This is a genomic window from Streptomyces sp. NPDC043746, from assembly GCF_056436485.1.
In genome coordinates, this window is record NZ_JBWKCM010000041.1 from 1 (window position 1) to 41,144 (window position 41,144).

Genomic DNA, 41,144 nt, shown 5'->3' on the forward strand with positions numbered 1-41,144 from the left:
GAGAGAGCCATACCGTGCGGTGCCTCGTTTTCTCTGTCTCCTCTGCTCTCCCCTCCCCCCCCCCCCCCCCCCCCCCCCCCCCCCCCCCCCCCCCCCCCCCCCCCCCCCCCCCCCCCCCCCCCCCCGCACTCGGTCGTCCGAAGGTCGGCCCGGGGATCGGTCCGACGGTGTCGGTCCGAAGGTCGGGCCGACCGGTCAGTAGCGGTAGTGGTCCGGCTTGAAGGGACCTTCGATGTCGACGCCGATGTAGTCGGCCTGCACCTTGGTGAGTTCGGTGAGGTGGGCGTCGAGGGCCGGGAGGTGGAGTCGCGCCACCTTCTCGTCCAGATGCTTGGGCAGGGTGTAGACGTCGGTGCCGTAGTTCTGCGCCGGGTCGAAGAGGGAGATCTGCGCCAGGGTCTGGTTGGCGAACGAGCAGGACATCACGAAGCTCGGGTGTCCGGTGGCGTTGCCCAGGTTGAGCAGGCGGCCCTCGCTGAGCACGATGATCGAGTGCCCGTCGGGGAAGGCCCACTCGTGGACCTGCGGCTTGATCTCGGTCTTCTCGATGCCCGGCACCTGCGCGAGGCCGGCCATGTCGATCTCGTTGTCGAAGTGGCCCACGTTGCCGACGACGGCGTTGTGCTTCATCCGGGCCATGTGGTCGGCCATGATGATGTCGCGGTTGCCGGTGGTGGTGATGAAGATGTCACCGGTCTCGACGACCTGGTCGAGGGTGACGACCTTCAGACCGTCCATGGCCGCCTGGAGCGCGCAGATGGGGTCGGCCTCCGTGACCACGACCCGCGCGCCCTGGCCGCGCAGGGACGCCACGGCGCCCTTGCCGACGTCGCCGTAACCGCAGATCACGGCGAGCTTCCCGGCGATCATGACGTCGATGGCGCGGTTGATGCCGTCGACCAGCGAGTGGCGGATGCCGTAGCGGTTGTCGAACTTGCTCTTGGTCACCGCGTCGTTGACGTTGATGCCGGTGAAGAGGAGCTTGCCCTCCTTGCCGAGGCGGTAGAGCCGGTTGACGCCGTTGGTGGTCTCCTCGGTGACGCCGACGATGAACTTCGCCATCTCCGAGTACTTGCCCGGGTTGTCCACGAGCGAGCGGCGGAGCACGTCGAGGATGATCCGGTGCTCCTCCGGGTCGTCGACGAGCGCGTCCGGGACGGCGCCGGCCGCCTCGTACTCGGCGCCCAGGTGGACCAGCAGGGTGGCGTCACCGCCGTCGTCCACGATCGAGTGCGGGCCGGAGCCGTCGGGCCAGGTCAGCAGCTGCTCCAGGCACCACCAGTACTCCTCCAGCGTCTCTCCCTTCCAGGCGAAGACGGAGCTGCCCTTGGGCTCCTCCACCGTGCCCTCGGTACCCACGACGACGGCCGCCGCCGCCTGGTCCTGGGTGGAGAAGATGTTGCAGCTGGCCCAGCGGACGTCGGCGCCGAGCGCGGCGAGCGTCTCGATCAGGACGGCGGTCTGGATGGTCATGTGCAGAGAGCCGGCGATGCGCTTTCCGGCCAGGGGCTGCTGCGGGCCGAACTCCTGCCGCAGAGCCATCAGTCCGGGCATCTCGTGCTCGGCGAGCCTGATCTCCTTGCGACCCAGCTCGGCGAGTGAGAGATCGGCAACCTTGAATCCCCCGACCGATCCGGCACTGTCCACGGTCAACGCAACAGCCATGCTGTCATTCTCCCTGTCTGGAAATGCTGGTGACGAACCGTCAGCGTTCTGCGGGCCCAACTCTCTCATGTGGCCTCGGAACGAGCATGCCATTCCCGCTCGTGAACGCGACACCTCGGCCGATTACAGATGGCCAAATCGCGCCAGTAGTTCCGGGAGTGTCGCCCCCGCGTCCATCAGATCGCGCACCGTTCGCCCCTTTGCCAACAACTCCCTTGTGCAGGCGACGGCTTCCGCCGCCGCGCCGGGCGGCACGACGGCCACCCCGTTCTCGTCGGCGACCACGATGTCGCAGCACATGGGCGAGACCCCAGGTGCGGGCTACCCACGCGGGACCCCCGATCGGCTGCGGCGGCCGGAGCACGGCCCGCCCGCCCAACCACACAGAGTCACGCGGCCTCCAACACCAGGCTCGCCCCGGGGCACCATGACGACATTCCGGATGGGACTCCAAAACGATCGGCTCTGTCCCGTAGTCGGTGGTGATGTCGAGCAGCCGTACATGGCCATGATCTTGTGACGGATGTCAACTCTCTTGTCGGGAAGGCGCTTTCGGGCTTTCGCGCCGGTCGTCGAGGACGTGGCGGATGGCGGTGACGCGACAGTGGTCACGGCCCGCACCCGGGACGGGACGGGACGGGACGGGGCGGTGCCGTGTCCGGTGTACGGATCGCCGACGGCGAAGGCCCACGGGTATCAGCGGACGTACCGGTCGACGGCCGCCAGGCCGTCGTTCACCTGCGCGTACGGCGGCTCTGCACCTGCTCCACACCGGAGCCGGCGAGGGTATCGGTACGGAGTGCCGCTGCACTCCTCAGTGGCGCGCCGGCACTCCGTACCGGTGGATCAAGCAGCCCTGGACCGACCGACCACGGGCTCCTTCTCGCTCTCCGCCTCGGCGGCGGCGGGCGAGGGGGCCGGCGTCCGCTCGTCCAGCGGCGGGACCGGCAGATTCTCCGTCGGCTCGCCCAGCAGGATCTGCCGGATGACACGCTCGGATGCCTTGCCGTCGTCGTAGTCGCAGAACCTGCGACGGAAGGTGTCCCGCAGGGAAGCAGACCGCTCGTCCGTCCAGGCGCCGCCGGCGAAGATCTCGTGCAGCTCCTCTTGCGTCCGCGCGACGTGACCGGGCGGCTCCTCCAGCAGGTCGAGGTAGACGCCGCAGGAGGCCTTGTACGCCTCCCAGTCGTTGGCGTAGATCACGATCGGCCGGTCGAGGTTGGCGTAGTCGAAGATCATGGACGAGTAGTCCGCCAGCAGCACGTCCGCGGCAAGCTGCAGCTCCTCCGCGGCAGGGTGGGCGGTGACGTCGATGACCCGGGCCGACGACTGGAGCTTGCGCAGCTCGGGTTTCTGCTCGCAGAAGTGGTGGCCCCGCATCAGCACCACGTAGTCGTCGCCCAGAGCGTCCGCGAGAGCGGCAACGTCGAGCTGGGGGACGTAGCTCGTGGTGTAGTCCCGGTGGGTCGGCGCGTAGAGGACGGCGATCTTCCCCTTCGGGATGCCGATCTCGGCCCGGAGGCGGCGGACGTCGGCCGCGGTCGAGGTGTAGAAGACGTCGTTGCGCGGGTAGCCGGTCTCCAGCGCCGCGAAGGAGCAGGGAAACGCCCGCTCCCAGATGTCCGCGGAGAACCGGTTGGAGGATATGCAGTAGTCCCAGCGGTCCGAGCGCTCCAGGACCTTGCCGAGGTCGGTGCCCTTCGCGGCGACCGGGAAAGGCAGCAGGTCGACACCCATGCGCTTGAGTGGCGTGCCGTGCTGCGTCTGCACATGCACGGTGCCGGGCCGCTTGACGAAGCGGTCCTCGAAGTCGACGTTGTTGAAGAAGTACTTGGCGCGTGCCATGACTTCCCAGTACCTCTCGGTCCCCGGGATCACGTAGTCGGTGCCCGGCGGAAGCTTGTGGACCTCTTCCGCCTTGACCACCACGACGCCCTCGACGTGGGGGGCGATCTCCTTGGCCTTGGCATGCAGCGCGCCGGGGTTGCACACGTATCCCCGGCCCCCGTACGACGAGTAGACGGCCAGGTTCTGGTTGACGGGCTGCTTGAGCGCGTTCTCGTAGTGGCGGTCGAGGCGCTTGCCGACGACCTTCTTCCGGGTGGCGCGGACGGCCTTGCGGACCTTGCGCCGCCCCTGGTTGGCCACCTTGAGCGTCTGGTAGAGCGGGTAGGCGTTACGCGCGATCAATGCGTAACGGACACCGGCCCGCCCCTTGGGCCGGACGAAGCCCGCCGGCATGTAGCGCCGGTAGTGACGGTGCGCCAGGGCGAAGAATTCGGCCCGCAGTTCGTCGGGGACCCGATTGCTCTTCGCCAGGATGGCGGTGAAGTGGTTGACCATCTTCGTGAAAATCTGCGGCCGCCACTCCGCGAACGACGGGTCGCTTTCAATAAAGGCGAAGACCCGTGCGTACTGGTCGAATATGTCGAAATGCTTGCGGCTGACCGTGCGGAGGATATTTCCCTGACGGCGCTGGCGGTAGTGGACGACCACATGGTCCAGGGCCGCGATGCGCTCGGCGGCCATCAGCACCGGGAAGGTCCAGGGGGTGTCTTCGTAGTACCCGGGCGGGAATTCGAAACCGCGCCGCTCGATGAATTCACGCCGGTAGACCTTGTTCCACACGACCATGAGCAGGGTGAGGAAGTCGGGCCGCTGCTTCGCGGTGAAAACCTCCGGGCCCTCCGACTGGAAGACCGAGGCCAGGCCGTTGCGGGTGACGTCGCCCCACCAGAAGGTGCGGGCGTAGTCGAAGATCAGGACGTCCGGGTCGGCGGTGTCCGACAGCCGGTCGGCTATGAGCTGCAGCGAACCGGGCGTCAGTGTGTCGTCGCTGTCGAGGAAGAAGAGGTAGTCGCCGCGCGCGATCTCCATCCCCGCGTTCCGCGCCCGGCCCAGGCCCACGTTCTCGGGCAGGTGCAGTGCCCGGACCCGGCTGTCGGCCTCGGCGTACTCGTCGACGATCTCACCGCAGCGGTCGGGCGAGCAGTCGTTGACGGCGATTACCTCGATGTCGCGGAAGGACTGCTCAAGGACGGACTCGAGGCACTCCCGCAAGAAGGACTGCACTTGGTATATCGGCACAATCACGCTGATACGCGGCTTCGACACGCCCTGCTCTTCCAATCCTCTGACCACACCGGCTTCACAGACCGGGTTCGCGTCCGGGTCCGGGTCCGGAGTCTCTCGTCATCCGAAGGGCCTGAACGGGCAGGCGCGTGGTTGACAGATCAGCCAGGATACACCCGCGCGCAGATCATATGTTCGGCGCCATAGCACATACACCACCCCGTGAATACGGCGACCCTGTGATGTGCATCATGGCACCCGCCCCGGCTTCGCAGGCACGGCAGTTGGGACGGCGACCCCTTGTCGCGCGGCTCGGCACGCGCACGACCGAAAGTGCCCCGGAAACACCTGTCCGGAACCAGAGCGATTCCGCCCGGCGTCAGGCGGGGCAGACGGGACTCGAACTGATCACACTGGCCCGTCTCTCACTGGCGAAAAGGTGACCAGATAGGGCATAGCGACTCATTTTCGTCCCTGAGACCTACGCGGACCCGCTCGATTCCAGCCGTGTACAGGGTCAGCAAAACGTTCTTGTTCCGTCTTCCAGACGGCGTGATGGCTTGACCGGGACAGTCGCGCCGGAGCCCAGGTAAGGCGCCGCCCGAAAGCACCTACGCGTCCGGGAAGCGCCGGGAAGAGGTATCGATGCCTCGCTGCGTGCGGCGGTCGCGTCGTGCTTCCTCCCTGGTCACGGGGCATCGGTGCAGAACCTGCGGTCCTGATGGTCCGCGACGGCAGTGGCCTCGTGGTGTTCCGGCACACCAGACCGGCGGGTCGGTCGGCTGCCGCCGCGGCCCGCTGCGGGCCTGGGCCTCGACACCGGACAACCGGGCGAGGACAGGGGGCGGGAGATCGCGCCGCGGGTGGGCCGGCCGCTCTCGCGCGATCACCCCTCGATCACGATCACGCACCGGCCCGGGGGCACGTTCACCACGAAGCACTCGCGCCGTCGTGCTCTGCCGGCAGATGGCGAGCGCCCGCGCCGCGGGTCTGATCACCGCCCCGACCCGGCACCATGGAGACCCGGAGCCAGGAGACTTCGCGGACTGTCAGCTCCCGCAGGGTCCGGGCCTGTCGACCCGACGGCCGGTACAGGCTCGGTCACTCAGCCGAGTGAGTGCCCGGCGGCAGCTGCTCCGGGGGCACCGAGTGGCCCCTCAGCCGGAGGATGGCGGTGATCAAGCCTCCCCAGACGATGAGCATGGCGATGATCATCATGACGATCGCACTGGCGGACATCAGCGGTCCTTCCTGTCGGCGGGCGTCTCCATGTCCAGGTCGATGTCCTCGCCACCGGCCGGCCACGGCATCAGAGAGAGGATCACCCCGACCAGCAGTGCTCCGATGGCGACGCTCCAACCGGCGGAGAGCAGGAACCCGGTCGAATAGCCTTCGTAGTTCTCCTGGAACTCGGTCCGTAGGCTGTCGACCATCATCCAGCCCAGCACCAGCGGCGTGATGACTCCGAGGCAGATGCGCCACCAGTGGCCGAGCCGGATGGCGGATGTGGCGTCGGCGTTCTGCTGGAGGCTGGGGAGCTGCCGCAGCACCCAGACGATCACGATCAGGCCGACCAGAGCTGCCAGCGCGATGCCGTACTGGTTGATGAAGTGGTCCGACGCGTCCAGCAGATAGATGCCGGACTCGGTCGGGAACAGCAGGAGCGAGACCAGCGCGACGAGACCACCGATGCCCAGGACCGCCGGCTTGCGGCGCATGCCGGTCCGGTCCTGCACGGCCGAGACGACCACCTGCACGATGGAGATCAGCGAGGAGAGTCCCGCGATCACCAGAGAGCTGAAGAACAGCACACCGAAGAGGGCGCCGAACGGCATCTCCGAGATGACCGCGGGGAAGGCGACGAACGCCAGACCGATACCCGCACCCGCGACCTCGTCGACGCCGACCCCCGAGGCGATCGCCAGATAGCCCAGGGTCGCGAAGACTCCGATGCCCGCGAGGATCTCGAAGGAACTGTTGGCGAACCCCGCCACCATCGCGGAGCCCGTCAGGTCGGCCCGGCGGCCCAGGTAGGACGCGTACGTGACCATGATGCCGAAGCCGATGGACAGAGAGAAGAAGATCTGCCCGTAGGCGGCGACCCAGACGCTGCCGTTGGCGAGTTCCGACCAGTTCGGCGAGAAGAGGGCGTCAAGTCCGGTGGCCGCCCCGTCCAGGGTGAGTGCCCGGATGACCAGTGACGCGAAGAGGACGAAGAGCAACGGGATGAAGATCTTGTTGGCGCGTTCCACACCGCGCCGGATTCCGAACGCCAGGACGACCAGCACCACCACCCACACGAAGATGAGCGGCCAGAACACCCCCGGTACATAGGCGTCCAGGAAACCCGGAGTCTCCGGTGCCCGCAGGAAGTCGCCGAAGAGGAACGCCTCCGGGTCGTCCCCCCACTGCCGGCCGACGGAGAAGCCCACGTACCGCACGGCCCAGGCGATGATGACCGCGTAGTAGGTGGCGATCACGAAGGAGATGACGACCTGCCACCACCCGATGACCTCTGCCGGCCGGGCCATCTTGCGCAGTGCGGCGGGGGGCGACAGGCGGTACTTGCGCCCGATGGCGTACTCCATGATCAGCAGCGGGATACCTGCCGACAGGAGCGCGATGAGGTAGGGGAGCAGGAAGGCGCCGCCACCGTTCTCGTAGGCGATGGCGGGGAACCGCCAGATGTTGCCGAGCCCGACGGCCGACCCGATGGCGGCCAGCAGGAAGCCGGCACGGGTGGCCCATTGCTCACGTGGCTGCTCTGCCATATGCGGTCCTCGGGTGTCGTCATGGTGCTGCGGATCAAGCTGATGGCACGTTAGCGCGGAGTGCCGCCGAAATCGCGGTGACAGGGCCCGGCCGACGACACCCTCGATCCCGTGGGCGCCGAACCGCGCGCCCGGAGACCGGGAACGCCTTCGGCGCCCCGGGGCATCCGCGAGGGCACGCCGGTGGTGCCGACGGCGACACCGCTCGGCCCTGGGCCGGGCTCCGCCCGCTACTCCCGCCGGTCTGCGTCAGGGGCGTCAGGCCGGTGGTCGGGGAAGGCCGACCCCGCCGTCGCCTCGTGGTGCAGCCGCAGGAACTCAAGATGCCGCTCGTACTGGTCGAGGGTGTCGCCGATGAGCTGCTCCCTGGTGTAGCCCATGACGTCGTAACCCTGGTTGCCCTCGGCCAGCTGGACCTCGAAGCGCACGTAGGTGTCATGGGTGCTGACCGACCGGGTGGCGAAACCGGGGGTCGGCCGTTCGACGGGCCAGACCCGGTAGACGAACTGGTCCTTCGGGCCGATCGGCACGGCGAGGCCGACGTGCGGGAGGCCGTTCTCCTCGTCGGTGCCGGAGAGGAGTTCCGCCTCCACCCCCTGCTCGCGCAGTTCCTGGGCGACTTCCTCCAGTGCCGGTCGGCAGACCTCCCCCACGAACCGGGCGGCTGCCCGCCTGCCCGGGAACGACATCGCCCGCGACAACCGGTGTCGCCAGTTCCGGGCCCCCGAGGGCCCTTGTTGCGTCGTCCGCCCGGAGAGGGACCCCGGCATGGTGGTGGTCAGCGCCTCCTCGCGCATGCGTTCGGAGCGGAGCGCGAGGTAGAGCCCGGCCATGATCAGGAACATGACGAACGAGAAGGGCAACCCCATGATGATCGTGGCGTCGGTGAGAGCCTGCACTCCGCCGACCAGGAGCATGGCGAGGGTGAGCAGCCCTGTCGTCACCGCCCAGAAGACGCGGAGCCAGGTTCGCGCGTCGGTCACGGGTGTGGGGAGGTGCGAGCTGAGGTTGCCCATGACCAGGGCTCCGGAGTCGGCGGAGGTGACGTAGAGGAGCAGCCCGACGAAGGTCGCGAGCCCCGCGCTGAACAGCGCCCCGGGATACTGGTCCAGCAGACCGTAGAAGGCCTGCTCGGGGGAGTTGAGCGCGGTCTCCCCGAAAGCGGAGTTGCCGTCGCGCACCACGAACAGCGCGCTGTTGCCGAAGACGGCCAGGAAGAGGCCGGTGAAGAGGAACGGGATGATCAGCGTCGCGGCGACGAACTGGCGCAGCGTGCGGCCTCGCGAGATCCGGGCGAGGAACAGACCCACGAACGGCGCCCAGGCGATCCACCAGGCCCAGAAGAACAGCGTCCACGCGTCCAGCCACTCGGTCGGCTGATCGTAGGCGAAGGTGTTCAGCGTCATCGACGGGAATCCGCTGAGGTAGTCGCCGACGTTCTGCACCAGCGCGTTGAGCAGACGGAACGGTTCACCGACGACCAGGATGTAGAGCATCAGCAGCACAGCGAGAAGCACGTTGAGCTGCGACAGCCGGCGGATGCCCTTGTCGACCCCGGCAGCCGCCGAAACGGTGGCCATCACCACCGCGACGGCGATGAGGCCGATCTGTGCGGGCAGGCCCTCCGGGACTCCGAAGAGGACCTTGAGCCCGTAGTTCAGCTGCACCACGCCGATGCCGAGAGACACGGAGATGCCGAAGACGGTACCGATGATGGCCGCCAGATCCACCGCGTCACCGACCCTGCCGTGGATCCGGCGGCCGATGATCGGGTAGATCGCGGAGCGGATGGCGAGCGGCAACGTGTGGCGGAAGGCGAAGTAGCCGAGCGCCATGCCCATCAGCGCGTACATGGCCCAGCCGGTGATGCCGTAGTGGAAGAGCGTCCACACCACGGCCTGCTGGGCCGCCTCCAAAGACTCGGGATCCCCCTCCGGTGGCGCCAGGTAGTGGCTCACCGGGCCGGCGACGGAGAAGAACATCAAGTCGATGCCGATGCCCGCCGCGAACAGCATCGCGGCCCAGGCGAAGAGCCCGTAGTCCGGTTTGTAGTGCTTGGGGCCCAGCTTGATCGTGCCGTACTTCGACACCCCGATGAAGACGACGAACACGAGATACAGGGTCGCGGCGAGGAAGTAGTACCACCCGAACCAGCCGGAGATCTTGCCGACCACCACGCCGATGACCTCCTCGGCACCGGAGGGGGTGATAATCGCCCAGATCGAGATGGCCAGGATGAGCGTCGCGGATCCGAAGAAGACCAGCGGTTTGAGCGAGCCCGCGCCTGCCCCCCGCACAGCGGGCTCGGCCTGCGGCTGGTCCGTCTCGGGCCCGGGGCCCTTGCCTCCTGCTGTCGACATGATCGGCTCCATACTTTCCGGGACGGGTGACCGTGCGGCATCCGGTGCGCCGGAGCCGCACGGTCTTCGATTGGTGCGGCCGCCGGCAGGTGACCGGCCGCATGGTCGCAGCGGGATCGAGGCGCGGCGCCTCAGGTACACCGGGGCGGCGAGGACCCGCGCCCGGCACCTTGTCGCCGCACTCGGCGCGGACGGCCGCTTCCGCGCCCCGGAGCAGGACCGGATGAATGAGGAGGGGGGGCGGACGCGGCACCCGGGGATACCGACCCGGCCCCGCGGCGGCACGTACGCGCGCGACGACGTGCGCGCCACGGTCCGCCGCCGGTGACCGGCGGCGTCACGGCGGGGCCGACCACCTCATGTCGCCGACCGCCCCTCACAGCAGTTGTGCAGCCCACCCGGCGTGGGTCTCTTCCTCACCTCGGCCGGCGCCACGCTGATCGGCCGGGTGTCAGCAACATGGCCTGTGCGGGGGCTCCCGGTCCACGGGACTCACCGTCCCGGCGTCCAGCCGGTGGCCCAGGCACCCCGGGCGGGCTAACGCGCACGGCCGTGACGCCACGAAGCGGTGGATCACCGCGAGCCCGGCGCGGAGGTGGGCGGGACCGCGGACGCTCCGGCAGGGAGGGTGGTGACGAGCCGCCCCCGCACAGCGCGGTGTGGCGCCGCCCCGCCACTCTCCTGACGGCCCTGCGACAGGGCCTCGGGCCCGGCGGTCGGCGGACCCCCGCCTCACGTACGAGACCCTGCGGGCCGCCTGCGCCCAGCCGGTTCCTACGATCCCCTCATGAGACATCGGATCGCTCGGGACCAGTGGGAACAACGCATGCGGACCCCTCTACTGGCGCTGGCCGTGGCTTTCGCCGTCGCCTACGCCGTCCCCGTCCTGGCTCCGGACGCACCGGGCTGGACGCACGCGGCGTGCCGGGCCGTGGAGTGGGGGGTGTGGGTGGTGTTCGCTGCCGACTACGTGACACGGCTGCTGCTCACCTCCGGGAAGTGGGCGTTCGTCCGCAGCCACCCACTGGACCTGCTGGCAGTGGTCCTGCCGCTGATCCAGCCGCTGCGTCTGGTACGGCTCGTGTCCACGCTGCTGCTGGCGGGCCGACAGGCCCGCCACGCCCCGCAGATCACGCTGACCCTCTACGTCGTCGGCACCGTCGCCGGTCTCATGATGTTCGGTTCGCTCGCGGTCCTCGAGGTGGAACGGGACGCACCGGACGGCAGCATCCGCACGATCGGCGACGCCGTGTGGTGGTCCTTCACCACCATGACGACCGTGGGGTACGGCGACCTCGCACCCACGACCGGACTCGGCCGGCTGCTCGCTGTCGGACTCATGCTCTCCGGTATCGCGCTGCTCGGGGTCGTGACGGCGAACATCGCGGCCTGGTTCATCTCCCGATTCGAACGGGACGACGCCGAGGAAAGGAGACAGACGGCCCTCCTGGAAGCCCTGACCGCGGAAGTCGCCGCCCTTCGGGCCGAGATGGCGAGCAGGACGGCCGCCCCCGAGCCCGCGTCTGCGGGCTCCCCCTCCGCCGCCCCACCGCCACGCGCACGGACGGGCGACGGCGGAGAGCCGGCGGCCACAACGCCGCCCGCCTGAGCCACCAGGCTCCGCGCGGGAGGGGGCTCCGTACCGTTCCCGCACCGACCGTTTCATCGCCGCCGCACACCCCGGCCCGTGGTCGGGCGACAGACTGATGCGGCACCTCGTGCGCGGCCTGACACCCCGCCACGGCTTCTTCGACCTGACCGTCCACACCCTGTGGGCCCTGTTCGCGGCCCGCCCGAACCTGCTGCGCCCTGGTACGCCGAACGGCAAGGAACCGCGACACGTGCTCCCCGTGATGTTGGATGACCAGGAGCTGTCGGCGCGGGCGCGCCGGGAGCTGGAAGGCATCCGGTACGCGATCCGCCTTGCCGAGGCGTGAGAGGAGAGGGCGTGGCTCACGACCTGGCCGCAGTGGGCCGCTTCCTGTACGAGGCGGGAACGCTCAAGCAGACCCGGCGAACAGGCTGGTGGATGGCCGGAGTCCGCGACCCGGAGAGCGTCGCCGAGCACTCATGGCGCACAGCGCTGATCGCCACGGTCATCGCGAAGCTGGAGGGCGCCGACCCCGCGCGTGCCGCCTTCCTCGCGGTGTGGCACGACACCCAGGAGACCCGCACCGGGGACGTGAACCACCTGGGGAAGAAGTACGCTCCGGCCGGTGACCCGCAGGCAGTCACCGCCGATCAGACCGAGGGGATGCCTGAGGTGCTGGCGTCGGCGGTCCGCGACCTGGTGGCAGAGTACGAAGCGAAGGAGTCGCCTGAGGCGGTCTGCGCTCGTGACGCGGACGAGCTGGAGTGCCTGCTCCAGGGCATCGAGTACAAGACGCAGGGCTACGAGAACGCCCAGAGGTGGATCGACAACAGCCGGGGCCGTCTCGTCACCGAGACCGCGAACCGACTGGCCGATGAACTGCTGTCGCAGGGCTCGCTCGACTGGTTGCGGACAGCGTTGGGCGAGTCACCGTAGCCACACCAGCGCATGGCGAAGGGCCCCCACCGCCGTGTGGGCAGTGGGGGCCAGGTCAGTCGATGCTGTACGGGATCAGCTCACGGGGGACTTCCTCGGGCGGCTCATGCACCGCGAGCAACCTACGGTTCGCACGGCGGACGATCCGCATCGCCTGCCGGAGCAACCGCTCCAGCGTGGTGACTTCCGCCTTCTTCGTCTCAACGATCACCGTCAGGTTGTCGACCTTCGCCTCCAGCGTGGCGAACCAACCGGACACGTGGTCCCAGATCTCGGGGGACGCCTGCAACCCGGGAGGCGGCAGCTCGCCCGTAGCGTCGATCACGGATGGTGGCGGCAGCGGACGCGCCCTCGGCGTGCTGATCCTCGCCACCAGCACCGAGCAAATCCCGCCCACCACCGCGATCACCACGCCGAGCACCGTCTCGTCACCGCCCACCGTGGCCCCCTCTCTCACACGCACAAATACGCCTGCGCCCCCCGTCAGCACAGCGATGATGACCAGCAACAGGACGATGACCACATACACCGGGGATGTCGCCCACCCCGGGGAGTACCGGCCGACGGCCGCGGACGCCGCGAACGACAACGCCCACACCGACGGCGGCAACGACACCGCGGCGAACCCCAGCGGAAGGCCGAGTGGGTGGTGCCCCGTGCCCGTCGTTCGGGGGTCTCTGACACGGCCGCTCACGCACCGCTCACGCAGGAGCCCTGAAACGCCAGAGCGCCCCAGCATGGTCTAAACCAGTTGGGGCGCTCCGATGCTGGTGGGAACGTTCCTGCCAGCGGCTGCGAGGGTGGGGCGGGTGGGACTCGAACCCACGGCCGACGGATTATGAGTCCGCTGCTCTAACCGGCTGAGCTACCGCCCCTTCTCGGCGTGGCGCGTACAAGTGTGCGCACCGTCTGCCGCAGCATAGCCGGTCATACGATCTCTCGCTTCGGATGGCCGACTTCGCCTGATCTTGAGGACGGCGCTGCGTGCTGCCCGGTTGCAGGGAAGATCGAGAAGACCCGAACGTGTGACTCCGGGGCCCCTCGGACGCCCCGGGAGGGTGGTGGCCGGGCACACGAAAGAGGACCCCGAAGGGCCCTCTTCCGTACCGCTCCCCCGACTGGACTCGAACCAGTAACCCTCCGGTTAACAGCCGAATGCTCTGCCAATTGAGCTACAGGGGACCGCGCTCCCCCGACTGGACTCGAACCAGTAACCTGCCGGTTAACAGCCGGCTGCTCTGCCAATTGAGCTACAGGGGATTGCTGCGTTGCCTCGAATCGTACTCGCCTGGCGGCTGCCGGGCGGCGCGCGTTCGCTGCGACACATACATTAGCGCAAGCAGGGGGGTGCTCCGCCAATCGGTATCGCCCGGGGTGATCTCGGGTGCTCGCGGGTAGGCGACCCGCACACGTCGCACCAAGCGCAGGAAGGGTGGCAGCCATGCGGTACCGGCTCACGTTCATCGCCGGAGTGGCCCTCGGTTACGTGCTCGGCACGCGAGCCGGGCGCGAGCGTTACGAGCAGCTGAAGAAGTCGGCGCGGCAGTTCGCGGAGAACCCCGCCGTGCGCAACGCCGCCGAGAGTGCGGCGCACAGCGGCCGGGACATCGCCGGCAAGGCGTACCACTCGGTCAGCGACAAGGTCGGGGACAAGGTGCCCGCCTCCGTCGCCGAGCGCGTGCGGTCGTTGAAGGAGCGCAGCAGCCAGAACGGCGGCGCCGAGGACGACTGGGGGACGACCAACACCTGAGGGGGGCGGGCGTGAGTTCCGGGAACGTCCCGCGGTGCGGCAGAATCTGCGTATGGGCATAGTCGCGGGGCTGGACAGTTCTTCCGCCTTCACTCACATCGTCGTCTGTGACACGGACTCGGGGGCCGTGCTCCGGGAGGGGTATGCCGCCCACCCGGTCGAGGCCAAGGCCACCGAGGTCGATCCGCAGGCCTGGCTGCTCTCCCTCGGCGAGGCGGCCTCCGGCGGGCTGCTCGAAGGTGTGCAGGCCATCGGCGTCTCCGCCCAGCAGCACGGGCTCGTCCCGCTGGACCGGCAGGGCAACCTCGTACGGCCCGCGCTGCTCGGCAACGACCGGCGGGCCCAGGTGGCCGCGGCCGATCTGGTGGACTCGCTGGGCGGGCGACAGCCCTGGGCCGAGGCGGTCGGGGCCGTACCGCAGGCCTCCCAGCCCGTGGCGAAGCTGCGGTGGCTGGCCAGGACCGAGCCGGAGAACGCCCAGCGGGTGGCCGCGGTGCTCCAGCCGCACGACTGGCTCGTGTGGCAGCTGCTCGGCCGGCCCGCCCGGCGCACCACGGACCGGGGCGCCGCCTCGGGGACCGGCTACTGGTCGGCCGGGGCGGCGTCCTACCGGCCCGATCTCGTGGAACTGGCGCTCGGGCACCCGGCCGCCCTGCCCGAGGTGCTCGGCCCCTCCGAGTCCGCCGGGACGACCCCGGAAGGGCTCCTGATCTCCGCCGGGACCGGCGAGACGATGGCCGCGGCCCTCGGACTCGGGGTCGCGGTGGGCGACGCGGTGGTCTCGCTCGGGGCCTCCGGTTCCGTGATGGCCGTCCATCACGAGGCGCTCGCCGACTCCAGCGGAATGATCACCTCCTTCGCCGACGCCACCGGGATGCACCTGCCGGTCGTGCACGTCTCCAACGCCGTACGGGCCCTGCGCGGCACCGCCGAGATGCTCGGCGTGGACGGGCTGGAGGAGCTGTCCGCCCTGGCGCTCAAGTCCACCCCCGGCGCCTCCGGGCTGGTCCTGCTGCCGTATCTGGAAGGCGAGCGCACCCCGCAGCTCCCCCACACCGCAGGCACCCTGTGCGGGCTGCGGCGCGAGTCGATGAAACCCGAACACCTGGCGCGCGCCTCCTTCGAGGGGATGCTCTGCTCGCTGGCCGACGCCCTGGACGTGCTGCGCGGACGGGGCGTGGAGGTGCGCCGGGTCTTCCTGCTCGGCGCCGCCGCCGAGCTGCCGGCCGTACAGGCTCTGGCGCCCGCGCTGTTCGGGACGCAGGTCGTCGTACCGCAGCCCGCCCAGTACGCGGCGATCGGCGCGGCCCGGCAGGCGGCCTGGGCGCTCGGCGTCTCGCAGGGCGCCCTCGACCCGCGCACTCCCCCCGCCTGGCAGGGCGCCGCCGCCCAGGTGCTGGAGCCGGGCGACGAGCTGGCGGTGGGCGGCGCGGTGCGTCAGCAGTACACGGCCACCCGGGACCAGCTGCACCCCGGCGCTTTCGGCGGGACCCGGTAGGAGCACCGCACCCGCCCCCACCTTGACCGGAGTTCGAGGAAAACGGCTGGCCGTCGGAGTACGGCGTACGCGAAACTTGGTCGGCCTCTGCCCTCCGCCGACTCAGAGAGACACGGCCGACTCCGAGAGACACGTGTGCTCATAAAACTCCTGCGGGCCCGCCTGGGCCCGTACAAGAAGCCCATCACGCTGCTGGTCCTGCTCCAGCTGCTCCAGACCTGCGCCACCCTGTATCTGCCCAGCCTGAACGCGGACATCATTGACAACGGTGTCGTCAAGGGCGATACCGGCTACATCCTGGAATTCGGCGGCCTCATGATCGCCGTCAGCGTGCTCCAGGTGCTCTGCAACGTGGGGGCCGTCTTCTACGGAGCCCGGACCGCGTCGGCGCTGGGGCGGGATGTACGGGCGGCGGTCTTCGACCGGGTGCAGTCGTTCTCGGCCCGGGAGCTGGGACGGTTCGGGGCGCCCTCGCTGATCACGCGGACCACCAATGACGTCCAGCAGGTCCAGATGCTGGTGCTGATGGCGTTCACGCTGATGGTGTCGGCGCCGATCATGTGTATCGGCGGCATCATCATGGCGCTCGGTCAGGACGTTCCGCTCTCGGCCGTGCTGCTGGCGGTGGTACCGGTGCTCGGGATCTCGGTGAGCCTCATCGTGAAGAGGATGCGGCCGCTGTTCCGGACGATGCAGGAGCGGCTGGACACCGTGAACCGGGTGCTGCGCGAGCAGATCACCGGCAACCGGGTGATCCGGGCGTTCGTCCGCGACGGGTACGAGGAGCAGCGGTTCCGGGGCGCCAACACCGGGCTGACCGACGTGTCGGTGGCGACCGGGCGGCTGATGGCGCTGATGTTCCCGACCGTCATGACGGTGGTCAACCTGTCGTCGGTCGCGGTGGTGTGGTTCGGCGCGCACCGCATCGACAGCGGCGGGATGCAGATCGGTGCGCTGACCGCGTTCCTCGCCTATCTGATGCAGATCGTGATGGCCGTGATGATGGCCACCTTCATGTTCATGATGGTGCCGCGCGCCGAGGTGTGCGCCGAGCGCATCGAAGAGGTGCTCGGTACGGATTCCAGTGTGGTGCCGCCGGTCTCGCCCGTGACCGAGCTGCGCCGGCACGGGCAGCTGGAGGTGCGCGGTGCGGAGTTCCGCTACCCGGGCGCCGAGGAGCCGGTGCTGCGGGCCGTCGACCTGGTGGCGCGCCCCGGGGAGACCACCGCGATCATCGGGTCCACGGGGAGCGGGAAGTCCACGCTGCTCGGTCTCGTACCCCGGCTGTTCGATGTGACGGACGGCGAGGTGCTGGTCGACGGCGAGGACGTGCGGACGCTCGATCCGGTGCTGCTGGCGAAGACGGTGTCCCTGGTGCCGCAGAAGCCGTACCTCTTCTCGGGGACGGTCGCGACGAACCTGCGGTACGGGAATCCGGACGCCACCGACGAGGAGCTGTGGCACGCGCTGGAGGTGGCGCAGGCCAAGGAGTTCGTGGCGGCGCTGGAGCACGGTCTCGATGCGCCGATCGCGCAGGGCGGCACCAATGTGTCGGGCGGTCAGCGGCAGCGGCTCGCCATCGCGCGGACGCTGGTGCAGCGGCCGGAGATCTATCTCTTCGACGACTCGTTCTCGGCGCTGGACTACGCGACCGACTCGGCGCTGCGGGGAGCGCTGGCCCGGGAGACGGCCGGGGCGACCGTGGTGATCGTCGCGCAGCGGGTCTCCACCATCCGCGACGCCGACCGGATCCTGGTGCTGGACGAGGGGCGGGTCGTGGGCAGCGGCAGTCATCACGAGCTGATGGACGGCAATGAGACGTACCGGGAGATCGTGCTCTCCCAGCTGACGGAAGCGGAGGCCGCGTGATGGCCGGTCCTGGCGGACGGATGATGGCCGGGGGCGCGCCCACCGAGCGGTCGATGGACTTCAAGGGGTCGGGCAAGCGGCTGCTGCGGCGGTTCGGCCGGGAGAAGGCCTCGCTCTGGCTGATGCTGGCGGCGGTGTCGGCCAGTGTGGCGCTGTCGGTGGCCGGGCCGAAGATCCTGGGCAAGGCGACCGACCTGGTCTTCGCGGGGGTGGTCGGCCGGCAGATGACGGACGGCACCACGAAGGCGGAGGCGATCGAGGGGCTGCGCGCGGAGGGCAGCGGTTCGATGGCCGACATGCTCTCGGGGGTGGACTTCACCCCGGGTCAGGGCATCGACTTCGGTGCGGTGGGCAGCGTGCTGCTGGCCGCGTTGGTGATCTACGTGGCCGCCGGGGCGCTGATGCTGGTGGCCACACGGCTGTCGATCCGGGTGATCAACCGGATCGTCTTCCAGCTGCGGGAGGACCTCCAGACGAAGCTGGCGCGGCTGCCGCTGTCGTACTTCGACCGGGCCAAGCGCGGAGAGGTGCTCAGCCGGGCGACCAATGACATCGACAACATCGCGCAGACGCTCCAGCAGACGATGGGCCAGCTCATCAGCTCGTTGCTGACCATCGTCGGCGTGCTGATCATGATGGTCTGGATCTCCCCGCTGCTGGCGCTGGTCGCGCTGGTGACGATCCCGCTGTCGGTGGTCGTGGCGACGCAGGTCGGCAAGCGGTCGCAGCCGCAGTTCGTCCGGCAGTGGCAGGTGACGGGTCGGCTCAACGCGCATGTCGAGGAGATGTACACCGGGCACACCCTGGTGAAGGTCTTCGGGCGGCAGGAGAAGTCCGCGCGGGACTTCGCCGAGCAGAACGAGGCGCTGTACGAGGCCGGGTTCAAGGCGCAGTTCGCCAGCGGGCTGATGCAGCCGCTGATGTTCTTCATCTCGAACATCAACTATGCGCTGGTGGCCGTCGTGGGCGGGCTGCGGGTCGCCTCGGGCACGCTGTCGATCGGTGACGTGCAGGCGTTCATCCAGTACTCCCGGCAGTTCTCGATGCCGCTGACGCAGGTCGCCTCGATGGCCAACCTGGTGCAGTCCGGGGTCGCGTCGGCCGAGCGGGTCTTCGAGCTGCTGGACGCGGAGGAGCAGGGCCCGGACCCGGAGCGCGGTGAACTACCGAAGGAGCTGACGGGGCGGGTCTCGCTGGAGAAGGTGTCCTTCCGCTACGAGCCGGACAAGCCGCTCATCGAGGACCTGTCGCTGGGCGTGGAGCCGGGGCAGACGGTCGCGATCGTCGGCCCGACGGGTGCGGGCAAGACCACGCTGGTCAATCTGCTGATGCGGTTCTACGAGGTGACCGGCGGGCGGATCACGCTCGACGGGGTCGATGTGGCGCGGGTGTCCCGGGACGATCTGCGGTCGCGGATCGGCATGGTGCTCCAGGACACGTGGCTGTTCGGCGGTTCCATCGCGGAGAACATCGCGTACGGCGCTGCGCGCGCGGTCACCCGGGAAGAGATCGAGGAGGCGGCCCGGGCGGCGCACGCGGACCGGTTCATCCGGACGTTGCCCGACGGCTACGACTCGGTGATCGACGACGAGGGGACCGGGGTCAGCGCGGGCGAGAAGCAGCTGATCACCATCGCGCGGGCCTTCCTCTCCGACCCGGTGATCCTGGTCCTGGACGAGGCCACCAGCTCGGTGGACACCCGGACCGAGGTGCTGATCCAGAAGGCGATGGCGCGCCTGGCCCACGGGCGTACGTCCTTCGTGATCGCGCACCGGCTCTCCACGATCCGGGACGCGGACGTGATCCTGGTGATGGAGAGCGGGTCGATCGTGGAGCAGGGCACGCACGAGGAGTTGTTGTCGGCGGGGGGTGCGTATGCCCGGTTGTACGCGGCCCAGTTCGCGGAGGCGCCGGCGGAGGTGGACTGAGGCGGCGGGTCCTGAACCGTCGCGTGGACCTGCCGCGGCGGCCCGTCTCGGTGGCCCGTTTCGGCGGGTCGTACACGCGGCGGGTCGTACACGCGGCGGGTCGCACCCGCGGCGGGTCGTCTCGGCGGGACTGCCCGCGGCCCGTTCCGCGAGTCAGTCGAGGTAGCCGCGGAGCTGGTCGGCGAAGGTGTGGTCCCGCAGCCTGCTGAGGGTCTTGGACTCGATCTGGCGGATGCGTTCGCGCGTCACGCCGAAGATCCGGCCGATCTCCTCCAGGGTGCGGGGCCGCCCGTCGTCCAGGCCGTAGCGGAGCTGGACCACCTTGCGTTCGCGCTCCCCGAGGGTGGAGAGGACGGCCTCCAGGTGTTCGCGCAGCAGCAGGAAGGCGGCGGACTCGACGGGTGAGGCGGCGTCGCCGTCCTCGATGAGGTCGCCGAAGGAGACGTCGTCCTCCTCTCCGACGGGGGCGTGCAGGGAGACCGGCTCCTGGGCCAGGCGCAGCACTTCGGTGACCCGCTCCGGGGTCAGGTCGAGCTGGGCGGCCACCTCGTCGGCGGTGGGCTCGTACCCGCGCTCCTGGAGCAGTCGGCGCTGGACGCGGACCACCCGGTTGATCAGCTCTACGACATGGACGGGGACGCGGATCGTACGGGCCTGATCGGCCAGGGCGCGGGACATGGCCTGGCGGATCCACCAGGTCGCGTACGTGGAGAACTTGTAGCCCCGGGCGTAGTCGAACTTCTCCACCGCCCGGATCAGCCCGAGGTTCCCCTCCTGGACCAGGTCGAGCATGGTCAGCCCGCGCCCCACGTACCGCTTGGCGACGGAGACGACCAGGCGGAGGTTGGCCTCGATGAGCCGGCGCTTGGCCGTGCGGCCCATGACGACGAGCCGGTCCAGGTCGCCCGCGAGCCGGGAGTCCGGGTCCGGGGTGGTGGCGAGGCGCTCCTCCGCGAAGAGCCCGGCCTCCACGCGGCGGGCCAGCTCGACCTCCTCGGCGGCGGTGAGCAGCGGGATGCGGCCGATCTCCCGCAGATACTGCCGGAAGAGGTCGGAGGTGGGGCCGCCGTTCTCCGCCCGGCTCCGCGCCTCGCGGGGCGCGGGTGCGTCTTCCGCTTCCTCCATGACGGCCTCGGATGCGCTCGTGACCGCCTCGGGGGCCCGCGGCGCGGGCGGGTCGGCCGCGGTCTCCGGGTGGTTCTCCCGGGGGTTCTCCGGGTGGCGGACGGCCCGGTTCTGCGCGGGAATCACCGACATGTGCTCGGTCGTGCTCGTCACGGTCCGGGTCTGCACGGGGGCGACCTCCAGGTGATCGCTGCCTGATGACGGGACGGAGGTCCGCGCCAGGGCCCTGGGTCGAGATCAGGCCCGCGCACTCCGATGACTCTGGCAGCCCCAGTGTGGGGCACGGCACAGGGTTGTCACGAGGGGCGTGCGAGGACTTTCTGATTCCGTTCGGTCACCGGGCGGTTACTCCTCCCGGGTCCGGCGGGAGGGCGCCGGTGCCGCGTCGGCCCATCGCCCGACGTACCTGCTAGAGCGCGTCGGCGCCCCGGGCCCGCAGGGACTGGGCGTACTGCTGGAGCACCCAGACCTCGTTCTGCGCGGCGGCCAGCTCGTGGGGGGCCACGTTGCTGCCGAGGCGGGCGAGGCTGCTCTGTACGTCGTCGATGCGGCGGTCGACGGCGCGCAGCCGGACCTGGACGAGCTGGACGCCCGCGTAGTTCTCGTCGATCGTCTTGCCGTGGAAGACCTCGACGGCCAGCTCGGTGACGAGGTTGCGCACGGTGTCGTCGGGGGCCGCGTCCATGACGGCGACCAGGTACTCCCGGCTGTCCCCGAGCCCGCGCTCGGCGCCGCCCGCCTCCTCGATGCACTGGCGCACGGCGGCGTAGGGCGGGGCGGTGAACTCGTCCACGCCGTACGCGTCGAAGGCCGGGCAGACCAGGACGGGCTTCTGGAGGGCCAGCTTCAGCAGTTCGCGCTCGGTGCGGTGGGCGGGGCTGCGGAGGTGGAGCGCGGGGCCGGAGGAGGCGGTGCGGCCGGCGGGGGCCGGGTAGGCGGGGGCGGCGGACCGGGGTGCGCCACCGCGCCGGTCCTGGGGGCCCTGCCCCCGGCCGCCGCGTCCGTCGCCGCCCCGGCCGTCGCCCCCCTTGTCGCGGGCCCAGCGGGCCAGCTGGGCGACGCGGCGGACCACGAACTCCTGGTCCAGGATGCCGACGAACCCGGCGAGCTGGACCGCCACCTCACGCTGCACGCTGCTGGTCTTGATCTTGGCGACGACGGCGGCGGCCTCGTCGAGCGCGGCGGCCCGGCCCGCCGGGGTCTCCAGGTCGTACCGGCCGACGATCTGGCGCAGCGCGAACTCGAAGAGCGGGGTGCGCGGCTCGACCAGGTCGCGTACGGCGTCGTCGCCCTTGACCAGGCGCAGGTCGCACGGGTCCATGCCGTCGGGGGCGATGGCGATGTAGGTCTCGGCGGCGAACTTCTGGTCGTCCTCGAAGGCGCGCAGGGCGGCCTTCTGACCGGCCGCGTCGCCGTCGAAGGTGAAGATCACGCGGGCGCTGCCGTTGTCCATGAGGAGGCGGCGCAGGATCTTGATGTGGTCGTTGCCGAAGGCGGTGCCGCAGGTGGCGATGGCGGTGGTGACCCCGGCGAGATGGCAGGCCATGACGTCGGTGTACCCCTCGACGACGACGGCCCGGCTGGCCTTGGCGATGTCCTTCTTGGCCAGGTCGATGCCGTACAGCACCTGGGACTTCTTGTAGATGGGGGTCTCGGGGGTGTTCAGGTACTTCGGGCCGTTGTCGTCGTCGCGGAGCTTGCGGGCGCCGAAGCCGACCACATCGCCCGCGGTGTCGCTGATCGGCCACATCAGCCGGCCGCGGAAGCGGTCGATGGGGCCCCGGCGGCCGTCCTGGGAGAGGCCGGAGGTGATCAGCTCCTTGTCGCTGAAGCCCTTGCCGCGCAGATAGCGGGTGAGGTGGTCCCAGCCGGCCGGGCTGTAGCCGACACGGAAGTGGGTCGCGGCCTCCTGGTCGAAGCCCCGCTCGGCGAGGAACTTCCGGCCGATCTCGGCCTCGGGGCTCTCCAGCGCGCGGACGTAGAACTCGGCGGCGGCCTGGTGGGCCTCGATCAGCCGGATCCGCTCGCCGCGCTGGTGGGAGGGGTTGTAGCCGCCCTCCTCGTACCGCAGGGTGATGCCCGCCTTGGCGGCGAGGCGCTCGACCGTCTCCGAGAAGGAGAGGTGGTCGATCTTCATCACGAACGCGATGGTGTCGCCGCCCTCCTGGCAGCCGAAGCAGTGGAACAGGCCCTTGCCGGGGCTGACCTGGAAGGAGGGGGACTTCTCGTCGTGGAAGGGGCAGAGGCCTTTGAGGTTTCCGCCGCCCGCGCTGCGCAGCTGGAGGTACTCGGACACCACGGAGTCGATCGGGACCGCGTCCCGTACCGCCTTCACGTCGTCATCGTTGATCCTGCCGGCCACGGATGAAGTCTACGGGTGAGGTCGGACAACCCCGACGCCCGCCGGGTTCCGGCCCCCGCCCCGGACGGGCCCGTGCGGCGTATCGGGCCGGGCGGCGGGCGGCCCAGGCGGTGCGTTCGGTCCGTACGGCGAGGTCGTGGCGGCGCAGCGGGGAGCCGGGGCCCCGGTGTCGAGCAGCCGGTCGGGCTCGGCCAGGTCCACGGGGGCGCGCCGACCACGCTGCGGCGCAGTCGGCGGAGGCTGCCGGGGGCGAGCGGGCCAAGGGCGCGGGCGGCGGCCCCCGCGTCCGGCCCGGCCCCCGCGCAGGTGGTCAGAGCAGGGACGACAGCTCTACCGAAGGATCTGCCAGCGCTTCCGGATCGTGCTGCTGACCGGCGCGGATCAGCTCCTGGATCGTGTCCGTCACGTCCCACACGTTGACGTTCATCCCGGCCAGGACGCGGCCGTCCTTCAGCCAGAACGCGATGAACTCCCGCTTCCCCGCGTCCCCCCGGATGATCACCTCGTCGTAACTGCCGGGCGGGGCCCAGCCGGAGTACTCCAGGCCCAGGTCGTACTGGTCGGAGAAGAAGTACGGCACCCGGTCGTAGACGACCTCCTGGCCCAGCATCGCGCGGGCGGCGGCCGGTCCGGTGTTGAGGGCGTTGGCCCAGTGCTCGACGCGCAGCCGGAGGCCGAGCAGCGGGTGGGCGACGGCGGCGACGTCCCCGGCGGCGTAGATGTGCGGGTCGGAGGTGCGCAGGGACGCGTCCACGGCGATACCGCCGCCCTGCGCCCGCTCGGCCATCTCCAGGCCGGCGGCCTCCGCGAGGGCGGAGCGCGGGGCGGCGCCGATCGCGGCGAGCACGTCGTGGGCGGGGTGCTCCTCGCCGTCGTCGGTACGGGCGGCCAGCACCATGCCGTCCTGGCCGGTGATCTCGGTCAGACGGGCGCCGAAGTGGAAGCGGACGCCGTGCGCGCTGTGCAGTTCGGTGAAGATCTGTCCCAGCTCGGGGCCGACGACCTGGTGGAGCGGGGTGGCCTCCGGCTCGACGACGGTGACCTCGGCCCCGTAGCCCCGGGCGGCGGCGGCGACCTCCAGACCGATCCAGCCGCCTCCGGCGATCACCAGGTGGCCGTTGTCGCGGCCGAGGGCCGCGAGCACGTTGCGCAGCCGGTCGGCATGGGCGAGGCGGCGCAGGTGGTGGACGCCCGCGAGGTCGGTGCCGGGGATGTCGAGGCGGCGGGGCTCGGAGCCGGTGGCGAGCAGCAGCTTGTCGTAGTGGATGACGGTGCCGTCGCCGAGCTGCACGGTCCTGGCGTACCGGTCGAGGGCGGTGACGGGCTGGCCGAGGTGGAGTTCGATGTCGGCGCCCGCGTACCAGGGGCGCTCGTGGACGAAGACGCTCTCGCGCTCCTCCTTGCCACCGAGGTAGCCCTTGGAGAGCGGTGGCCGCTCATAGGGGTGGTCGCGTTCGTCCCCGATGAGGATCACCCGGCCGGTGAACCCTTCCGCGCGGAGCGTTTCGGCCGCCTTCGCCCCTGCGAGTCCCGCTCCGACGATGACGAATGTCCGATGTGCGTCGACCACTTGATGCCTCCTCAGTGCTGTGCTGCGCGGCGCCCCCAGCTGCGAGCGTCCCGCACGCAGCGTGATGGCGAAAGAGGGTGTGCCCGGAACAGGTCACCCCCAGTGGTCAGGTTCCAGTCTGCCCCTCAGCCGCGGCGGGCGGTGAGCGCGGCGTGCAGGGATCGTGCGGAGGCGTCGGTGAGGGCCGCGATCTGGTCGACCAGGACGCGCTTGCGGGCGTGGTCGTCGGTCGCCTGGTCGAACAGGGCGCGGAAGTGCGGCTCCAGGCCCTCGGGGGCGCGGGCGGTGAGGGCGGCGGCCAGCTCGGCGATGACGATGCGCTGCTCGGCGCGGAGGGTCTCCTGCTCGGCGCGCTGCATCACGTAGCGGTCGGCGACGGCCTTGAGGACCGCGCACTCGTTGCGGACCGTGCGCGGAACGACCAGCTCCGCCCCGTACCGGGTGAGGCGGCCGGGGCCGTGGACCGCGCGGGTGGCGGCCTCGGCCTCCGTGCAGAACCGGCCGATGAGCTGGCTGGTGGCGTCCTTCAGCCGGGCCTGGGCCACGGCGGAGCCGTCGTAGCCGTGCGGCCACCACTCCTGGTCGATCAGCCGGTCCAGCGCCTCGGCCAGCTCCTGGGAGTCGGTGTCGGCGGGGACGTAACGGCCGATGGCGACGGCGAAGACCTCCTCGCGCTCCGGCTCGGCGTAGAGGCAGTTGGGGTCGATGTGCCCGGCGTGCAGCCCGTCCTCGAAGTCGTGCACGGAGTACGCCACGTCGTCGGACCAGTCCATCACCTGGGCCTCGAAGCAGGTGCGGTCCTCGGGCGCCCCCTTGCGGGCCCACTCGAAGACCGGCAGGTCGTCCGCGTACACCCCGAACTTCGCCGAGTGCGGATCGGTGGGGTGCGCGCCGCGCGGCCAGGGGTACTTGGTGGCGGCGTCGAGGGCGGCCCGGGTCAGGTTGAGGCCGACGCTGACCAGTTCGCCGGTGCGCGGGTCACGGACGAACCGCTTGGGCTCCAGGCGGGTCAGCAGCCGCAGCGACTGGGCGTTGCCCTCGAAGCCGCCGCAGTCGGAGGCGAAGTCGTTGAGCGCCTGCTCACCGTTGTGGCCGAAGGGCGGGTGGCCCATGTCGTGCGCGAGGCAGGCCGTCTCCACCAGATCGGGGTCGCAGCCGAGGACCGCACCCAGCTCACGCCCGACCTGGGCGCACTCCAGGGAGTGGGTGAGGCGGGTGCGGGGGCTGGCGTCCCACATGTGGGAGCGGGTGCCGGGCGTGACCACCTGGGTCTTCCCGGCGAGTCTGCGCAGGGCGGCGGAGTGGAGCACCCGGGCCCGGTCGCGCTGGAAGGCGGTTCGGGCCGGGCGCTTGTCCGGCTCGGTGTCGAACCGCTCGGTGTCGGCCGGCCCGTACGGAACCGGTCCTGGCCCGCTCGGTGTGCTCCGGGCACCTTCCGTGCCGTGTGCCTGTTCCGCCCCGCGTACGCCCTGTGTGCCGTCCATGGCTCCGACAGTAGCGACCGGGGCCGACAACACGTCGAGAGCGGGCCGGGGAGTCAGGCGGAAGCGGGCAGCCTCACCGCGTCGGCGGGGACGGTGGACGAGAGGGGGTGCCCTGTCGGTCGGGCCGGATCAGGCAACGGCGTCCGGTGCCGTGCGTCGCCAGGCGGAGGGGGGAGTCGTGGCGCCGGCCATGGCGGGCGACGGCAGCGCCGCGAGGCGCGGTGCCTCGGCGAGCGAGCCCGGCCTGACCGGCAGGGCACCTCCCACTGCCTGGTCGTAGCGGTGGAGGAGGAGGCGGGCCATGGCCAGATGGGCTCCGAGCGGAAGGGCGGCGGTACGGGGGGCGGCCCCGGCGGCGGCGCTCGCGAAGCGGCCGGGTGCGGTGAAGTACGAGGCGACGAAGGTACGGTGCCGGCCCTGGGCGGCCAGCCGGCGCAGCGCGGCGGGGACGGTGGGGGTGGCCGCGGAGGCGTAGGCGGGGACGACGGGCACCCCGCCGAGCCGTTCTTCGAGCATCCGGGCCGTGCGCCGGGTGTCCTGGGCGGATTCGGGGTCGCGGGACCCGGCGGCGGCGAGGACCACGGCGGTGTGGCCGCCCTGGTCGGCGGCGTCCCAGCCCGCCTCCACGAGCCGCTCGTACAGCGCCTCCACCAGCAGGGGGTGCGGCCCGAGAGGGGCGGCGATCCGGGTCCGTACGCGGGGGGCGGCGGCCGCGGCGGCGGGCAGGTCGTGCTTGACGTGGTGGCCGCGGCCCAGGAGCAGCGGCACGAGGACGGCGTCGGCCCCGCGCAGGCCGTCCAGCGTGTCGGGGAGCAGCGGCCGGTTCAGCTCGATGTGGCCGAGCCGGACGTCGAGCCCGGGGCGCAGGTCGCGGACCCGGTCCAGGAGCGCGAGGACGGTCCGCAGGGCACGCGGGTCGCGGCTGCCGTGGGCGACGACGAGAAGGGTGGGCGGGGCGCCTGCGTCGCCAGGGGCGTACGGGGAGGGCGGGCCGCCTGCGGCGGCGGGGGGCCGGGTGCGGTCCATGGGTCGGCGGGTTCCGTTCCGGGAGACGAGGGTGAGTTGGGTGGAGAGCTGGGCGGTGACACGGGTGAGGAGCTGCGCGGTGCTGTCGAGGGGCACGGTGATGTGGGCGTGGCGGGGTCTACCTCGGCCGGGACCGCCTCCGCTCTCGGAGGGCGGGGGCGGCGGCCGACGGGAGTGCTGCGGGGGCGGCTCCGTCATGGACCGATGGTGCCGGGCGGAGGTTGCCGGGCCGTTGCGCGAGGGTCACGGAGGTTTTCCGCCGACTCACGGCGGGGGGCATGCCGGTGTGCGGGGCCGGGGGCATGCAGGTGCGCGGGGTGGGGGCATGCAGGTGCGCGGGGTGGGGGGCAGCACCCGTATCTGCCGATCAGTGAACCTTTCGGGTGTTTCGCTCGTCAGGTGAGGTGAGACCGCAGGACAGTACGGACGACGGGGGGTTCGCATGCGAGGGGTGCGAGGAGCACGAGGAGCTCAAGCGGTACGGAAGCCGCGAGGGGAGGGAGGGGCCCGGGTCAGGAGAGACGGGCCACGGGCGCGGCTGCGGCTCCCACCGCTGCGGCTGCCGCGCTCCCGGCGGGGCCGACGGCTCGCCGTGCAGGGGGTGATGGCCCTGTGCGTGCTGGCGCTGCTGCCCGCGACCTGGATGCGGCTGGGTGCGAGCGACCGGGTGGGGACCACGGCGGACGCCCCGGCCGGGGAGGTCGTCATGGTGTTCGGCGCCGGGCTGTGGAAGGGCCGGCCCACCCCGTATCTGGCCCACCGCCTGGACGCGGCGGCCGAGCTGTATCACCTGGGGAAGGCGAAGGTCGTCCTGGTCACCGGGGACAACAGCCGGGTGGAGTACGACGAGCCGGACGCGATGCGGACGTACCTGACCGAGCGGGGTGTGCCGGACGAGCGGATCGTCAGCGACTACGCGGGGTTCGACTCCTGGGACTCGTGCGTGCGCGCCAGGAAGATATTCGGGGTCGACCGGGCGGTGCTGGTGAGCCAGGGCTTCCACATCCACCGGGCGACCACTCTCTGCCGCTCCGCGGGGATCGACGCGTTCGGGGTCGGGGTCGACGAGCCCCGCGACGCGACGTGGTACTACGGCGGTGCCCGCGAGCTGGCCGCGTCGGGGAAGGCGGCCCTGGAAGCCCTGTTCCGCCCCGACCCGCACTTCCTGGGCCCGCGGGAGCCGGGGGTGAAGGAGGCACTGGCGTCGGCGGCGGACTGAGCTGAGGGCCGTCGGCCCCGGCCCAGGCCCTCCACGCCCCGGCCCGCGGTCCCTTGGCCCCCTCGCTCCGGCCGGGCGCCTCACACCACGGTGGGCGACACGCTGAGGCGGGCGTTCCGGTGGCGTAATCGAGCGCCCCCGTCCCCGTAATACCGCTCTCGCAGGCTGACCCCCATGACCGGTATCGAGACGCCCACCCACTGCCCCTACTGCGCCCTCCAGTGCGGGATGACCCTGCGCCCGGTGACGGGTCCGGAAGTCGCGGAGGTGGGCGAGCGGACCGAATTCCCGGTCAACCGGGGCGCGTTGTGCGGCAAGGGGCGGAGCGCTCCCGCCGTGTTGCGCCGAGGTGCCCGGCTGACCTCCCCGTTGGTGCGGCGGCGGCCCGGCGGCGCGTTGGAGGAGGCGGGCTGGGACGAGGCGCTGGGGCGGATCGCGGAGGGGCTCGGCGGGGTGCGGGCGGTGCACGGGGCGGACGCGGTGGGGGTGTTCGGCGGGGGCGGTCTGACCAACGAGAAGGCGTACGCACTGGGGAAGTTCGCCCGGGTGGTGCTCGGCACCTCGCAGATCGACTACAACGGCCGGTTCTGCATGTCGTCGGCGGCCGCCGCGCACCAGCGGGCGTTCGGGCTCGACCGGGGGCTGCCGTTCCCCTTGGAGGACATCCCGCGGACGGGGTGCGTGATCCTCGTCGGGTCGAACCTGGCCGAGACCATGCCGCCCGCGCTGCGCTATCTGACGGAGCTGAAGGCGAACGGGGGCCGGCTGATCGTGGTCGACCCGCGCCGCACCCGCACCGCCGAGCAGGCCGATCTGCATCTGGCGCCGCGCCCCGGCACCGATCTGGCTCTGGCGCTGGGCCTGTTGCACCTGGTGGTGGCGGAGGGGCGGGTGGACGAGGAGTTCGTGGCGACCAGGACCAAGGGGTGGGAGGAGGCGCGGGCCGGGGCGATGGCGCACTGGCCGGAGCTGGTGGAGCGGATCTGCGGGGTGCCGGTGGCACGGCTGCGGGAGGCGGTGGAGCTGTTCTGCGGGGCGGAGAGCGGGATGGTGCTGACGGCACGCGGGCCCGAGCAGCAGGCCAAGGGCACGGACACGGTGGGCGCGTGGATCAACTTCTGCCTGGCCACGGGAAGGGCGGGCAGGCCGCTCTCCGGGTACGGGTGTCTGACCGGGCAGGGCAACGGGCAGGGCGGCCGGGAGCACGGGCAGAAGGCCGACCAGCTGCCCGGCTACCGCAAGCTGACCGACCCGGCCGCCCGCCGCCATGTCGCGGAGGTGTGGGGGGTGGACCCCGACGGCCTGCCGGGACCGGGGCGGAGCGCGTACGAGCTGCTGGACGCACTCGGCCGGGATGTGCGTGCGCTGCTGGTGATGGGCTCCAATCCGGTGGTGTCGGCCCCGCACGCCGCGCATGTGGAACGCCGCCTGGCCGCACTGGACTTCCTGGCCGTCGCGGACGTGGTCCTCTCCGAGACGGCGGCGCTGGCGGATGTGGTGGTGCCCGTGACCCAGTGGGCGGAGGAGAGCGGGACCATGACCAACCTGGAGGGCCGGGTGCTGCTGCGGCGACGGGCGCTCGACCCGCCGGAGGGGGTGCGCAGCGACCTGGAGGTGCTGCACGGGCTGGCTGGACTGCTGGGCCACGGCAAGGGGTTCCCGGCCGATCCGGCCGAGGTGTTCGAGGAGTTGCGGCGGGCCTCGGCGGGCGGTGCGGCGGACTACGCGGGCATCAGCTACGAGCGGATCGCGGCGGAGGACGGGGTGTTCTGGCCCTGCCCCGACGCGGACCACCCGGGGACGCCCCGGCTCTTCCTGGACCGGTTCGCGACGGCGGACGGGCGGGCCTCGTTCGTGCCGGTGGTGCACCGGGCGGCGGCCGAGGAGACGGACCCGGAGTATCCGGTAGTGCTGACGACGGGGCGGGTGGTGGCGCACTACCAGTCGGGGGCCCAGACCCGCCGGGTGGACGAGCTGAACGCGGCGGCCCCGGGCCCCTTCGTGGAGCTGCACCCGCGGCTGGCCGAGCGGATCGGGGTGGCGGACGGCGACCTCGTGGCCGTGACCTCCCGGCGCGGGCGGGCGGTGGCACCGGCCCGGATCACCGGGGGCATCCGGGCGGACACGGTGTTCATGCCGTTCCACTGGCCGGGCGAGGGCCGGGCCAACACACTGACCAATCCGGCACTTGACCCGGTGTCGCGGATGCCGGAGTTCAAGGTGTGCGCGGTCCGCCTGGAGGCCGCCCGGTGACCCACCGCCCGCCGTCGATGACACTGCCGCCGGTCCGGAGGGACCGGGTGACGGCGGCAGCGGCGAGATAGACCCAGGCCCGCACCGGGCCCTCGCCCGCCGTGCTCTCCCCCGGCAGTTCGACCTCCCGGACGACCCGCTCGTACAGATTGCGCGGGTGGCCGGGCCCGAGGTACTCCTCCAGATGGTCCAGGAGGCCGAGCAGTTCCCCGTACACCCCGGGCACGGCCGTGAGCAGGGTGCCGTGGACGCGGCCGTGGCCGTCGACGGCGTACGGGTAGCCGGGCCCGTCGTACAGCAGGGCCCGGGGCAGGACGGCGGGCCGCTCTCCCGTCGTTCGGCCCCGGAGGAACAGGCCGTGGTTGGGTTCGCCGGGAAGCAGCGTCCCGTAGACGAAGAAGGGCAGCTCGCCGGTGGGCGGGGAGCCCGGGTCCCGGGTGCTCATGGCCGCCGTCACAGAGCGGCTGCGGGGGCGGTCTCCGCCGTCACCCAGCCGAGGTAGCGGGCGCTGCCACGGAGGACGGGGACGGCGATGACCTCGGGGTTCTCGTAGTCGTGCTCCGCCAGGAGGTAGGCCTCCAGCTCCTCGTACCGTTCCCCCGCCGTCTTGAACAGCACCTGCCACTCCTCGGAGGACTCGATGGCGTTCTGCCACCGGTAGACCGAGGTGACGGGCGCGGAGATCTGCGCACAGGCCGCCAGCCGGGCCTCCACCGCCCCCTGTGCCAGCTCGTGGGCCTTCTCCTCGCTGTCGGTCGTGGTCAGTACGGTCAGCCATGCCGGCGGCGGCGCTGTCATCGTTCGGTCTCCTCGGCTAGGGCGGGCTCCTGCCCGTGCACCGATTGTCGTCCCCGCACGGATCAGGCGCCGTACGGACGCCGGTTCCGGGCCTCGCGCAGAGCCTCGCCCCACCAGACCAGCTGGTCCAGAAGCGCCTTGACGGCCCCGTCGGCCTCTGCCGGATCCCGGTGGTTGCCGTCCTCGCCGAAGAGCGCGTGCGCGTTGTGGAAGGAGACGGTGTCACGGACGGAGACGGCGTGCAGTTCGGCGAAGACCTGCCGCAACTGCTCGACGGCCCGCAGCCCGCCGGACCGTCCCCCGTACGAGACGAAGGCGACGGGCTTGGCCTGCCACTCGGCGTGGTGCCAGTCGATGAGGTTCTTGAGGGGCGCGGGGAAGGAGTGGTTGTACTCCGGGGTGACGACGACGAACGCGTCGGCCGCCGCCAACCGCTCCGAAACGGCCTCCACCCTGGCGGCCTCCTCGGGCCCGGGCCTGAAGGAGAGCGAGTCGGGCAGCCGGGCGGCCCCGACGTCGACGAGTTCGGTCTCGATCCCCGCGTGCCGCCGGGCCCGGCCGAGGAACCAGTCGGCGACGACGGGCCCGAACCGGCCTTCCCGGTTGCTGCCGAGGATGGTGGCGACCTTGAGGGGGCGGGGGGTGAGGGATGCGGTGGGTGCAGGTGTGGTGTCCATGGCCCTGAGCTTTGACCCTCAAGTTCGGTTGAGGTCAAGTGCCGACCATCCATGACATCCGGTCCGCGCCCTCCGGGACCGCGACGGCCGGGGCCGTCTCGGCCTTGGCCGCCGCGTCCGTGGCCGCCGCGTCCGGCCCGCCGTGACCGACCATGGACCCATGCAGATCCATATCGAGGCCTCAGCACTTCCCGGTCGCACCTGCGGGCCGGATTCCGATTTCCCCGGGTTCGAGAACATTCACGTCGGCGTGCAGCGCAAGGACCGGCCCGGGGAGCTGCTCGGGCTCTGCCCCGGGGACGCGGCGGGTGCTTCGTGGACGCTGGAGTGTGCGGTCGGGGAGACGGCGGACGGGGTCGTGCTCTCGGGGCCGTACATCCAGAATCGGCTGGGCGGGCGGTTCGTCTACCTGTCGTGGGGGACGGTGGACGAGGCCGGGGTGTTCAGCATGTTCCGGCGCGCCAAACTGATGTTCAGCGACATCGGGGCCGAGGCCCTCGACGCCGCCGTGCGGTCCGGGCACCTCACCGGGCGGCTCGGGCTGACCGACGGGAAGGGGCAGCCGTTGTGCGGTCGGGTGCGCCCGCCGACGATCTCCTGGAGCGCCGGCGCGGGCTCCTGGGCCCGGGGACGAACACGGTGACGGACCCGGCGGGCGTGACACCGCCCCCACCGGGCCCAGGGGGGGTGGGCCGGGTGGGGGCGGGTGCCGTGGGGGGCGGGGGGAATCCGTCCCGTGGGGGATGTCTTGCGTGTGCCCTCGCCCCGGAAAGACATGCATGTGATGTAGGTCACATCATGGATTCGGGGCTCACTCGTTCGGCACCCGGGCCGACAGCACGGACCGAACGGACCAGCAGCACCGCCCTGACCTGCGGCGATCCTCGACGGCAAGAGTGCCGCGCCGGGCCGTACGGGTGAAAGCTGATCCGGTGTCAGAAGGCATGCGGTGGCGACCCCCCGTTAGGTCGTGGGCAGGACACAACCGCTCGCGCCGTCTGCCCGGAGGAACCCATGCGCAGTCCTGCCCGCCTCGTGACCGGTACCGCCACCGCCGCGGTCACCGTCATAGCGCTCGGTCTCACCGCCGCCCCGTCCGCCTACGCGGACAACTTCGGCCGGCTGGAGATCACCCCGGCGACCGCGCCCCCCGGCGCCACCGTCACCGTGAACACCACCGCCTGCGGCCCCAAGGGGTCGGGCATCGGTGACGCCAACTCCCTGGACGCCGGGGACTTCGAACTCCGTCGCGGTACGCACAAGGAGGTCCTCGTCGGCCAGTTCCGGGTGCCGCACGACACCCGGCCCGGCGTCTACGAGATCGTCGTCACCTGCGACAACGGCAAGGACGCCGTCGGGGACCTCAAGGTGATCGGCGGCGGCAAGCACGAGAAGCCCGACCACCAGCGCCCGTCCGGCCATGTGCGGACCGGCGTCGGCGGCAGCGTCGAGCCCGACTCCACGCAGGTCGCCCTGGGCGTCGGCGTGATCGGCCTGGCGGCCGTCGGCGGGCTCTGGCTGCTGCGCCGACGCACCGAGCCCGGCGCCGAGAGCAGCCGCTGAGGCCGACGAGGCCCCTGGCTCCCGGGCCCGGCGCGTTCCCCCGCGCGTCCGGCCCGGGGAGCCTCATCCGCGAAACCCTCACAGCTCGCCCCCAGGGGGTGTCCGTGTCCCAGAGTGCGCAGAAAGCCCGAGGCTGGCTCGTCGGCATCGCCGTGCTGTGCGGTGTCTGGCTCGTCCAGAACGGCTCAGGCGAGCAGCTGGTCCCGCCGCAGCCCTCCAGCGCCCAGGCCTTCGCCGCCGGGCCCGAGCTCCAGCCGGGCTCGCCGGTGGCCCCACCGCTGCGGCCCTCCGACCCCGTGCGCATCCGCATCCCGAGCATCGGCGTCGACGCGCCGATGACGCGACTGGGACTCGCGGCCGACGGCAGCCTGGACGTGCCGCCGGACGGGGACCGCAACCTCGCGGGCTGGTACGCCGACGGGGTCCCGCCGGGCGCCCGGGGCACCGCCATCGTCGCCGGGCATGTCGACAACGCCGAGGGGCCCTCCGTCTTCTACGCCCTCGGCGCCCTCACCAAGGGCACCCGCGTCGAGGTCGTCCGCGAGGACGGGCGCACCGCCGTCTTCTCGATCGACGCCGTCGAGGTGTACGACAACAAGGACTTCCCCGACCAGCGCGTCTACGGCGACTCCCCGCACGCCTCGCTCCGGCTGATCACCTGCGGCGGCGGCTTCTCCAAGGAGACCGGCTACCAGGGCAACGTCGTGGCCTACGCCCATCTCACCGATGTGCGGTGAGGGCGGGGGCGCACCTGGACGGGCTGTGGGGGCGTGAGGCGTACGCGTCGCGCGGTGGAGGCGTGACGCGCACGCGTGCACGTGCCTTACGCCGTCCACTGGTCGTAGCCGAGCTTCGCCACCAGCGCGAACACCACCGTCAGCAGCACCGCCCGGACGAAGCCGGTCCCCCGGTCCAGCGCCATCCGCGCCCCCACCATCGCGCCCGCCAGGTTGAAGAGGGCCATCACGGCGGCCAGCCGCCACAGGACCGAGCCCTGGTACGCGAACATGGCCAGCGCCCCCGCGTTCGTACACACGTTGACGATCTTGGCCGTGGCGGACGCCGTCACCAGGTCCAGGTGGAGTACGGCGGTGAGGGCCAGGACCAGGAAGGTACCGGTCCCCGGGCCGAACAGGCCGTCGTAGAAACCGATCCCGCCGCCGACCAGCACGACCGCCGTGACGATCCGGGCCCGGGTCACCGGCCGGGTGTCCGTGCCCCCCGCCGCCGTGCCGAACGACGGGCGCAGCAGCACGAACGCCGCCACCCCGAGCAGCGCCACCATGATCACCGGGCGCAGCACCTCGCTGCTGATCCCGGCCGCGAAGAACGCCCCGCCCATCGAACCGGCCAGCGCCATCAGCCCCACCCGCACCGCCAGCCCCACCCGTACCGGGGCCCGGCGCACATAGGTGATCGCGGCCCCCGAGGTGCCGACGATGGCGACGGCCTTGTTGGTGCCGAGGACATGGGCGGCGGGGACGTTCGGCAGACCCAGCAGCAGCGCGGGCAGGAGCAGGAGCCCGCCGCCGCCCACCACCGCGTCGATCCAGCCCGCGGCGGCTGCGGCCAGGCAGAGGAGGATCAGGGTGGTGAGGGTGATCTCGGGCATGTCCCCGACATTAAGGGGGCGCCGGGAGCAGGAACTCACAGGGGCCGCCACCACGCGCTGAGCGCACGGTTCCGTCCGGGAAACCGGTGGGATGCTGCCGGGTAACACCCGACCTCCACTCTCTTTCCCATGAGGAAGCACCCATGAGGAAGAGCGCGCAGGCCGGTGAGGCGCCCGTCGTGGTGATCGGCGCCGGGATGGCCGGCGCCCGGCTCGCCGCCCGGGTCCCCGGGGTCACCGTCATCGGCGAGGAGCGGCACGCCCCCTACAACCGGGTGCTGCTGGCCGACGTCCTGGCCGGGCGGTACGCCCCGGAGGTCATCGCCCTGCCGGCCGTCGACGTACGGCGCGGGGTACGGGTGGTCCGGATCGACCGGGCCGACCGGCTCGTCCACTGCGACGACGGCAGCGTCCTGCGCTACGGGCGCCTGGTCCTGGCCACCGGCTCGAACCCGGTGCTCCCGCCGCTGCGCGGGCTCGGCCCCACGCGGCCGGACCGCCCGCACCGGCTGCCGGACGGCGCCCGACCCCGGCCGGGCACCTCTCGGCCCCACCGCCCCGGCCCCGCCGGGCCGGACCGCACGCCCCCGACTCCCCACGGGCCGAACGCCCTACCGGACGGCGTCCACCCCTTCCGGACCCTCGACGACGCCCTCGCTCTGCGCGCCGCCGTACGCCCCGGAGCGCGCGCCGTCGTCATCGGCGGGGGGCTCCTCGGCGTCTCGGCCGCCCGCGCGCTCGCGGAGTGCGGCGCCCAGGTGGTCCTGGCCCAGCAGGGCGAGCACCTGATGGAGCGCCAGCTCGACCCGGAGGCGGCCGCCCTGCTCCGCGACCACCTCGAAGCGCTCGGCGTGGAGGTGCACACCGAGTGCCGGGTGCGGGGGCTGCTCCGCTCGACCGCGTCGGAGTCCGTTCGGGCCGTCCAGCTCGCCGACGGGTACGAACTCGCCGCCGACCTCACCGTCCTCGCCTGCGGGGTCCGGCCCCGGACCGCTCTCGCCCGGGCCGCCGGGCTCGACGTCCGCGAGGGGATCGTGGTCGACGACGAACTGCGCACCTCCGACCCGTACATCCACGCCCTCGGCGACTGCGCCGAGCACCGCTCCACGCTCTACGGGCTCGCCGGGCCCGCGCTCGAACAGGCCGACGTGCTGGCCGACGTGCTCGCCGGGCGGGCCGCCCGCTACACGGGGACCCGGGCCCTGACCCGGCTCTCCCTGCGCTCCGGGAGAACCGGAGGTCCGAGGGATTCCGCGGGCCCGACGGGCGCCGAAGGCCCGGTGGACCCCGCGGGCCCCGGCCCCCTGGCAGCCGGGCTCGACCTCGCCGCCTTCGGTGAGGCCAGGCCGCGGCCGGGCGACGACGTGATCCGGCTGGCCGACGCCACCCGGGGCGCGTACCGCACGGTCGTCGTCCGCGAGGGGCGGCTGGCCGGCGGGGTGCTCCTGGGCGACCTCGGCGCGGTCGCCGGCCTCGCCCGCACCTGGCAGGACGACGAACCGCTGCCGCCCGCCATGTCCCTGCTCCACCTGCTCACCGACGACGGAGGCCACTGAGATGCCGGAAACCACCAGCCCCACCACCCCCACCTTCGTCCTCGTCGGGCACGGCATGGTCGGCCAGCGGTTCCTGGAGTCGCTGGCCGCGCGCGGGCTGACCCCGGCCGCCGGGCGGGCCCGGGTCGTCGTGCTCTGCGAGGAGCCCCGGCCCGCCTACGACCGGGTGCAGCTCACCTCGTACTTCGCCGGGCGCTCCCCCGACGACCTCTCCCTCGTGGAGCCGGGGTTCATGGAGGAGCACGGCTTCGAGCTGTACGTCGGGGACCCGGCCCGGAGCGTCGACCGTACGGCCCGGACGGTGACCGCGCGGTCCGGGGCGGTGTTCCCGTACGACACGCTCGTGCTGGCGACGGGCTCGTACCCCTTCGTCCCGCCGGTGCCGGGGAAGGACTCCCGGGGCTGCTTCGTGTACCGGACGATCGAGGACCTGCTCGCGATCGAGGAGTACGCGAAGGGGGTCGGGACCGGGGCCGTGGTCGGGGGCGGGCTGCTCGGCCTGGAGGCGGCGGGGGCGCTCAAGGGGCTCGGGCTGCGCACCCACGTGGTGGAGTTCGCCCCCCGGCTGATGCCGGTCCAGGTGGACGAGGGCGGGGGTGCGGCGCTGCTGCGGACGATCGAGGGCATGGGGCTGACCGTGCACACGGGGGTGGGGACGCAGGAGGTCACCGCGGGTGCGGACGGGGCGGTGAACGGGATGGCGCTCTCGGACGGCTCCTCGCTCGACGTGGATCTCGTGGTGTTCTCCGCCGGGGTGCGGCCGCGTGACGAGCTGGCCCGGGAGTGCGGGCTCGCGGTCGGGGAGCGCGGCGGGATCGTGGTCGACGAGGAGTGCCGTACGTCCGACCCCGCCGTGTTCGCGATCGGTGAGTGCGCGCTCGCCTCCGACGGCCGGGTCTACGGGCTGGTCGCGCCGGGCTACGAGATGGCGGAGACCGTGGCCGAGGTGGTGGCCGGCGGGCGGGCCGGGTTCACCGGGGCCGACATGTCGACCAAGCTCAAGCTGCTCGGCGTGGACGTGGCCTCGTTCGGTGACGCGCACGGGACCGCGGAGGGCGCGCTGGACGTGGTGTACGCCGACTCCCGCTCCGGCGTCTACAAGAAGCTGGTGATCGGGGCGGACGGCGCCCTGCTGGGCGGGGTGCTGGTCGGGGACGCCGACAACTACGGCACGCTGCGGCCGATGACGGGGAGCGTCCTGCCGGTCGCACCCGAGCAGCTGGTGCTGCCGGCCGGGGCGGGCGGGCCGGCGGTGCTGGGGCCGTCCTCGCTGCCGGACGACGCCGTCATCTGCTCCTGCCACAACGTGACCAAGGGCGCGATCTGCGAGCACACCACCCTGCCCGAGGTGAAGAAGTGCACGCGGGCCGGGACGGGCTGCGGCAGCTGCGTCAAGGTGATCGGCCAGCTGCTGCCGCAGAGCGAGGACACCGGCCTGTGCGGCTGCTTCGCCTACAGCCGCAGCGAGTTGTACGAGATCGTCCGGACCCTGGGCGTCACCTCTTTCACCGCCCTGCTCGACTCGCACGGCCGCGAGGAAGCGCGCGGCGGGGAGGGGTGCGAGGTCTGCAAGCCGACCGTCGGCTCGGTCATCGCCTCGCTCGCCCCGACCGTCGGTGCCAGCGGTTACGTCCTGGACGGGGAGCAGGCGGCGCTCCAGGACACCAACGACCACTTCCTCGCCAACCTCCAGCGCAACGGCTCCTATTCGGTCGTGCCCCGCATCCCGGGCGGGGAGATCACCCCGGAGAAGCTCATCGTGATCGGCGAGGTCGCCCGCGACTTCGGCCTCTACACGAAGATCACCGGCGGCCAGCGCATCGACCTCTTCGGTGCCCGGGTCGATCAACTTCCGGTCATCTGGGCCCGGCTGGTCGACGCCGGGTTCGAGTCCGGACACGCGTACGGGAAGTCGCTGCGGACGGTCAAGTCCTGTGTGGGGCAGACCTGGTGCCGCTACGGCGTGCAGGACTCCGTACGGATGGCGATCGACCTGGAGCTGCGCTACCGGGGGCTGCGCTCCCCGCACAAGCTGAAGTCGGCGGTCTCCGGCTGCGCCCGGGAGTGCGCGGAGGCCCGGGGCAAGGACTTCGGGATCATCGCCACCGCCGGCGGCTGGAACCTCTACGTCGGCGGCAACGGCGGGGCCACCCCGCGCCACGCCGACCTGCTGGCCCAGGACCTCTCCGACACCGAACTCGTGCGGCTCATCGACCGGTTCCTGATGTTCTACATCCGCACCGCCGACCGCCTGGAGCGCACGTCGGCCTGGCTGGAGCGGATCGACGGCGGCCTGGAGCACGTACGGGATGTCGTCGTCCACGACTCGCTGGGGCTCTGCGACGAGCTGGAGCGGCTGATGGCCGACCACGTCTCCGGCTACCGCGACGAGTGGGCCGAGACCATCGACGACCCGGAACGGCTGCGGCGGTTCGTGACCTTCGTCAACGCCCCCGACGCCCCCGACCCCTCGGTGAGGTTCGTCCCGGAGCGGGACCAGATCAAGCCCGATCTGGAGCTGCTCGCCGGGCCCGTGCTCGCCGTCCGCACCCTCGAAGGGACCCCCTCCTGATGACCACCACCACGGTGAGTTCCGCCATGACCACCACCACGGCGAGTACCGCTCCGGCCGTCGTCCACGTCGCCCATGCCGGCGGCTGGGTCGCGGTCTGCGGACCGGATGTGCTCAGCGCCGGGCGCGGCGCCGCGGTGCTGCTGCCGGACGGGGAGCAGGCGGCCCTGTTCATGGACCGGTCGGGCACGGTGTACGCGATCGGCAACCGGGACCCGTTCACCGGGGCGTACGTCCTCTCGCGGGGGCTGCTCGGCTCGGCGGCCGGGCGGCCGTTCGTCGCCTCGCCGCTGCTGAAGCAGCGGTTCGACCTGGCCACGGGTGCCTGCCTGGACGACGACGAGGTGTCGGTGCCGGTGTACGCGGTGCGGGTGGAGTGACCGCCGGGCGCCGGCCCTCCACCGTTCACCGCTTGTTGGGGGCACGTCAACTGCACCCTCCTACAGTCCTGACGCGCGACCCGCCGGTCCCGTCCGGGGCGGCGGGCCCTCACCCATCCGTGGAGTGATCGTGGAACGTCGGACCTTCTTGCGCACGGCGGTGGTCGGCAGCTCGGCGGCGGCCTTCGGGGGCACCCTGTGGCGCGGCGCGGCCTTCGCGGGCCCCGCCCAGCCGGCCCCCGGCCCGTACGGCGCCCTCCAGGCGGCCAACGGCAACGGCATCCAGTTGCCGAGCGGCTTCACCAGCCGCATCATCGCCCGGTCGGGGCAGACCGTGGCGGGCACCTCCTACCGGTGGCACAGCGCCCCCGACGGCGGGGCGACCTACGCCGACGGCTCGGGCTGGATCTACGTCTCCAACGCCGAGGTGTCCGCGAGCAGCGGCGGCGGGGCGAGCGCCGTGCGGTTCAACTCCTCGGGCACGGTGACGTCCGCGTACCGGATCCTGTCGGGGACGAACGTCAACTGCGCGGGGGGCGCCACCCCGTGGAAGACCTGGCTCTCCTGCGAGGAGGTCACCCGCGGGTACGTCTACGAGACCGACCCCTGGGGCGTGAAGGCGGCCGTACAGCGGCCCGCGCTCGGCCGGTTCAAGCACGAGGCGGCGGCGGCCGACCCCGACCACGGCTACATCTACCTCACCGAGGACGAGAGCGACGGCCGCTTCTACCGCTTCCGGCCCGCCACCTGGGGCGACCTGTCCAGCGGCACGCTCCAGGTCCTGGTGGCCGGTACGGGCACCTCCGGGCCGGTGACCTGGGCCAACGTGCCGGACCCGGCCGCCTCCTCGACCCAGACCCGCTACCAGGTTCCCGGCGCCAAGGTCTTCAAGGGCGGCGAGGGCTGCTTCTACGCGGCGGGCACCTGCTGGTTCACCACCAAGGGCGACAACCGGGTGTGGGCGTACGACGCGAACACCTCGTCCATCTCCCTGACGTACGACGCCTCCCTGGTGACGGGCGGCGCGGCCCCGCTGACCGGGGTCGACAACGTCACCCGGGCGGGCTCCGGCGATCTGTACGTGGCGGAGGACGGCGGGAACATGGAGATCTGCCTGATCACGCCGGACGACACGGTGGCCCCGTTCCTGCGGATCACCGGCCAGTCCAGCTCGGAGATCACCGGCCCGGCCTTCTCACCGGACGGCAAGCGGCTCTACTTCTCCTCGCAGCGCGGCACCAGCGGCAGTTCGTCCGGGGGGATCACGTACGAGGTGACGGGGCCCTTCCGCGGCTGAGACGCCCCGCGCGGGAGGGGGCGGCGCCGGAGGCCGTGCCGCGCCTTCCCGGGCGCGGGGGCGGTGCCGGTGGCCGCCCCCGCGCCCGCGTGCGCCGGGGCTCCCCCGTGGCCCCGGCGGAAGGCACCGAACAAGTGGCCGCCGTATTCCCTCCCCTGGGGGGGGGCATGTCTCCTCCCAACGCAGCCCGAAAGGGGGCATGGGGGGGAT

The 41,144-nt window shown here is 71.7% G+C and carries 32 protein-coding genes and 3 tRNA genes; 16 read left to right on the plus strand and 19 right to left on the minus strand.

Translation table 11 applies throughout. The annotated features are described in order from the left end of the window. Nucleotides 1–195: 195 nt before the first annotated feature. The 5 genes from ahcY to betT all read right to left on the minus strand — a co-directional run bounded on the left by ahcY (nt 196) and on the right by betT (nt 9,868). Nucleotides 196–1,665 (minus strand): adenosylhomocysteinase, encoded by a 1,470-nt coding sequence (gene ahcY, locus AC0682_RS29205; protein WP_478536165.1) that lies wholly within the window; start codon nt 1,663–1,665, stop codon nt 196–198. An 846-nt stretch (nt 1,666–2,511) separates the two neighbouring features. Further along, nucleotides 2,512–4,806, minus strand: a complete 2,295-nt coding sequence (locus AC0682_RS29210; RefSeq protein ID WP_478536166.1) for a bifunctional glycosyltransferase/CDP-glycerol:glycerophosphate glycerophosphotransferase — start codon at nt 4,804–4,806, stop codon at nt 2,512–2,514. A 1,032-nt stretch (nt 4,807–5,838) separates the two neighbouring features. Further along, entirely contained in the window at nt 5,839–5,976 is a 138-nt protein-coding gene (locus AC0682_RS29215; protein ID WP_478536168.1) for a methionine/alanine import family NSS transporter small subunit, read from the minus strand. Next, nucleotides 5,976–7,508, minus strand: coding sequence for a sodium-dependent transporter (locus tag AC0682_RS29220; RefSeq protein ID WP_478536169.1), 1,533 nt, complete (start codon nt 7,506–7,508; stop codon nt 5,976–5,978). The genes AC0682_RS29215 and AC0682_RS29220 overlap by 1 nt, the downstream gene beginning before the upstream one ends. A 230-nt stretch (nt 7,509–7,738) precedes the next feature. Then, nucleotides 7,739–9,868 (minus strand): choline BCCT transporter BetT, encoded by a 2,130-nt coding sequence (gene betT / locus AC0682_RS29225; protein ID WP_478536170.1) that lies wholly within the window; start codon nt 9,866–9,868, stop codon nt 7,739–7,741. Nucleotides 9,869–10,655: 787 nt separating this feature from the next. On the opposite strand from betT, the gene AC0682_RS29230 reads away from it, so the two are divergent. The 3 genes from AC0682_RS29230 to AC0682_RS29240 all read left to right on the plus strand — a co-directional run bounded on the left by AC0682_RS29230 (nt 10,656) and on the right by AC0682_RS29240 (nt 12,395). Next, nucleotides 10,656–11,477, plus strand: coding sequence for a potassium channel family protein (locus AC0682_RS29230; RefSeq protein ID WP_478536171.1), 822 nt, complete (start codon nt 10,656–10,658; stop codon nt 11,475–11,477). Nucleotides 11,478–11,586: 109 nt separating this feature from the next. Further along, complete coding sequence (locus AC0682_RS29235) at nt 11,587–11,805, plus strand: hypothetical protein (protein WP_478536172.1); 219 nt, start codon at nt 11,587–11,589, stop codon at nt 11,803–11,805. Nucleotides 11,806–11,816: 11 nt separating this feature from the next. Continuing rightward, entirely contained in the window at nt 11,817–12,395 is a 579-nt protein-coding gene (locus tag AC0682_RS29240; RefSeq protein ID WP_478536173.1) for an HD domain-containing protein, read from the plus strand. A 55-nt stretch (nt 12,396–12,450) separates the two neighbouring features. On the opposite strand, the gene AC0682_RS29245 is transcribed toward AC0682_RS29240, so the two are convergent. The 4 genes from AC0682_RS29245 to AC0682_RS29260 form a co-directional block, all read right to left on the minus strand. Beyond that, the gene (locus AC0682_RS29245) at nt 12,451–12,918 is read right to left on the minus strand and encodes a hypothetical protein (protein WP_478536174.1); all 468 of its coding nucleotides are present in this window, start codon (nt 12,916–12,918) and stop codon (nt 12,451–12,453) included. A 278-nt stretch (nt 12,919–13,196) separates the two neighbouring features. Next, nucleotides 13,197–13,270: transfer RNA gene (locus AC0682_RS29250), tRNA-Ile, on the minus strand. A gap of 234 nt (nt 13,271–13,504) precedes the next feature. Next, nucleotides 13,505–13,577: transfer RNA gene (locus tag AC0682_RS29255), tRNA-Asn, on the minus strand. 5 nt (nt 13,578–13,582) lie between these two features. Next, nucleotides 13,583–13,655, minus strand: a tRNA-Asn gene (locus AC0682_RS29260). A gap of 181 nt (nt 13,656–13,836) precedes the next feature. Between AC0682_RS29260 and AC0682_RS29265 the strand changes: the two genes are divergently transcribed. The 4 genes from AC0682_RS29265 (at nt 13,837) to AC0682_RS29280 (ending at nt 19,440) form a co-directional block, all read left to right on the plus strand. Further along, the gene (locus AC0682_RS29265) at nt 13,837–14,145 is read left to right on the plus strand and encodes a YtxH domain-containing protein (RefSeq protein WP_478536200.1); all 309 of its coding nucleotides are present in this window, start codon (nt 13,837–13,839) and stop codon (nt 14,143–14,145) included. A gap of 52 nt (nt 14,146–14,197) precedes the next feature. Next, nucleotides 14,198–15,643 (plus strand): FGGY family carbohydrate kinase, encoded by a 1,446-nt coding sequence (locus AC0682_RS29270; protein ID WP_478536175.1) that lies wholly within the window; start codon nt 14,198–14,200, stop codon nt 15,641–15,643. A gap of 135 nt (nt 15,644–15,778) precedes the next feature. Further along, the gene (locus AC0682_RS29275; protein ID WP_478536176.1) at nt 15,779–17,512 is read left to right on the plus strand and encodes an ABC transporter ATP-binding protein; all 1,734 of its coding nucleotides are present in this window, start codon (nt 15,779–15,781) and stop codon (nt 17,510–17,512) included. Further along, nucleotides 17,512–19,440: an ABC transporter ATP-binding protein gene (locus tag AC0682_RS29280; protein ID WP_478536177.1), complete on the plus strand. Its 1,929-nt coding sequence runs from the start codon at nt 17,512–17,514 to the stop codon at nt 19,438–19,440. Before AC0682_RS29275 ends, AC0682_RS29280 begins: the two co-directional genes overlap by 1 nt. A 153-nt stretch (nt 19,441–19,593) precedes the next feature. Here AC0682_RS29280 and AC0682_RS29285 read toward each other — a convergent pair whose 3' ends face one another. The 5 genes from AC0682_RS29285 to AC0682_RS29305 all read right to left on the minus strand — a co-directional run bounded on the left by AC0682_RS29285 (nt 19,594) and on the right by AC0682_RS29305 (nt 27,205). After that, entirely contained in the window at nt 19,594–20,733 is a 1,140-nt protein-coding gene (locus AC0682_RS29285; protein ID WP_478536179.1) for an RNA polymerase sigma factor, read from the minus strand. A 241-nt stretch (nt 20,734–20,974) separates the two neighbouring features. Beyond that, entirely contained in the window at nt 20,975–22,927 is a 1,953-nt protein-coding gene (gene dnaG / locus AC0682_RS29290; protein WP_478536180.1) for a DNA primase, read from the minus strand. Between the two features lie 310 nt (nt 22,928–23,237). Continuing rightward, nucleotides 23,238–24,497: an NAD(P)/FAD-dependent oxidoreductase gene (locus AC0682_RS29295; protein ID WP_478536181.1), complete on the minus strand. Its 1,260-nt coding sequence runs from the start codon at nt 24,495–24,497 to the stop codon at nt 23,238–23,240. Between the two features lie 125 nt (nt 24,498–24,622). Beyond that, nucleotides 24,623–25,981 carry a deoxyguanosinetriphosphate triphosphohydrolase gene (locus AC0682_RS29300; protein WP_478536183.1) on the minus strand — a complete coding sequence of 453 codons (1,359 nt, stop codon included), beginning with the start codon at nt 25,979–25,981 and terminating at the stop codon, nt 24,623–24,625. 129 nt (nt 25,982–26,110) lie between these two features. Next, a complete protein-coding gene (locus tag AC0682_RS29305; protein ID WP_478536184.1) occupies nt 26,111–27,205 on the minus strand; it encodes a sirohydrochlorin chelatase in 1,095 nt (364 codons plus the stop codon). Between the two features lie 244 nt (nt 27,206–27,449). On the opposite strand from AC0682_RS29305, the gene AC0682_RS29310 reads away from it, so the two are divergent. Together AC0682_RS29310 and AC0682_RS29315 are read left to right on the plus strand one after the other, a co-directional pair. After that, nucleotides 27,450–28,226 (plus strand): SanA/YdcF family protein, encoded by a 777-nt coding sequence (locus AC0682_RS29310; RefSeq protein ID WP_478536185.1) that lies wholly within the window; start codon nt 27,450–27,452, stop codon nt 28,224–28,226. Nucleotides 28,227–28,400: 174 nt separating this feature from the next. After that, on the plus strand, nt 28,401–30,479 hold the full coding sequence (locus AC0682_RS29315; RefSeq protein ID WP_478536186.1) for a molybdopterin oxidoreductase family protein: 2,079 nt from the start codon (nt 28,401–28,403) through the stop codon (nt 30,477–30,479). On the opposite strand, the gene AC0682_RS29320 is transcribed toward AC0682_RS29315, so the two are convergent. From AC0682_RS29320 to AC0682_RS29335, 4 genes are all read right to left on the minus strand, one after another. Next, nucleotides 30,442–30,924, minus strand: a complete 483-nt coding sequence (locus tag AC0682_RS29320; protein ID WP_478536187.1) for a gamma-glutamylcyclotransferase family protein — start codon at nt 30,922–30,924, stop codon at nt 30,442–30,444. The two genes, AC0682_RS29315 and AC0682_RS29320, sit on opposite strands and share 38 nt — an antisense overlap. A gap of 8 nt (nt 30,925–30,932) precedes the next feature. Continuing rightward, complete coding sequence (gene cutA / locus AC0682_RS29325; protein ID WP_478536188.1) at nt 30,933–31,277, minus strand: divalent-cation tolerance protein CutA; 345 nt, start codon at nt 31,275–31,277, stop codon at nt 30,933–30,935. 62 nt (nt 31,278–31,339) lie between these two features. Continuing rightward, the gene (locus AC0682_RS29330; protein ID WP_478536189.1) at nt 31,340–31,954 is read right to left on the minus strand and encodes an NADPH-dependent FMN reductase; all 615 of its coding nucleotides are present in this window, start codon (nt 31,952–31,954) and stop codon (nt 31,340–31,342) included. 34 nt (nt 31,955–31,988) lie between these two features. Further along, a complete protein-coding gene (locus tag AC0682_RS29335; RefSeq protein WP_478536190.1) occupies nt 31,989–32,126 on the minus strand; it encodes a hypothetical protein in 138 nt (45 codons plus the stop codon). Here AC0682_RS29335 and AC0682_RS29340 point away from each other — a divergent pair. From AC0682_RS29340 to AC0682_RS29350, 3 genes are all read left to right on the plus strand, one after another. After that, the gene (locus AC0682_RS29340) at nt 32,115–32,597 is read left to right on the plus strand and encodes a DUF5990 family protein (RefSeq protein ID WP_478536191.1); all 483 of its coding nucleotides are present in this window, start codon (nt 32,115–32,117) and stop codon (nt 32,595–32,597) included. The genes AC0682_RS29335 and AC0682_RS29340 overlap by 12 nt on opposite strands. A gap of 371 nt (nt 32,598–32,968) precedes the next feature. Then, on the plus strand, nt 32,969–33,517 hold the full coding sequence (locus AC0682_RS29345; RefSeq protein WP_478536192.1) for a hypothetical protein: 549 nt from the start codon (nt 32,969–32,971) through the stop codon (nt 33,515–33,517). A 104-nt stretch (nt 33,518–33,621) separates the two neighbouring features. Continuing rightward, entirely contained in the window at nt 33,622–34,254 is a 633-nt protein-coding gene (locus AC0682_RS29350) for a class F sortase (RefSeq protein ID WP_478536193.1), read from the plus strand. An 86-nt stretch (nt 34,255–34,340) separates the two neighbouring features. Here AC0682_RS29350 and AC0682_RS29355 read toward each other — a convergent pair whose 3' ends face one another. Next, nucleotides 34,341–35,129, minus strand: coding sequence for a TSUP family transporter (locus tag AC0682_RS29355; protein WP_478536194.1), 789 nt, complete (start codon nt 35,127–35,129; stop codon nt 34,341–34,343). Nucleotides 35,130–35,272: 143 nt separating this feature from the next. On the opposite strand from AC0682_RS29355, the gene AC0682_RS29360 reads away from it, so the two are divergent. The 4 genes from AC0682_RS29360 (at nt 35,273) to AC0682_RS29375 (ending at nt 40,934) form a co-directional block, all read left to right on the plus strand. Continuing rightward, on the plus strand, nt 35,273–36,685 hold the full coding sequence (locus AC0682_RS29360; RefSeq protein ID WP_478536195.1) for an FAD-dependent oxidoreductase: 1,413 nt from the start codon (nt 35,273–35,275) through the stop codon (nt 36,683–36,685). Nucleotide 36,686: 1 nt separating this feature from the next. Then, nucleotides 36,687–39,257 (plus strand): nitrite reductase large subunit NirB, encoded by a 2,571-nt coding sequence (gene nirB, locus AC0682_RS29365; RefSeq protein WP_478536197.1) that lies wholly within the window; start codon nt 36,687–36,689, stop codon nt 39,255–39,257. Further along, entirely contained in the window at nt 39,257–39,637 is a 381-nt protein-coding gene (nirD, locus tag AC0682_RS29370) for a nitrite reductase small subunit NirD (RefSeq protein ID WP_478536198.1), read from the plus strand. Before nirB ends, nirD begins: the two co-directional genes overlap by 1 nt. 130 nt (nt 39,638–39,767) lie before the next feature. Continuing rightward, complete coding sequence (locus AC0682_RS29375) at nt 39,768–40,934, plus strand: alkaline phosphatase PhoX (RefSeq protein ID WP_478536199.1); 1,167 nt, start codon at nt 39,768–39,770, stop codon at nt 40,932–40,934. Nucleotides 40,935–41,144: the final 210 nt, after the last annotated feature.

What these genes read in the sequence shown, in the direction of transcription:
- ahcY (WP_478536165.1), bottom strand. Translation starts at nt 1,665, where the DNA reads ATGGCTGTTGCGTTGACCGTGGACAGTGCCGGATCGGTCGGGGGATTC.
- AC0682_RS29215 (WP_478536168.1), bottom strand. Translation starts at nt 5,976, where the DNA reads ATGTCCGCCAGTGCGATCGTCATGATGATCATCGCCATGCTCATCGTC.
- AC0682_RS29220 (WP_478536169.1), bottom strand. Translation starts at nt 7,508, where the DNA reads ATGGCAGAGCAGCCACGTGAGCAATGGGCCACCCGTGCCGGCTTCCTG.
- betT (WP_478536170.1), bottom strand. Translation starts at nt 9,868, where the DNA reads ATGTCGACAGCAGGAGGCAAGGGCCCCGGGCCCGAGACGGACCAGCCG.
- AC0682_RS29230 (WP_478536171.1), top strand. Translation starts at nt 10,656, where the DNA reads ATGAGACATCGGATCGCTCGGGACCAGTGGGAACAACGCATGCGGACC.
- AC0682_RS29265 (WP_478536200.1), top strand. Translation starts at nt 13,837, where the DNA reads ATGCGGTACCGGCTCACGTTCATCGCCGGAGTGGCCCTCGGTTACGTG.
- AC0682_RS29270 (WP_478536175.1), top strand. Translation starts at nt 14,198, where the DNA reads ATGGGCATAGTCGCGGGGCTGGACAGTTCTTCCGCCTTCACTCACATC.
- AC0682_RS29280 (WP_478536177.1), top strand. Translation starts at nt 17,512, where the DNA reads ATGGCCGGTCCTGGCGGACGGATGATGGCCGGGGGCGCGCCCACCGAG.
- AC0682_RS29300 (WP_478536183.1), bottom strand. Translation starts at nt 25,981, where the DNA reads ATGGACGGCACACAGGGCGTACGCGGGGCGGAACAGGCACACGGCACG.
- AC0682_RS29305 (WP_478536184.1), bottom strand. Translation starts at nt 27,205, where the DNA reads ATGACGGAGCCGCCCCCGCAGCACTCCCGTCGGCCGCCGCCCCCGCCC.
- AC0682_RS29310 (WP_478536185.1), top strand. Translation starts at nt 27,450, where the DNA reads ATGCGAGGGGTGCGAGGAGCACGAGGAGCTCAAGCGGTACGGAAGCCG.
- AC0682_RS29315 (WP_478536186.1), top strand. Translation starts at nt 28,401, where the DNA reads ATGACCGGTATCGAGACGCCCACCCACTGCCCCTACTGCGCCCTCCAG.
- AC0682_RS29320 (WP_478536187.1), bottom strand. Translation starts at nt 30,924, where the DNA reads ATGAGCACCCGGGACCCGGGCTCCCCGCCCACCGGCGAGCTGCCCTTC.
- cutA (WP_478536188.1), bottom strand. Translation starts at nt 31,277, where the DNA reads ATGACAGCGCCGCCGCCGGCATGGCTGACCGTACTGACCACGACCGAC.
- AC0682_RS29330 (WP_478536189.1), bottom strand. Translation starts at nt 31,954, where the DNA reads ATGGACACCACACCTGCACCCACCGCATCCCTCACCCCCCGCCCCCTC.
- AC0682_RS29340 (WP_478536191.1), top strand. Translation starts at nt 32,115, where the DNA reads ATGCAGATCCATATCGAGGCCTCAGCACTTCCCGGTCGCACCTGCGGG.
- AC0682_RS29335 (WP_478536190.1), bottom strand. Translation starts at nt 32,126, where the DNA reads ATGGATCTGCATGGGTCCATGGTCGGTCACGGCGGGCCGGACGCGGCG.
- AC0682_RS29345 (WP_478536192.1), top strand. Translation starts at nt 32,969, where the DNA reads ATGCGCAGTCCTGCCCGCCTCGTGACCGGTACCGCCACCGCCGCGGTC.
- AC0682_RS29355 (WP_478536194.1), bottom strand. Translation starts at nt 35,129, where the DNA reads ATGCCCGAGATCACCCTCACCACCCTGATCCTCCTCTGCCTGGCCGCA.
- AC0682_RS29360 (WP_478536195.1), top strand. Translation starts at nt 35,273, where the DNA reads ATGAGGAAGAGCGCGCAGGCCGGTGAGGCGCCCGTCGTGGTGATCGGC.
- nirB (WP_478536197.1), top strand. Translation starts at nt 36,687, where the DNA reads ATGCCGGAAACCACCAGCCCCACCACCCCCACCTTCGTCCTCGTCGGG.
- nirD (WP_478536198.1), top strand. Translation starts at nt 39,257, where the DNA reads ATGACCACCACCACGGTGAGTTCCGCCATGACCACCACCACGGCGAGT.